Source organism: Comamonas sp. JNW (assembly GCF_003105075.1).
Classification (GTDB): domain Bacteria; phylum Pseudomonadota; class Gammaproteobacteria; order Burkholderiales; family Burkholderiaceae_C; genus Comamonas; species Comamonas squillarum.
Genome location: NZ_QETI01000002.1, coordinates 287,259 through 342,229 on the forward strand (window position 1 = coordinate 287,259; position 54,971 = coordinate 342,229).

The following is a 54,971-nucleotide window of genomic DNA, read 5'->3' on the forward strand; positions in this document are numbered from 1 at the left end:
GGCTGCAGCTGGTCAACCCCGAGCTGTTCAACCAGCTGACGACGATGCACGGGCTGATCATGGTGTTTGGCGCGATCATGCCGGCCTTTGTCGGCTTTGCGAACTGGATGCTGCCGCTGCAGATTGGCGCGAGCGACATGGCCTTTGCGCGCATGAACAACTTCAGCTTCTGGCTGATGATCCCGGCCGGCCTGATGCTGGTGGGCTCGTTCTTCATGCCCGGCGGCGCGCCCGCTGCCGGCTGGACCTTGTACGCGCCATTGACCCTGCAAATGGGTCCGTCGATGGACACCAGCATATTTGCGATGCATATCATGGGCGCCTCGTCCATCATGGGCTCGATCAACATCATCGTCACTATTTTGAACATGCGCGCGCCAGGCATGACCTTGATGAAGATGCCGATGTTCGCCTGGACCTGGCTGATCACCGCCTACTTGCTGATTGCCGTGATGCCGGTGCTCGCTGGCGCAATCACGATGACCCTGACCGACCGCCACTTCGGCACCAGCTTCTTCAATCCCGCTGGCGGTGGTGATCCAGTGATGTACCAGCATATCTTCTGGTTCTTCGGCCACCCCGAGGTCTACATCATGATCTTGCCGGCCTTTGGCATCATCAGCCAGATCGTGCCGGCCTTCAGCCGCAAGAAGCTGTTTGGCTATGCCTCGATGGTCTATGCGGTGGCAGCGATTGCGATCCTGTCCTTTATCGTCTGGGCGCACCATATGTTCACCACCGGCATGCCGGTGACCGGCCAGCTGTTCTTCATGTATGCGACCATGCTGATCTCGGTGCCCACAGCGGTGAAGATCTTCAACTGGGTGGCGACGATGTGGCGCGGCTCGATGACCTTCGAGACGCCGATGCTGTTCTCGGTGGGCTTTATCTTTGTGTTCACGATGGGGGGCTTCACCGGCCTGATCCTGTCGATGGCGCCCATCGATATCCAGCTGCAGGATACCTACTACGTGGTGGCGCACTTCCACTATGTGCTGGTGGCCGGTTCGCTGTTCTCGATGTTCGCTGGCTACTACTACTGGGCACCCAAGTGGACAGGCGTGATGTATTCGGAGTCGCGCGGCCGCATCCACTTCTGGGGCTCGCTGATCTTCTTCAACATCACCTTCTTCCCGATGCACTTTCTGGGTCTGGCCGGCATGCCACGCCGCTATGCCGACTACCCGATGCAGTTTGCCGACTTCAACATGATCGCCTCGATCGGCGCCTTCGGCTTTGGTCTGATGCAGGTGTATTTCTTCGCCTTTGTGGTCTGGCCCGGCATGCGCCACCGCGGCGAGAAGGCTCCCCAAAAGCCCTGGGAAGGTGCCGAAGGCCTGGAGTGGGAGGTGCCATCGCCCGCGCCATTCCACACCTTTGAGACCCCGCCCAAGCTGGATGCGACTGCGACCAAGGTGATTGGATGATCACGCCGGCGCAGCGCAAGGCCAACCGGCGACTGGCATGGATTCTGGCGTCGATCGCGCTGGCGTTCTTCATCGGATTTCTCGTAAAAATGACGGTGCTCTAGCAGCACAGGGAGCAGCAGGTGAGCAGACACGCAGACAACGCGAAGATGGTGGGCAAGCTGGCCGTGGTCGCCTTTGGCATGTTTGCCTTCGGCTACGCGCTGATCCCGCTGTACAAGCGCATCTGCGAGGTCACCGGCATCAACATCCTGGCGCTGACTGAGCGCGATGTGCCGGGCAACGGCACGGCCGGCAAGAACGTCAAGCTCAACAGCCAGGTCGACGAGAGCCGCACCATCACCGTCGAGTTCGACGCGAATGCGCGCGGGCCCTGGAGCTTCAAGCCGGCGGTGCGCTCGATGCAGGTGCACCCCGGCGCGCTGAGCACGGTGATGTACGAGTTCCGCAACGAGCAGGACCACCGCATGTCGGCCCAGGCAATTCCCAGCTATGCGCCCAAGCAGGCCGCACCGTATTTCAACAAGCTCGAATGCTTCTGCTTCAACCAGTACACCTTGGAGCCGGGCGAGCGCAAGGAATGGCCGGTGGCCTTTGTGATCGACCCCAAGCTGTCCAAGGATGTGACGACGATCACCTTGTCCTACACCTTCTTTGAGGTCGGTGGCCGCATCCCGGCGGCACCTGCATCGACGGCGGTGCTGGCGCCTGCGGTGCAGGGTGCTGGCGCACCGGCAGGGGCATCCTGATGGCCAGCGCGCCCGGCCCGCAACCGCCGCGCAAGGGCAATCTCTGGCGCACGGTCAAAGCCGTGGCCTGGTCGTTTTTGGGCGTGCGCAAGGGTTCGGAATGGCAAGAGGATGGCGTGCATATCACGCCACTGCAGGTGATCGCCGTGGGTTTGGTGGCGATCTTCCTGTTTGTGCTGGGGTTGATGGCCCTGGTGCAATGGTTGGTTTGATGCCAGTATTGGCATAGCGGAAGAATGAATTAATAAACGAAATACCAGGAGCAGCGATGAGTGCGACTTCCCATGGCACCACACCGTACTACTATGTTCCGGCCGAGTCCCGCCACCCGGTGATGGCGGCCATTGGGCTGGGCTTTGTCATTGCCGGCGCCGGCAACTGGGTCAATGGCCACACCTGGGGCATGTACCTGCTCTTTGTCGGCATTGCCTGGTGGCTGTTTGTGCTGTACCAGTGGTTTGGTGATGCGATCCGTGAAAGCGAGCAGGGCCTCTACAGCCACCGCATCGACCTGTCCTACCGCTGGAGCATGAGCTGGTTCATCTTCTCGGAGGTGATGTTCTTTGGCGCCTTCTTCACCGCGCTGTGGTGGGCGCGTGCCCATTCGCTGCCGGCGCTGGGCAGCCTGGACAATGCCATTCTCTGGCCCGACTTCAAGGCCGTGTGGCCCAGCGTGGAAATGGGCGCGACCGCCTCGCCAGCGGGCATCGTCGAGCCGTTCCAGACCGTGGGGCCCTTCTGGCTTCCCACCATCAATACCGCGCTGCTGCTGACCTCGGGCGTTACCTTGACCATTGCCCACCATGCCTTGCAGGCCGACCAGCGCAGCAAATGCATCCGCTTCATGTGGATGACCGTGGTGCTGGGCATCGTCTTCCTCTGTGTGCAGGGCTATGAGTACTTCCACCTCTACACCGAGCTCAACCTCAAGCTCAACTCCGGCACCTACGGCTCCACCTTCTACATGCTGACGGGCTTCCACGGCTTGCATGTGTTCATCGGCATGCTGATGCTGCTGGTCATCACCTTGCGGCTGCAAAAAGGCCATTTCACCGCCAAGAAGCACTTTGGCTTTGAGGGTGCTGCCTGGTACTGGCACTTTGTCGATGTGGTCTGGCTGGGCCTCTATATCCTCGTGTACTGGATGTAGTTGGGGTGGGGGTGCTGCCGAGGGCCTCAAGCCCCCAGCGGTATGCCATGGGGCTGCAGGTAGCCCAGCTTCCAGGCCAGCAAGATGCCGGCAAACACCAGCACCGACAGCGCAATGCGCAAGGTCAGCGCCCAGGCCATGCGCTTGCTGCCGGCGCCGGACTGGTTGCCGCGCAGCATGAAAATCCCGGCCGCTGCCAGGCAGGCCAGTATCACGACAAAGGCGAGTGCGATGAGCAGATGCATGGTGCTGTCCTCAGGGTGGTCTCGGTGTTCTTGGAGTGCGCTGCGAGTCGCTTCGAACGGCTCTCTGGCGCCCGGCGCAACAAACCCATTGTGCGGCAGCGCCAGACGGGGCGCTATCGGCCTGCACCCCAATAGCCTCTCCTCGCAGCATTGTGGCCAGCGTGCTGCTGGCTGCCGCGCTCTGCACCGGGTATAAGCAGCGTATGCCCGCGCCTTCTGCTTCCTCCTCCATCCCCAAGACCCCTACGGAGCGCCGCGCCCAGCTGCGTTTTGTGCTGATCACCGTTGCGGCAGCAGCCTCGATGCTGCTGACCGCCTCGCTGGGGTTCTGGCAGCTGCGCCGCGCCGATGAGAAGCTGGCCTACCAGGCCCAGCTCGATGCGCGTGCAGCCCTGCCGGCGCTGGACGGGGCCAGCCTGTTGCAACCCATGAATGAGGCCGAGCGTTCCAGCCTGCAGCACCGCCAGGTGGTGCTGCGGGGCGAATGGCTGCCACAGTACTCGGTCTACCTGGACAACCGCCAGATGCAGGCGCGCCCCGGTTTTTATGTGCTGACACCGCTGCGCCTGGCCGGCTCGGTAGCGCCAGGCCAGCCGCAGACCGTGCTGGTGCAGCGGGGCTGGGCGCCCCGCAATTTTGAAGACCGCCTGGCGCTGCCGCAGGTGCAAACGCCTGGCGGTACCGTGCAATTGCAGGGCCGGGTGGCGGGCCAGCCGGCGCGCCTTTTGGAGCTGCAGACGTCCGCCGCGCGCCCAGGGGTTTCCCGAATCCGGCAGAATCTCGACACTGATGCTTACGCGCAGGCGACCGGACTGCCCTTGGCAGCACTGACCGTGGTGCAGACCGGGCCGGCCAGTGAGGGCCTGCTGCGCGACTGGCCCGTAGTAGGCAGCGGCGTGGAAAAGCATTATGGTTATGCATTTCAATGGTTTGGTCTGTGTAGCCTGATTGCGATCCTCTATGTCTGGTTCCAAATTGTCCGACGTGTCCTTCGACGCCGCAGCCACCCAGGCGCCGCCGCCCGCTGACGAGGCGCTGCTGGGCCTGACCGTGCATGGCCTGCCGCCTGCCGAGCAGGCGGAAGCCGCACTGGAGGAGGCCGAGCGCTCGCGCAGTGGCCGCCTCAAGATGCTGCTGGTGCTGCTGGTCTGTGCGGCGCCGGTGATCGCGTCCTACTTCACCTACTACGTGATCCGTCCCGAAGGGCGGCGCAATTTTGGCGAGCTGGTGGGCCAGCAGCCGACGATTCCGGCCGCGCAGGTCAAGACCCTGGACGGCCAGCCCTTTGAGCTGCAAAGCCTCAAGGGCCAGTGGTTGCTGCTGAGTGCCTCGGGCGCGGCCTGCGACGAGGTCTGCCAGAACAACCTCTACCTGCAGCGCCAGCTGCGCGAGAGCCTGGGCCGTGAGAAGGACCGGCTGGACTGGGTCTGGCTGGTGACCGATGACGGCGAGCCGCCGCCAGCCTTGCGCACGGCACTGGACCAGGCCACCGTGCTGCGGGTGCCCCAGGCGCTGGTGGCCCAGTGGCTGCAGCCGGCGGCCGGCCAGCAGTTGGGCGAACATTTGTACGTGGTGGACCCGCTGGGCCACTGGATGATGCGTTTTCCCGCCCAGCTCAGCCGCTCCGATGCGGCCAAGGCGCGCAAGGATCTGGAGCGGCTGCTGCGTGCGTCGTCGAGTTGGGACAAGGAAGGGCGGTAGTGGATAGCTAGCATGACATCGCAGGATTTATATGATTTCGCGCCGCTGGCGCGTGTGTTGCTGACCGGGGCCATCATTGCGCTGGGCCCCATCGTCTGGATTTGGTGGCGCCACCGCGGTGCCACGCCGCTCAAGCGCCTGCAGGTGCTCGCGGTGCTGACCCTGTTCCTGTCCTTTGACCTGGTGATGTTTGGCGCGTTCACGCGCCTGACCGATTCGGGCCTGGGCTGCCCGGACTGGCCGGGCTGCTACGGCAATGCCAGCCCGATTGGCGCGCATGCCGAGATCTCTGCCGCGCAGGCGGCGATGCCGACCGGCCCGGTGACCCATGGCAAGGCCTGGGTGGAGATGATCCACCGCTACCTGGCCACTGCGGTGGGCGGCCTCATCATTGTGCTGACGGCCAGTGCCTGGCTGCAGCGCAAACGCGGCGGGCCGCAGCCGATCAGCCCCTGGTGGCCGACGGTCACCCTGGTCTGGGTGCTGATCCAGGGGGCCTTTGGCGCGCTCACGGTGACGATGAAGCTGTTCCCGGCGATTGTCACCTTGCACCTGCTGGGCGGCACCGTGCTCTTGATGCTATTAACCGTGCAGGCAACGCGCCACACGCAATTTGCCGATAATCTAGGGTTAGTCCCAGTGCCGCGCCTGTTGCGCGGCCTGGTGGCGGTCACGGCGCTGCTGGTGTTTGCGCAGGTGACCCTGGGTGGCTGGGTCAGTACCAACTATGCGGTGCTGGCCTGCACCAGCTTTCCCATGTGCAATGGCGCCTGGTGGCCGGCGATGAACTTTGACGGGTTCCAGATCTGGCGCCCGCTGGGCTTTCTGGCCGACGGTGCGCATATCAGCTATGAAGCGCTGGTGGCCATCCACTACATGCACCGGCTGTTTGCCTACCTGGTGATTGCCGCCTTGCTGTGGCTGGGCTGGGCCCTGCGCACGGTGCCGCTGCTACGGCAGCAGCGCCGCTGGCTGGTGGGCCTGACGCTGCTGCAATTTGCCACGGGACTGTCGAATGTGGTGCTGGACTGGCCGATGCTGGCGGCCGTTTTGCACACCGGGGGCGCTGCCGCCATCATGGTGGTGCTGACCTGGATCTGGTGTACTGCGGGCCCTGAACCTGCCCGCAGTGCTGCGAGTTGATGACGCTGTATGGAACAAAGACTGAGTGCCCCGATGACCGAACTTGCCGCAACGCCAATGCCGAACCGCTTTGCGCAGTTCTATGCATTGACCAAACCCAAGGTGGTGCAGCTGATTGTGTTTTGCGCACTGATCGGCATGGTGCTGGCCGTGCCCGGTGTGCCCACCGGCGCCGAGCTGCTGCGCATGGCCGTTGCGTGTGTGGGCATCTGGCTGGTGGCGGGGGCCGCTGCCGCCTTCAATTGCCTGGTCGAGCAGAGCATCGATGCGCGCATGAAGCGCACCGCCTGGCGCCCCACAGCGCGCGGTGAGCTGTCCAACCTGCAGACCCTGATGTTTTCTGCCGGGCTGTGCATCGCCGGCTCGGCCATTCTGATCGTCTGGATCAACGCCATCACGATGTGGCTGACCTTTGCGACCTTTGTCGGTTATGCCGTCATCTACACGGTGATCCTCAAGCCGCTGACACCGCAGAACATCGTGATCGGTGGCGCATCGGGCGCGATGCCCCCCGTGCTGGGCTGGGCCGCGATGACCGGCGATGTCTCGCCCCAGGCGCTGCTGCTGTTTTTGATCATCTTCCTGTGGACGCCGCCGCACTTCTGGGCACTGGCGCTGTACCGGGTCGAGGACTACCGCAAGTCCGGCCTGCCGATGCTGCCGGTCACGCATGGGAACTATTACACCCGCGTGCAGGTCTTGCTCTACACCGTGGTCTTGTTTGCCGCCGGCCTGCTGCCCTTCATCATCCAGATGAGCTCCTGGATCTACCTGGTGGCCGCAGTCGTGCTGGGTGCCGGGTTCTTTGGCTATGCCTTTGCGCTGTGGCGCAATTACTCCGACGCGCTGGCGCGCAAGACTTTCCGTTTTTCGCTGGTCTACCTCAGCCTGCTGTTTGTGGCGCTGCTGGTGGACCACTATGTGAGCTGGTAAATCTGCAATGAACAAGCGCAATGCCCTTCGCTGGCTGGCGGGCTCGGCCATGCTGGCCTCGGCCGCCGGTGTCCTCACCGCCTGCAAATCCAAGGCCGATTTCAACGCCATCGACCTGACGGGCAGCAAGGAGTATGGACAGGATTTCTCCATGCCCGACCAGCATGGCCAGCGCCGCAGCATGGCCGACTTCAAGGGCAAGGTCGTGCTGGTGTTCTTTGGCTTTACCCAGTGCCCCGATGTCTGCCCGACCACTTTGGGCGACCTGGCCGCCGTCAAGCAAAAGCTCGGCGCCAAGGGCGACAAGCTGCAGGTGATCTTCGCCTCGGTCGATCCATCGCGCGACACACCCGAAATCTTGCAGGCCTACCTCGCCAACTTTGACCCCAGCTTTCTGGCGCTGCGCGGCAGCGACGAGGAAACGGCCAAGATGGCCAAGGACTTCAAGGTCTACTACAAGCGGGTCGAGGGCCAGACCCCGGGCAGCTACACGATGGACCATACCGCTGGCGACTATATCTTTGACCCGCAAGGGCGTCTGCGCTTGTACAGCCGCTATGGCACCCCCGTTGAAACGCTGGCCAAAGATATCGAGCAGCTGATCGACGGCGCTTAAGCGCTTACACGCTTAACAGCGCTGGGCAAGCGCTGCACTCACATCGACCAGATACGCGGCCGCTGCGCCGGCAGGCCCCAGAGGCTGCTGCGCCAGTGGCCCCAGACCGTCTTCCACAGCTGCATCGCCGGCTCCACCACGGGCGCCAGGCCACGCAGCACCAGCATATGCTCGTTCGGCGCGGTCACCCCGGCCATCAACCCCGCTGGGCCTGCGTCCAGCAGCTGCTGGGTGCTCTCCAGCAGCGCTTCGCGTTGCGCGCGGTTGATGGGCGAGCCGCTGGCGTAGATCAAACTCCCCAGGCAGCGCTGGCCCGCCAGGCCCAGCTGTGCGTTGAGCAGCAGCCCATCATCGGCCCGGATACGGCCGCGTTCCAGAAAATGCCCCGGCCATGCGATGTGCTGCGAAAACACGCCCTGGGTAAAGGGCTGACCCGCCAGCGGCAGGCCCAGCGCGGTGATGTCCCAGGTCAGCAGCTCTGCATCCGGTGCCAGTTCCATCTGCAGCTCATTGGCCGCATCGCAGGCGTTGTAGGCAATGGCTTCCAGCGGCAACCATTCCAGCCGGGCGCCGGCCTGCAGTTTGAGGCGGGTGCGCTGCAAGGCCGGCTGGCCATTGCTCTTGTAAAAGCGCGTTGCGCCCGGCGTGGTGACGAGCGCATGGGCGCCTGCCGCCACCTCGACCGAGATATCCAGCATATCGCCACCCACCAGGCCGCCGGGCGGGTGCACCAGCACGTTGTGGCAAATGCCCGGGCCTTCGGGGTAGAGGCTTTTGAGAATGCGCAGCGGGCCATCGTGGCTGAACTGCACCGACGTCTTGCCGGCTTGCTGGCCGTAGCGCAGGTCTAGTTGGGCATGCCAGCTCATGGCTGCGGCGGGCGCTGGGTGCCTGGCGGGCAGCAGGGCGCAAGGGCCGGGATCGGGAGCGGGAGCAGGGGGACGAAAGACATGCGTGGGCTTTTGCAAGCCACGTGCCAGGAACTGCACTGCTCTGGGGTGTGGTCTGTGCCGAATTGGTGCATGCGCGGCTGCTGTGCATGCATGTGGTGCAAGGCGGGCGGGTGGCGGCACGGAAAGCGTGCATGCCCAGCCGTTGTAGCCCCTTGGCATGTGCCTTGCTTTGCACTAGGTATGGAACTGACACCTCGCGAAAAAGACAAGCTGCTGATCTTTACCGCCGCCTTGCTGGCCGAGCGGCGCCTGGCCCGGGGGCTCAAGCTGAACTACCCCGAGGCGGTGGCGCTGATCAGCGCCTTTGTGATGGAGGGCGCGCGCGATGGCAAGACCGTTGCCCAACTGATGAGCGCCGGCCGCACGGTGCTCACGCGCGCCGACGTGATGGAGGGCATTCCCGAGATGATTGCCGATATCCAGATCGAGGCGACCTTTCCCGATGGCACCAAGCTCGTCACCGTGCATGAGCCCATTGTCTGAACCTCCCATTTTTCTCGCGCACTCGACCACTATGAACTTCAAGAAATTCTCTGCCGCGCTGGCCACCGCCGCTGCGGCTTTGCCGCTGTCAGCCATGGCCCATGTGGGCGCCGATGGTGGCGGCCACCATGGCTTTTTGAGCAGCTTTGGCCATGCCTTTGCCCATCCGTTTACTGGCGCCGACCATATGGCCGCGATGTTGGCCGTGGGCGCCTGGAGTGCGCTGACGGTGACGCCCGCCTGGCGCGCACCGGCCGCCTTTGTGGCCCTGCTGGTGGCGGGGGCGCTGGCAGGTTTTGCCGGTCTGTGGGTGCCCGGCGTGGAGCCGATGATTGCCGCATCGGTGCTGGTGTTGGGCCTGCTGGTGGCGGTGCAAAAGCAAATGCCCTGGGTGCTGGCCGCTGCGCTGGCCGGGGTGTTTGCGTTTTTCCATGGCGCGGCCCACGGCTTTGAGCTGGCGGCCGATTCTGCGCTGGCATCGGCGGGCGCGCTGGCGGGCATGGCGCTGGGTTCGGCCTTGTTGCATGTGGGCGGCATGGTGCTGGGCAAGGCCCTCATGCAGCGCCACCGCTGGCTGGCCAAGCTGGCGGGCGGGGCCACCGCGGTCTTGGGCGCGGCCATGCTGACGCGCCTGGCCTGACGAGGAGCGGCACCATGATCCCAGGTGAACTGCTGCTGGACGAGGGCGAACACACGCTGAACCCGGGGCGCCGCACCACCACGCTGGTGGTACACAACGCGAGCGACCGGCCCATCCAGGTAGGGTCGCACTACCACTTTGCCGAGACCAATGCCGGCCTGAGCTTCGACCGCCAGGCGGCGCACGGCATGCGACTGCATATTGCCAGCGGCATGGCGGTGCGCTTTGAGCCCGGCCAGCAGCGCACGGTGGAGCTGGTGGATGTTGGCGGCGAGCGGCAGATCTACGGTTTTCGCGGCCTGGTGCAAGGGGCGCTGGAATGAGGCCCGGCATGCTGTGCCAGCGTTCTAAGACAGGATGGTTCTGATGGCAACAATGGACAGACGCGCATACGCAGAGACCTATGGGCCCACGGTGGGTGACCGCCTGCGCCTGGCCGATACCGAACTGGTCGTGCAGGTGGAGCAGGACTTCACCCTGCGCGCGGGCGGCTACGGCGAAGAGGTGAAGTTTGGCGGTGGCAAGACCATCCGTGATGGCATGGCGCAAAGCCAGCGCAGCAGTGCGCAGGGCGCGATGGACACGGTGCTGACCAATGCGCTGATCATCGACCACTGGGGCATCGTCAAGGCAGACATTGGCCTGAAGGCCGGCCGCATTGCCGCGATTGGCAAGGCCGGCAACCTGGACACGCAGCCGGGTGTGGACATCATCATTGGCCCGGGCACCGAGATCATCAGCTGCGAAGGCATGATCGTTACTGCCGGCGGCATCGACACGCACATCCACTTCATCGCGCCCCAGCAGATCGAAGAGGCGCTGACCAGCGGCGTGACGACGATGATTGGTGGCGGCACCGGCCCGGCCACCGGCACCTTTGCGACCACCTGCACGCCCGGCGCCTGGAACATGGAGCGCATGCTGCAGGCGGCCGATGCCTTCCCGATGAACCTGGGCTTTCTGGGCAAGGGCAATGCCAGCCTGCCGCTGGCCCTGCATGAGCAGATCGATGCCGGCGCGATTGGCCTCAAGCTGCACGAGGACTGGGGCAGCACGCCGGCGGCCATCGACAACTGCCTGGATGTGGCCGAGCTCACCGACACCCAGGTGGCGATCCATACCGATACGCTCAACGAAAGCGGCTTTGTCGAAGACACGGTGGCCGCGTTCAAGGGCCGCACCATCCACACCTTCCACACCGAAGGGGCGGGCGGCGGCCATGCGCCCGATATCCTGAAAGTGGTGGGCGAGGCCAATGTGCTGCCCAGCTCGACCAACCCGACGCGGCCCTACACGATCAACACGCTCGATGAGCATGTGGACATGCTGATGGTCTGCCACCACCTCGATGCCGGCATTGCCGAGGACCTGGCCTTTGCCGAAAGCCGCATCCGCAAGGAAACCATTGCGGCCGAGGACATCCTGCACGACATTGGCGCCATCAGCATGTTCAGCTCCGACAGCCAGGCCATGGGCCGGGTGGGTGAGGTGATCCTGCGCACCTGGCAGACGGCGCACAAGATGAAGCTCCAGCGCGGCGCCTTGCCCGGCGACAGCGAGCGGCATGACAACTTCCGCATCAAGCGCTATATCGCCAAGTACACGATCAACCCGGCCATTGCCCATGGCATCAGCCATGAGGTGGGCAGCCTCGAAGTGGGCAAGTGGGCCGATATCGTCATCTGGAAGCCGGCCTTCTTTGGCGTCAAACCCAGCTGCATTCTCAAGGGCGGCTTTATCGCGATGGCGGCCATGGGTGACCCCAATGCCTCGATCCCGACACCCCAGCCGGTGCACTACCGCCCGATGTTTGGCGCCTTTGGCGGGGCGATTGCCAGGACCTCGCTGACCTTTGTCTCGCAAGCGGGCTTGGCTGCCGGCATTGGCCAGCGCTTTGGCCTGGCCAAGAGCTTGTCGGCCGTCAAAGGCATACGCGGCTTGCAAAAGCAGCACATGGTGCACAACGACCTGGCGCCGCACATGGAGGTCGATGCCCAGACCTATGCGGTGCGCGCCGATGGCCAGCTGCTGACCTGCGAGCCAGCGAGCAGCCTGCCGATGGCCCAGCGTTATTTTCTGTTTTGAACCGGTAAGGACCCATGGCAAGCCCATTGATTTTCAAGCTGGACCCCGTGACCGACGCGCGCGTGCTGGCCTTTTTGGAAGCGCACCTGAGCGATATGCGACGCATCTCGCCGCCCGACAGCGTGCATGCGCTCGACCCCGCGCAGCTGCGCGCGCCCGGGCTGCAGCTGTGGACCGGCTGGACCGCTGCGCAGGAGCCCAAGACCCTGGTCGCCACCTGCGCGCTCAAGACCCTGGATGCCGGCCACCTGGAGCTCAAATCGATGCGGGTGGAGGCGGCGCAACGCGGCTCAGGCGCCGCCCAGCAGGTGCTAGACCATGTGCTGGCCCAGGCCCGCGCGATGGGGGCCAGGCGCATCAGCCTGGAGACGGGTACCGAGGCCTTTTTTGCACCGGCGCGCCGTTTTTACGCGCGCAATGGCTTTGTGGACTGCGCACCGTTTGGCAGCTACCAGCCCGATCCGAACAGCTGCTTTATGCGCCTGGAGCTGCCATGACGGACGGGGCGATGCTGCAAGTCTCCAAATGCCTGCCCGCTGGCCAGGGCCTGGCACCGGCCCTGCGCAAGCGCGCAACTGTTGTCGAGCTGGACTGGGATGTGCGCCAGAAATCGCGCTTCTCGGCCACCGACAGCAGCGGCCGTGCGCTGGCGATTTTTCTGCCACGCGGTCAGGCCGTGCGCGGAGGCGATGTGCTGGTGGCCGAGGACGGCTCGGTGATCCAGGTGGTGGCCGCGCCGCAGAACGTGCTGCATATCAGCGCTTGCGCGCAGCATGGCTCGGCTTTTGACCTGATGCGCGCCGCCTACCACCTGGGCAACCGCCATGTGCCCATCGAGCTGCAGCCCGACCACCTCAAGATCGAGCCCGACCATGTGCTGGCCGACATGCTGCGCAGCATGCATATGACCGTGGTCGAGGCGGAGCTGCCTTTTGAGCCGGAAGGCGGCGCCTATGGCGGGCATGTCACCAACGATGGCCACAGCCACCATGGGCATGGCCATTCCCATCCGCATCCGCACCACCTCGGATGAGCACGCCGCTCCTCACCCTCTCACCCGCCAGCTTTTTGCAGCTGATGTGGCTGGCTTCGCCGGCTTTGCCGATCGGCGGCTTCTCCTATTCGGAGGGGCTGGAGGCGGGCGTGAATGCCGCGCTGGTGGGCAACGAGGCGCAGGCGGCCGACTGGATTGACCAGCAGCTGCAGCTCAGCCAGGCCCGGGGCGATATGGCGGTGCTGGCCCAGGCCATGCAGGCCTGGCACAGCGATGAGCGTGGGCGCCTGGTGGCACTCAACGCCTGGGTGCTGCAGACGCGCGAGAGCAGCGAGCTGCGCCTGCAGACCGAGCAGATGGGCCGCTCGCTGGTGGCCTGGTTGCAGAACCGCTATGCCGATGATGGCGAGGCGCTGGCCCGGGTGGCCTGGCTGGCTGCCCAGGATGCAAGCTACCCGCTGGCCTTTGCGCTGGCCGCGCACCTGGCAGGCGCAGGCGCGCGCGATGCGCTGCTCGCCTATGCCTTTGGCTGGGCCGAGAACATGGTGCAGGCAGCGATCAAATCCGTGCCGCTGGGCCAGAGCGCCGGCCAGCGCATTCTGGCGCGGCTGGCAGAGGCGATACCGGCGGCGGCCGAGCATGCGCTGGTGCTGGGCGATGACCAGCGCCAGGCTTTTTCCCCGATGCTGGCCATTCTTTCGGCCCGGCATGAACACCAATACTCACGGCTTTTTCGATCATGAGCACTGCACTGCACCACATCCCCCACCGCAGCAAAAAGCTGCCTCCGCTGCGCGTTGGTATCGGCGGGCCCGTGGGCTCGGGCAAGACCACCATCTTGGAGATGCTGTGCAAGGCCATGCGCGACAAATGGGACCTGATCGCCATCACCAACGACATCTACACCAAGGAAGACCAGCGCCTGCTGACCGTCAGCGGCGCGCTGCCAGCCGAGCGCATCATGGGGGTGGAGACGGGCGGCTGCCCGCACACGGCGATCCGCGAAGATGCCTCCATCAACCTCGAAGCCATCGACCGCATGCTGGGCCAGTTTCCCGATGCCGATATCGTGTTTATCGAATCGGGCGGCGACAACCTGGCTGCGACCTTCAGCCCCGAGCTGTCGGACCTGACCATCTATGTGATCGATGTGGCGGCCGGCGAAAAGATTCCGCGCAAGGGCGGCCCGGGCATCACCAAGAGCGATCTGTTTGTGATCAACAAGACCGATCTGGCCCCCTATGTCGGTGCCAACCTGGAGGTGATGCGCAGCGACACCGAACGCATGCGCAGCACGCCCAAAGGCACCAAGCCCTTTGTGATGACCAACCTGAAGACACTGGACGGCCTCGATGAGGTGGTGGCCTTTATCGAAAAGCAGGGCCTGCTGCTGGGCTGAGTTGCCGTACCGAGGGCATCAGCGCTGGGGCGTATTGAGGCTAAAAGCCGTATCGGGGTGCTCGCGGCCCTGCTGCGTAATCCAGGCCAGCCAGTCCTGCGCCGTGATCTGCGTGCGGCCTTGCAAGGCCGGGGGCAGGGCCTCGTAGACCAGCACCTCCAGCGGCTGTTGGCCGCCGCTGGTCAGCGCGACGTCCAGCGTCAGCACGCGCTTGGTGTATTCACCCACATCCTGCGGCCAGATGCCTTCGATGCGGTCCATGGCCTGCTCCAGTGCATCGTTCAAGGGGTAGACCTCGGCGAGCACCAGGCTGCTGCCCTGCAATTGCAGGCCCGGGTACCAGCCCAGGTCATACAGCGTTCCCGTCAGCAAGCTGCGGCCCAGCAGGGCGATGCCAGGCTGCAGCCGGGCAATGTCGTTGACGCCCCCGGCGCGCAAGGTGCCATAGACGGCGACATGCCCCGCGCCGCAGGGGTGCCAAGGCGGGTTGCGGATGGGATGTTCTGGGGGCGGAGTCTGCATCGAATACTGTGGTGGAGATTGATCAGCCGGCCTGCGCAGGCCGGCCCGCCGCTTGCCGGGTCTTGGCAATTTCGCGGCTGGGTAGCGGGGTCTCGCCGGTGGCCATGCGCATCAGCAGGCAGTGCAGCATCTCGGTGGACAGGCCATGGAGCACCAGGCGGTGGCCAGCGCGCAAGGTGGACAGGGGCACCAGCGGGTGCTTGTTGTTGAGCATCACCAGGTGCTCGGGCGAGGACAGGATCTTGGCCGCATAGATGGCAACGGTTTCATCGAGCTGCAGCGAATTGCTGGCGCGCCAGAAATCGTTGTCGGTCAGCAGCAGCTGGTACACCGGCGTGTAGATCTCGATGGCGCTTTGCAGATCGAGAATGTTGAGCCGGCCATGGGGCATCGCGGCCAGCTGCAGCGGTGGGTCGCAGAGCATGCCAAAGTCGGGCTCGGCCACCGGGCCCATGTGCTGGCCGTGGCTGCGCAGCGTGGTGTTGAGCCGGATGACAAAGTTGAACAGGTTCAGGTCGTGCTTCAGGAACAGCTCGTCCTTGATGTCATCGATCTCCATCGGGGCCAGCGGCTTGGTGGGCACGGGGGTGGGCGCATTGGCGCCGATAAAGCTCAGGATCTGCGAGCCCAGGTGGAAGTGGCGCATGATGAGCCAGTTCGCCTCGGGCGAGACAAAGCGGTTCATGCTGAAGGCCAGGGTGCGGTGCAGCAGTTTAGAGTGTGCCCAGCGCTTGGGCAGCAGCACCTTGAGGATCTGGATCAGGATGATGCTCAAGCGCGCAAGCGGCCGGATAAAGGGCAGCAGAAACTGGCGCGAGCGGCTGCTCGAATCCTTGAGCCAGGCGGCCTTGACATGGTCGGGCAGCGGCGTGCTGTCGTCCAGATAGAGCGCCAGCCAGGGGTTGGGGTCGCGCTCGTCGTGGGGGATGTCCCGAAAATCGGTCATCGTGCGCGCTCCGAGGCCGTGGCTTCCAGAATGTGCCGGAATTGCATCAGGTAGAGTGCGGCGGTATGGCGTGCAGTCGCGGCAATCGCTGCTGCGGCGGTGCCGGTCTCGTCCAGCGCCATCACCATCTGCACCGCCAGCAGCCAGCGCTCCAGGTGGTCTTCGTCATTGGCGCCGTGGTACTCCAGAAAGCGGAAGCACTCTGGGCCCAGCGCCAGGTGCTGGCGCAGCAGCGGCAGCAGGCTGGGGACAATGCGCTGGCCCGTACCTTCAATGATGTAGATGGCGCCCAGGAGGCCAATCGGGTTGGGAGTGGCTGCCAGGCTGTGCAGGTAGCTGTTGAGCGCCTCGCCGCCGGGGTTGCGGCGCAGCTGCTGGATGTCGGTTTCGGTGCCCCCGGCATTCAAGTAGTCCTGGTGCAGGATCTTGAAGTCGTTCTGCTCCTCGCTGGCATGCACGCCCATCAGCGCAGCCAGCTCGGCATAGGCCCCTGTGAGCGAGGTGGCACCTTCGCGCATCCACAGGCTGCCTTCGCGCACCTGCGGCACCCATTGGCTCATCCAGCGCACATAGTCGGCCTGCTGGATCTGGCCGCTGTGGATGCGGTGCACCAGCGGCGTGCGCCAGACCTGGGAGCGGTAGTCATGCCAGATGCTGGCCAGCTCGGTCAGCAAGGGCGCCAGGCCCGCTGGGGCTGCGGCCGGATCATGGGGCGGGGCGATCAGCGCGCTTTCTGCAGCGGCTGCGGCCTGGGGCGCGCGTTGGGCCGGGGTGCTGGCGCTGGTGGCAGACGTGCCAGCAGGCGTGCTGCGCTCCACCTCCAGCAGCATATAGCCAGCGGTAAAGCGGCCGGACTCGGGCACAAAGCACAGCATGGTGTCGCCGGGTTTCAAGCGCTCATGCTGGGTCTGCAGGTATTCGGCGATCATCACAAAAATCGAGGCCGCGCCGGTATTGCCGCGCCAGGCCAGGTTGCTCCACCAGCGCTCCCGCGGGATCGACAGCTGCGCCTTGTTCAGCAGCTCATCGACGACGGGAATGAATTTCTCGGACGAGTAGTGGCACAGAAAATGGTCAATGCCGCGCTCGGGCAGCCAGCCCTGGTGGGCGATGCGGGCGTACTCGTGGATGCAGACATCGAAGAGGTGGGGCAGCAGGCGGATGTCCTGGCGCAGGGACAGCGCGCCTGCGGCCTCGGCCTCGGCCCAGGAGGGGAAATCGAGGTGGCTGCGCTGGCGGTCATGCGTGAGGCCCAGCTGCATGCACACCGGGTAGTCGCCGGCAAAGCTGCGCTGGTGGGTCCAGCGCAGTTTGAGGCGCAGGTCGGGGCGCTGGGGCAACGCGGCGCCCTGGCCCAGCAGCACGGCGCCGGCGCCATCGCTCAGCATCCAGCGCAAAAAGTGCGCATCGAAATCGGTGTTGTAGTCCTGGCCCGCGTAGCGCGAGCGCTTGAAAAGGCGCGAGGGCATCTCGCTGGCCACCGCCAGCGCATGGGCATGCGTGCCGTGCTCCACCGCCAGCGCCGCGCTTTGCAGCGCACCCACGCTGGCCGCGCAGACGCCCTGCACGCTGAGCAGCTCCATCGGCGGGGCGGCCATCTCGCCCTGGATCATGCTGGCAAAGCCGGGCATCAGCGCGTCGCCGCCAGAGGACCCGCTGGCCAGAAAGCCAATGTCGGCCAGCGGCCGCGCGGCCTGCGCCAGGGCCGCTTCGATGGCGCCCTTGGCCATTTGCGCATTGCTGTAGCGGGTGCTGCCATCGGGCGCAATCGCGTAGTGGCGCTGCTGGATGCCGTTTTCCGCCAGGATGCGGCGCTTGATGCGTTCGGACAGGCGGTTGAGTGGTGCGACATAGGCATCCATGCCGTCGTTGGCAATGGGGGCGCCGGGCATGAAGTGACCGGCGGATTCGATATAGACCTGCGAATAAGCGACTGGCATAGATGACTACTTTTTCTCCATAGGCGGCATCAGCGACCGGCTGCGGGCCGATCGGCAAACCATCCCTCCAACAAAGACCCGTGCCATATAGGGCAACAGGCCTGCCTCATTGAGCGCCGGGTGGACCCGGTGTCGGTATTCTTCAGCATGCAAACGGGTCAACGCGGACCAGTGGGCATGCGGGCATTCATGGTGGGCGGTGTGCAGGCCAATATTAAAGAGCAGCGGGTTGACCCAGCCTTCAAAATTGCGCGCGTAGTTCAGCATGCCACCGTCGGTATCGTTTTTGAACTTTGGGGGCTTGCGGCCATCGGCATGGGCATGCTGCAGGTAGTTGGTGGCCAGCAGCCAGTGCAGGCCATGGAGCTGGGGCAGGATGACAAAGACCAGCGCCTTTTTCCAATCCAGCGCCAGCAGCCCCGCCCAGCTGCCCAGCCACAGTGCGTACTGGCCCATGCAGTAGCGAAAGGCGCCGGGCTGGCGCCGGCGCAGCCCCGCCAGCCAGCGGATGAACAGCGGGTACAGCACCCAGGCCGCCTGCAGCGGGTGGAGCAGGTAGCCCCATAGGTGGTTGCTGTCACCGCCAAAGCGGTAGGTGCGGGCGATGTCCTGCTCGCCATGCTTGTAGCGGTGGTGGTTGGCCACATGGGCGGGCCAGAACACAAAGGTAGGGTGGCCCTGCAGCAACGTCAGCGCATAGTCGGTGGCGCGGTTGGCCCAGCGGCTGTGCGGCCCCGTCCACATGCGCAGGTGCGTGTGGTTGTGGTGGATGACGCCGATGCCCAAGGTCAAAAATAACTGGACCAGATAGAGCCACCAGACCAGGCCATGCTGCCACTGCCAGATGGCGATCAGCGGCAGGGCCAGCATGTAGAGCAGCGATTGCCAGTCACGCCAGTGGCGCAGCCGGGGCAGTGTGCGGGAGGCGGTGACGGGCAGGGGCGGGCTGTCGTCGCGGGTCATGCCAACCGGGTCAAGCAGCGGGGCGGCCTGGGGCCGGGCGTGGAGGGCGCGGGGGCAGCGGGTCTGCTTCGCTGCGCATCAGGCGGTCCATAAAGGCCAGTGCAAAGCCATAGTTGCCGGCGGGCCGGGCATGGTGCAGGTGGTGGCGGCGGCTGGCAGCCAGCGGGTGGCGGGGCCCTACGCGCGGGAAGAAGTCGTAATTGGCATGGCCTACGGCGTTAAGGAAGATGCTGAACACCGGCACCGAGGCCAGCGACCAGAAGGCAAAGTCATGCAGCACCATCGGCAGCAGGATCACATTGCCCAACATCATCGCCTCGATGGGGTGAAAGCTGTAGGTCGACCAAGGCGTGACGACGACCGAGCGGTGGTGGTCGCCATGGAAGCGCTTGAACCAGCGCGTGTGCAGCAGGCGGTGGTTGATCCAGAAATGCACATCGTTCCAGATCAGCAGCACCCAGATCTCGATGGCGATTTGCCAGCCGCTGGGCGCCACTGCAAAATGCGCCCAGCCCAACTGCACGAAGCCCCAGGGCACGACCATGCCCAGGCCAAACACCAGGATCGAATGGAAAGACTGGCGCCACTCGCGCCGCAACTGGTCGGGCTTGAGCGGCCGGGTATCGAGCACCCGGCCGATGCCGCGTCGTTGTAGAAAGCCGGTGAGCGCCGTCATGCCCAGGCCACCCGCCACATACAGGACACTGAAAAATGCCAGGCCCCAAGCCATCACCTGCCAGGCGCTGAGGTCGGAGAAGACTTGGGCGGCCGTCATTGCGCGCGGATGTTCTGCTCTTTGATGATGGCGCCCAGCGCCTTCACATCGGCATCAATGCGGTTTTTCAGGCCTTCGGGCGAGCTGCCCACCGCCTGCCAGCCCTGCAGGGCGAGCTTTTGGCGCATCTCGGGGCTGCGCACGATCTCGCCCACGGCCGCAGCGAGCTTGTCGACATGGGCCTTGGGCATGGCCTTGGGGGCGGCCACGGCGTTCCAGATTTCCATGTCGTAGTTGGCAATACCCAGCTCCTTGAGGCTGGGCAGGCCGGGAGCCAGCGGGCTGCGGGCGGCCGAGCTCACGCCAATGCCGCGCAGCTTGCCGGCCTGGATCTGGTTCATCGCCAGTGCTGGTGGCAGCATCGAGAGCTGCAGATCGCCGCCCTGGATGCCGTTAAATACCTGCGGGTAGCCGGGGTAGGGGATGTGCTCGGGCTTGATCTTGGCACGGCTCTTGAGCAGCTCCATGCCCAGGTGGCCGATGGTGCCCACGCCAGGTGAGCCATAGCTCCAGCTGCTGCCCGCCTGGCTGGCGGCCTCGAAAAAGGCCTTGCCCTCCGGGGCCTTGGCCGGGGCGACCAGCACCAGCGGGGCCACGCCAATCAGGCCGACAGGCTGCAGATCGGTCAGCGGGTCGTAGCGGATCGCGGGGTTGAGCAGCTTGGCAATCGTCATATTGCCGTTGATCATCACGCTGAAGGTGTAGCCGTCGGTGGCGCGCGCCACGTATTCGGCGGCGATGTTGCCGCCAGCTCCGACCTTGTTCTCGACGATGATCGGTTGGCCCAGGGCCTTTTCCAGCGGCTCGGCCAGCGCGCGGGCGGTCAGGTCAGGCGAGGATCCTGCCGGAAAGCCCACGATCAGGTGCAGGGGTTTACTCGGCCAGTTGTCCGCAGCCAGGGCGCCGGTGCCGGCGAGGGTGGCCAAAGTGGCTGCCACCAGGCAGCGGCGGGACAGGGAAAAATGCATAAAAGCTCCAGATTCGCATGGCTGCCCGCATGGGTGGAGGTTTATCCGTCTGTACGTCCGCCGGGCTCATACGGGCCATAAAAAAAGCGCACAGGCCGGAGGCATGTGCGCTTTGATTATCGCCAATTGCGATATGGATGTGTGCTGCGATAGCAGATCGTTGCAATACGGCTTAAGCGTATTCGGCCAAGGCCTTGCGCATCTTCTTCATCGCTGCCGATTCGATCTGGCGAATCCGCTCGGCGCTGACGCCGTAGACAGCGGCCAGGTCGTGCAAGGTCATGCCGCCCGAGCCATCGTCGTTCACCTTGAGCCAGCGCTCTTCCACAATGTGGCGGCTGCGCTCGTCCAGGGTGGCCAAGGCTTCCTGAATGCCATCGGTGGCCAGGTAGTCGCGCTGGCGCGACTCGATCATCGCGGTGGGCTCATGCGAGGCGTCTGCCAGATAAGCGATCGGGCCATAGGCCTGCTCGCCGTCATCGGAGGGGCTCGGATCGAGCAGCACATCGCCGCCCGACAAGCGGGTTTCCATCTCGATCACGTCTTCGCGCTTGACATTCAGGTGCGCGGCCATCGCGTCGATTTCGCTCTCGGAGAGCGTCTCGCGCTGCATCGCGCCGTCTTCCATGCCCGCTTCGGCCTTGAAGCCCTGCTTCATCGAGCGCAGGTTGAAGAACAGCTTGCGCTGGCTCTTGGTGGTGGCCACCTTGACCATGCGCCAGTTCTTCAGAATGTATTCGTGGATCTCGGCCTTGATCCAGTGCATGGCGTAGCTGACCAGACGTACGCCCTGGTCCGGGTCAAAGCGCTTGACGGCCTTCATCAGACCGACGTTGCCTTCCTGGATCAGATCGCCGTGCGGCAAGCCGTAGCCCATGTACTGGCGGGCAATGGATACCACCAGGCGCAGGTGCGAGAGCACCAGGCGGCCGGCGGCCTCTACATCACCGTTTTCCTTGAGTTTCTTTGCATAGCCCAGCTCTTCCTCGGGGGTGAGCATGGGGATGCGGTTGACCGCAGTGATGTACGCGTCCAGATTGCCCAGGGGTGGCACCAACGACCATGGGTTTGCAGGAGCCAATGCGGTAGAAATGGTGGCGGCTCCAGAATGAGTTGTCACGCTAGAAGTCCTTTCGTCTATGCGATACATAGTAACACCGGTAGGAGTCCCTTGATGCTGTGGGAGTTCCCATGCTGCAGTGCGGTAATCTCGGGTTTAAGTTCTGACTAAGAACGGCGAGGATTGGCGTAGATAAAGAATAGCTTGCTCCTGATTTTGATGCTATTCACATTTCTTTATCGCGGCCATAGCGGCTGGCGGGGCGCTGTCTGACACCCGTTTCCGCTTTCAGGGCAGTTGGAGTGGGCAGTCTGTGGATAAGTTCCATACTGGCGGCTAAAAATCTGGATATATTCTCAGTGGTTGGGGTGCTGTCAAGCAGCCTTCCAAATGCAGCGTGTTTGATAAAAATCATGGAGTTGAATAATGCATCCCTTGGCCATGAACCCCGGCCCGGCCGGCCACTACCTGGTGGCATGGGCCAGCACGACGGTGGACAGTGAAACGGCGGCCCAGGCGCTGGCCCAGGCGGGCGTGAAGGCCCGCCTGGCGGCCTGCGCCCAGGTCGAGAAAATCCATTCGCACTACTGGTGGGACGGTCAGTTGCAGCAGACCGATGAATGGCGCATTACCTGGAAGACCACGCCCCCCAGCCTGCTGGCCTTGCAGCGTTTGCTGCTGCCGCTGCACCCCTATGCGCTGCCGCAGTGGCTCTGGGGTGAGAGCGCGGCCAGCCCCGCCTATGCGGCCTGGGTCGCGGCGGAAGTGGGCTCTGCGCTGCAGGTGTGAAGGGCTACGGCGTCTGGTCAGCCTTATCAGACGGGCAGCACAGCCACGCCCTGGGCGCCGAGCGCTGCCAAGGCCTCGGTGTTGGCGGGATGGGCATTGGTGATCAGCGTCTGCTGGGTGGGTGGGCAGGCGACGGCGTAGCGGCTGCGCAGTCCTATCTTGCTGTAGTCGGCCAGCACCAGCATGGACGAAGACTGCTCGGCCATGGCGCTGGCCAGGCTCGCTTCATGCTCGTTGCCAAAGGTCACGCCATCGTGCGCGCTGATGCCCACCGGCGAGAGCAGCGTGACATCGGCGCGGTAGCGGCGGATCTCATTGAGGGTGACCTCGCCATAGGTGCAGGGGATCTCGGGGTTGGTATCGCCGCCCAGCAGCACCACGCGCATGCGGTTCGCCGTGCCAGCGGGCGCCTGGGTGCCAGCGAGCTTGAGGGCCACGGTGATGGAGTTGGTGACCACGACCAGGCGGCTGATCAGGCTGAGCTCTTCGGCCAGGATGGCCGTGGTGGTGCCGGCATCGATAAACACCATCTGGCCCGGTTGCAGACGCTTGACCGCCGCCTTGGCGATCGCGCGCTTCTCGGCCACGCGCAGCGCCTGGCGTTGCACAAAAGGGGGCTCGTCTTGCGTGACGCGGGCGACGCCGCCATGCACGCGCCGCACCAGGCCCATGGATTCGAGCGCCAGCAAATCCTGGCGCACCGTTTCGCGGGAGACCTGCATGTCCTGGATGAGTCTTTCGGTGCTGAGCCGGTCGATCGAGGCGAGCAGCGACTGGATGCGGACAAAGCGGTCTTCTTGCAGCATGGATGCGTTTCCTTCAAGGGCAGTCCGGCAGCGCGGCCTGCGCTATTTTGCAGTAGCGGCCTGGACGGCCGTGTGTAATCAAAAAGGCCCCCTGCATGACCCATGCCCAAGGGCAGAAGGTGGTGCAGAGGGCCCGGAGGCTGCCAATCAGCGTTGACGACGTGCGAGCGCAGCGCCTGCCATCAGCAGCATCGACACCAGCAGCAGGGCCAGCGGCTGGTTGGTGGGCACGGGCGTTGCCGCTTGCGATGGCGGCACCACCACATCGGCAGGCACGGCGACCAGCACCGGATCGACGATGGCGCCGTTGACCAGGCCGTCTTCGTCGAGCGGGCCGCCGTCGGTCACGGTATAGCGGACCACGCCGCCGGCCATGCTGGCGCCGGCGATCTCGCTGACCTGGCGCTTGCCGTCTGCTGCGGTATGCACCTTCATCACGCGGCTGTTGGCGGGCAGGTCGGCGGGCACCTCCAAGCGGACCTGGGCGCTGAAGCCTTCATGGGCGCAGCCCGACAGCGTGAAGGACAGCAGACCGGTGGCGGCTTTCAGGCCGGCGGGCAGCAGGTCGGCAGGCACTGCGCTGACGCTGGCGTTGGACTGGTCGCAGCGGGTGGCGGCCTGGATGTTCAGGGCCATCGCGGGCAGGTTGCCGCCGGGCGTGGGCAGCTGGGTGTCGATGAGGTCCTGCACCGGTGGCTCGGGCTCAGGCGCAGGGTGGCCCAGCTCGAAGGAGCCGGTGGCGCTCCAGTCGGACCAGTTGAGGTGCGTATCGCGCACGCGCACCCGCCAGTACCAGCGCTCATCCTGGCCCAGCTGCAGCACCTGCGGGGCCTGGCCCTGGAAGGGGTCCCAGGCCGAGCCCTTGCTGCCATCGGCCTTGGCCAGCTGCGCATAGCACTGGCGGCCGCCCTGGCGCTCAGCGCCGCTGTCACCGTCTTCATCCCACTTGTAGCCGCAGCTCCAGCGGTCACGCAGGCTGTTGCCGCCGGCAATGATGGCGCTGGTGAGCTTGCCGCGCTCCGTGCCCGCATCCACATTCGGGTAGACGCGCTGGGGGTTGGCCAGCAGGTAGCCCAGCGGCAAGGTCGCAATATCGGCATCCTTTTGCGTGTTGACGCGCACACCATTCAGGTAGGTCCAGTTCTCGCTGCGGGTGTCGTTGCCCCAGACGTCGTAGACCGGTTGGCCGGCGGCAAACTGCGGGTCCTTGGAGACCTGCCATTGCGCCTCATAGAGCGCCGGGCCTGCGCCTGTGCGGTAGGCGAGCTTCAGGCTGGCCGGGTCGACCTGGCCGAGCTTGGCCTGGACCAGCTCCGGCTGGAAGGACCAGGCCTGGCTGGTGATCGCGATGCTGTCGTCGGGCGTGCTGCTGGTGGTGGACGCACCCAGGTCGTAGCGCTTCCAGGTCAAAGCCGGGGTGGCGCTGCCAAAGCTGGCTTCCAAGGTGCCGTAGCCAAAGCTGAGCTTGGTGTTGGCGATGACGTCCAGGTCGCTGTCATCGCTTTGCTTGGCGCCTTCGAGCGCGCCGCTGCCCGAAGCCACATTCAGCCAGAGGTGGCGGCTGTTCATCGAATTGCCGCGCTCGTAGAAGTGCACATGGCCGTTCAAGTTGGCGGTGATGGCGCCGGTCGTGCGGCCATAGTCTTCCATCTGGGCGATGAAATCGCAGGTGGCCATCACCTCGCCTTGGCGCCATTTTTCGCTCAGGCAAGGGTGGTGGTTGAGCAGCACCATATAGGGCTTCTTGTCCACACGGGTCTGGGCCATCAGGCCGGTAAACCAGTTCAGGTGCTCTTGCATGTAGTCGGCGCGAAAGAGCCCGCGGCCGTTGTCGTAGCCGGTCCAGCCGCCGGTGTTGTGCATGGCCGAGGCGGGGTTGAAATCGCTGCCGACAATGCGCATGCCGAGGTAGTCCAGCTGGTACCAGTGCAGCGGGTGCTTTTGAGAGCCATTGGCGGGCATGCGGTTGAAGTACTTGCGGTAGGTCTTGGCCCAGCTTTTCTCGCTGCCGGCGCTGGCCTGCTCGCCGCCAAAGTACTCGTGGTTGCCGGGCGAGGGGATCAGCGGCACATAGGCCGTGATGGCGGCGAGCGGGCCGAAGAACTGGTCTTTCCAGTTGCTGCGCGTACCGCCCGATCCGACCAGGTCGCCGGGCACCATGAAGCCGGCCAGGCTCTGCGCGCACTGGGCAGCAGAGCCCGCGCAGTCGTTGTTGATCACGCCCAGGGTGATGTTCTTGAGGCGGTTGGCCAGGCCATCCTGGGTGTCCGAGACCACGGCGAACTTGGCGCTGGCAACGCCATCGCCCTCGCGCGGCCAGGTCTTGAACTGGAAGGGGCCGGCCAGCTTGGGCGCTGCACTGGTGCCGGTGACCACCGCGTACTCATAGAGCGTGTTCGATTGCAGGCCGGCAATATCGGCAAAAAAGATGCTGCTGTCAGCAAAGTCACCCACCGGGTTGATGGCGGGCGCCAAGGTGTAAGGCCCGCTGCTGCCGGCCAGGCGCCACCAGATGGTGGGGGCCGGTTCGCTGGTCTCCAGCATCACCGCCATGTGGTCGGGGCCGGGGTTCTGCAAGGTGGGGCCCACGGTCAGCGCGGGCGCGTTGGCAGTGCTGGGCAGCTTGGCGGGGTCAAAGGGCTTGGGTGGTTCGCTGCTGGTTTGCGTCAGCACCACATCATCGAGGCCCCAGTACCAGTTGTTGTCGGTGTTCAGGTAGCTAAAGCGCAGGCTGACTTTTTTGGCGCCGGCCGGGGTACTGAAGGCCAGGCTCTCGGTCTGGTTCAGGCGCGAGGCACTGGTCTCATGCAGCAGGGTCTGCACGGAGCTGTCATCAAACACGGCCTCGACCTTGATGCTCTCCTTCTTGGTCGAGCCCATATGGAAATGGTTGAGAAAGCCCAACGCGTAGCTGCCGCCGCCCAGCACCGCAATGCTGGGGCTTTCCATCACGGTGTTGAAGAACAGACCGCTGTTGGGCCGCAGGCCATCGGATTCGGCCACCGCGATCTTGCCGCTGGCCTTTGTCAGCTTGGCGCGATCGCCGCCCGAGACCTGGGCGGTCCAGTAGGCGGGCGTGACAAACTTCCAGCCCAGCCAGGGCAGTTTGGCGGCGGTGGAGCGGCCACTGGTGGCCACTGTCTCGGCATTCTCTAGGCGCATTGTCCAGCCAGCTGGCCCGGTCGTGCCCAGGCCGCTGGGTGCATCGGCGCCCGCCGCATTGAAATTCTCGCTAAAGACCACCGTTTGGGCCAGGGCCAGTCCGCTGACTGCCCAGAGCCCGGCGGCACACAGCTGCCGCAAGCTTGCTATTTTCATGAAACCTCCTGCCGTCAAGGCCGATGTGGTGAATGCATGTCGTCACCATGAAGTGCAAAAAATAACAAGATTGCATGAAACTACAATGACGCGGGCGCAAAAAAGCCCTGCGCCAGAGGGCAGGGCTTGGAACTGCGATGGGGCTGCTGGGCGATCAGGCGAGCAGCGCCTGGGCAAATTCCTTGGCGCTGAAGGTCTCGAGGTCTTCGACCTTTTCACCCACACCGATGAAGTACACAGGGATGGGGCGCTCCTGCGCGATGGCGGCCAGCACGCCGCCCTTTGCCGTGCCGTCGAGCTTGGTGACGATCAGGCCGGTCAGCTGCAGTGCATCGTCAAAGGCGCGCACCTGGTTGAGCGCGTTCTGGCCGGTGTTGCCATCAATGACCAGCAGCACCTCGTGCGGCGCGCTGCCATCGGCCTTGGTGACGACGCGTTTGATCTTCTTGAGCTCTTCCATCAGGTGCAGCTGCGTGGGCAGGCGCCCGGCGGTATCCACCAGCACGACATCCTTGCCCCGGGCCTTGCCGGCGGTCACCGCATCAAAGCTGACGGCCGCGGGGTCGCCGCCTTCCTGGCTGATGATCTCGACGGTGTTGCGGGTGGCCCAGACGCCCAGCTGCTCACGCGCCGCAGCGCGGAAGGTGTCGGCCGCTGCCAGCAGCACGCTCTGGCCGGCATCGGCCAGGTGCTTGGTCAGCTTGCCGATCGAGGTGGTCTTGCCAGCGCCGTTGACGCCAGCCACCATGATGACCGTGGGGCTGTGCTCGCCAATGACCAGTGGCTTTTCCAGTGGCGCGAGCAGATCTGCCAGCGCGCTGGCCAGCAGGTCCTTGACAGCGGCGGGGTCGGTGGTCTTGCTGTCCTTGACGCGCTGCTTGAGGTCTTCGAGCAGATGCTGGGTTGCCTTGACGCCGGTATCGGCCATCAGCAGCGCCTCTTCGAGCTCTTCGTAGAGCTGCTCGTCGATCTTGGTGCCGGTGAAGACCGTGGCAATGCTCGAGCCGGTTTTGCGCAAACCGCTCTTCAAGCGGTTCATCCAGCTGTCGCGGCTGCTGGCGGGCTCGGATGCTATAGTGATAGGAGCTACCGGAGCCTGCGGAGCTTGTGTAACTGGGTTTTTCGTGACCGTTTCTGCAGCCGTGGGTGCCGGGGCTGCGGCCTTGCCGCCCATGCCCAGGCCACGCAGCCAGCCCGTCTTGGTGGGCTCGGCAGCCACAGGGCGGATCGGGGTCAGCGGCGCGCTGGGCACCTGGGGTGCGGGCGGCGGGACATCGGCCGCTGGAGCGGGCGCAGGCGCTGGCTCGGCGGCGGAAGGGCTGGGGGCTGCGTCGGCAGCGGGAGATTTTTTCTTGAAAAAACTGAACATTGTGCGCTACGTAGAATCAGCCTATTTTATGAAACGTTCCACCATTTTGCTGGCCTTGATGGCCTCCCTGGGCGCTGGGGCTTCTCCAGCCTGGGCCGCATCGCCTATGCCCACCACTGCCATCGCCTCCAATTCTGCTGGGGCCCAGCAGTTCAAACTGTCCAATGGCATGGACCTGATCGTACAGCCTGACAAGCGCGCGCCCACGGCGGTGCACATGGTCTGGGTGCGCGTGGGCTCGATGGACGAGGTCGACGGCCGCTCGGGCCTGGCCCATGCGCTCGAGCACATGATGTTCAAGGGCACGGCCACCGTAGCGCCCGGCGATTTTTCGCGCAAGGTCGCAGCGCTCGGCGGGCAGGACAATGCCTTTACCAACCGCGACTACACCGGCTACTACCAGCAGATTCCGTCGGGCAAGCTCGAAGAGGTGATGCGCCTGGAGTCAGACCGCTTTGCCAACAACCAGTGGCCCGACAGCGAGTTCAAGAAAGAGATCGAGGTCATCAAGGAAGAGCGGCGCATGCGCACCGACGACAACCCGCGCGCCAGCCTGATGGAGCAGCTCAACGCTGCGACCTGGCAGGCCTCGCCCTACCACCGCCCGGTGATTGGCTGGATGGGCGACCTCGACTCCATGCACCCCGATGATGCCCGCGCCTTCCACAAGGCCTGGTATGTGCCGGAGAACGCGGTGGTGGTGGTCGCTGGCGATGTGGATGTGGACAAGGTGCGTGCGCTGGCCGAGAAATACTACGGCAGCATTCCAGCGCGTGCCTTGCCGGAGCGCAAGCCCCGGCCCGAGCCACTGCAAAAGGGCGAGCGCCGGCTCGACTACAAGGCGCCTGCCGAGCAGGCCTATGTGGTGATGAGCTTCAAGGTGCCCGACCTGCGCAACCTGGTCGAGCCCAAGGACAGCGACAAGGATGCGATGGCGCTGTTGATGCTGGGCTCTGTGCTCAGTGGCTATGACGGCGCGCGCCTGGACCGCCAGCTGACCCAGGGCCCCGGCCGCGTGGCTGACGCCACCTTCAGCGGTGCCAGCGTGGTCAACCGGGGGCCTTCCACCTTCTTGCTGGGCGGCGTGCCATCGCAAGGCAAGACCGCCAAGGACGTGGAGGCGGCTTTGCGTGCCGAGGTGGCCCGCGTTGCCAAGGAAGGCGTGGGCGAGGCCGAGCTGGAGCGGGTGCGCACCCAGTGGCAGGCCTCTACCGTGTATGAGCGCGACTCGGTCTTTGGCCAGGCCAATGACCTGGGCTCCAACTGGGTGCTGGGCTTGCCGCTCGATGCCAATGACAAGCTGCTGGCGCTGATGAAAACGGTGACAGCCGCGCAGGTGCAGTCGGTGGCTGCGCGCTATTTTGGTGATGACCAGATGACAGTGGCGACCCTGGTACCCCAGCCGCTGACCGATGCCGACCGCGCCGCGCAAAAGCGCAGCGGTGCCGCGACCAAGGACGGGGCGGTGCACTGACCAAACCCCGTGGCGGATGCACTGTTTGACGCACCCGCCAACGATTGTTTTTACCAGGACCTGCCGCAGATGGCAGCGGGCCCTGGCTAGCAGAGATACCCATGCGAACCTCTTTTTGCAAAACACTGGTCGGCGGCGCAGCCGCCTTGCTGGCCTGCCATTCGGCCTGGGCCTTGCTGCCCATTGAGCACTGGACCCAGGACAGCGGCGCCCAGGTCTGGCTGGTCAACAGCCCCACGATCCCGATGGTGGATGTGCAGCTGAACTTTGATGCCGGCAGCCGGCGCGACCCGGCGGACCAGGCAGGCCTGGCGAGCGCCGCGGCCATGATGGCCTCCAAGGGCGTCAAGGCGCAGGGCAGTGCGCCTGCGCTTGACGAGAACGCGGTCGGCGAAGCCTGGGCCGATCTGGGTGCCAGCTTTGGCGCCGGCGCCAGCAGCGATGCGCTGACCTTCTCCTTGCGCTCGCTGACCGATGGCAGCCTGCTGGGCCGCGCCGCTGACCTGGCGGCCCGCCAGATGGCCCAGCCCAGCTATGACGATGCCGTCTGGCAGCGCGAGCGCGAGCGCTGGAATGCCGCGATCAAGGAGGGCAATACCCGCCCTGCGGTGGTGGCGGGCCGCGCCTTCAACCAGGCCGTGTTTGGCAGCCACCCTTACGGGCAGCGTGCCACTGAAGAGACCCTGGCCCGGATCAGCCCGGCGGTGATGCAGCAGTACCTGGCGCGCTCGGTCGACGCCTGCCGCGCCAAGGTGACGCTGGTGGGCGCGCTGGACAAGGCCCAGGCCGATGCGCTGGTCAAGCGCCTGCTGGCCCAGGTGCCGGCCACGCCCAAGGCGCAGTGCGCGGCCCCCGCTGAGGTGCCGGCCGTGCAGCCGCTGGCCAAGGCCGATGACATCCAGATCGCGTTTGACTCGGCCCAGGCCCAGGTGCTGCTGGGCCAGCCCGGCATCCGCCGCGCCGACCCGGATTTTCTGGCCGTGCTAGTGGGCAACCATATTCTGGGCGGCGGCGGATTCGCGTCGCGCCTGATGGAAGAGGTGCGCGAAAAGCGCGGCCTGGTGTATGGCGTGTACTCGTTGTTCAACCCGGGGCTGGATGCCGGTGCCTTCCAGATCGGTTTGCAGACCCGGCCTGACCAGGCGGCCGAGGCGCTCAAGGTGACGCGCGAGGTGCTGAGCGATTTCATCGCCAAGGGCCCCACCGCCGAGGAACTGCGCGATGCCAAGGACAACCTGATTGGGGGCTTTGCGCTGCGCGTGGACAGCAATGCCAAGCTCTTGGGCAATGTGACCAATATCGCCTGGAATGGACTGCCGCTGGACTACCTGGACCACTGGACGGACCGGGTCGAAGCCCTCAGCGCCGACGATGTGCGCAAGGCCATGGCGCACATGGTGCAGCCCGACAAGCAAGTGACCGTGGTCTTGGGAGCAAAACCATAATGGGACGCAGTGCCATCAAAAGCGAGGGCGCGCTGCGCGCCCTGGTGCAAAAGGCAGCCGCTGCTGCCGAGGCCGCGCCTGACGCGGCGCCCGCCCGCAAGCGCGGCACTACCGGAAACTCCGGCAATGCCGCCCGCGTGGCAGCGTCCGCTGCCGGAGAGATCCGCATCATTGGCGGCCAATGGCGCCGCACCAAGCTGGCGGTGCTGACCCGCCCCGATCTGCGGCCCACGCCCGACCGCGTGCGCGAGACCTTGTTCAACTGGCTGGGCCAGGACCTGGCTGGCTGGCGCTGCCTCGATGCCTTTGCGGGCACCGGCGCGCTGGGGCTGGAGGCTGCATCGCGCAACGCGACCCAGGTGCGCATGGTCGAGTCCGATGTGCAGCTGGCCGCGCAGATCAAGCAGCTGGCGCAGAAGCTGGGTGCCACGCAGGTGGAGGTGAGCCGGGGCGATGCGCTGGCTGCGCTGCAGGCCTACACCGCGCACTGGGATCTGATCTTCCTCGATCCACCATTCTCCGGCCAGCTGTTTGTGCCAGCGCTCAAGGCGGCGCAGGCGGCGGTGACGGCGCAGGGCTTTATCTACCTCGAAGCGCCCCAAGCCTGGAGCGACGAGGCCCTGGCCGAGCTGGGCCTGGTGCGCCACCGCTACCTGAAGGCGGGCGCCGTGCATGCGCACTTGCTCAAGAGGGCTGAGGACGCAGCCGGCTGAACGGGAATGCCTGCCCGCTGGCAGGGTGGTGGCAGAAATGGTTTATGCTGCGCTGCAATGTGCCAGGAGACTGGCACAACGATGATGCTTTGCAGGAGACAGACATGACACTGGCCATCTACCCAGGCACCTTTGACCCCATGACCCTGGGCCACGAAGACGTGGTGCGCAGGGCTTACCAGCTGTTTGGCAATGTGATTGTGGCCGTGGCCGAAGGCCACCACAAGAAGACCATGTTCTCGCTCAAGGAGCGCATGGACATGGCGCGCGAAGCGGTCAAGCACTACCCCAGCGTGCGGGTGGAGAGCTACTCGGGCCTACTGCGTGATTTTGTCGTCGCGCAAGGCGGCAATGCGATTGTGCGCGGCCTGCGCGCAGTCACCGACTTTGACTACGAGTTCCAGCTCGCTGGCATGAACCGCTCGCTGATGCCCGATGTGGAAGCCGTGTTCCTGACGCCCAGCACCCGCTACCAGTTCATCAGCAGCACTTTTGTGCGCGAGATTGCGATGCTCAGCGGTGAGGTCGACAAGTTTGTCTCGCCCTATGTCGCGCAGGAGCTGCAGCGCAAGGTGGCGCAGCGCCGGGCCGAAGAGGCCTGATGGCCGCGCGCAACCCGCTCAGTGCTGGTGCATGACAGGGGGGCGACCACTCTCGAGCGGGTGGGGCCGCCGCACAATGTCATGCACATAGCGCAGCTTTTGCAGCGCCCCGGCCGATAGCGCAAAAGGATAGGCGTCCTGCTGGCCCAAGCTGCGGTTGAGGCTGTTGAGCAGCAAGGTCACCGGCACCCACTGCGCCACCATGTCTTCAAAGCGGGGGGGCGGCTGGACAAAGGGGTCGCTGATGGTGACCGAGGGGCGGCCTTCGGCCATCGTCAAATCGGTTTGGTAGCTGGCTGCGGTCTCCAGCATGTCGACCATGTGCAGGTAGTGGGCCCAGGATTCGGCCCAGTCTTCCCACGGGTGTGCGCTCGCATAGGCGCTGACGAATTGCGCACTCCACTGCGAGTAACCCGGCGGGTTGGCATAGTAGTCTTGCAGCGCTTGCGGATAGCTTTGGCGCTCATCGCCAAAGAGCTGGCGAAAGCTGTCGAGCTCGCCGCCATCGCGCACCAGCTTGTCCCAGAAGAAATGACCCGACTCATGGCGCAGATGGCCCAGCAAGGTGCGATAGGGCTCGTGCAGGGCCACGCGGCGGCGCACGCGCTCGTCATCGTCGGCCTCTGCGATGTTGATGGTGATGAGCCCGTTGGAATGGCCGGTGATCACCGGCTGGTCGGGCACATCGGCGAGAAACTGGTAGTGGGGCGTCCAGTTCGGCTGATCGGGGTGCAGCCCCAGGCGCGCCAACGTAACGTACAGCCGCCGCTTGGCGTTCTCCAGCTTTTGCCAGCGCAAGGTGTTGCCGCTGACAGAGAGATCGGGCAGCACCAGCGTCTGGCGGCAAGAGCTGCACAGCCTGTTGGGCTCGTCAGCAGGGATCGCAAAATTGCAGGCTTGGTATTGGTCGCGGTTGGCACACATGCGGTAGCGCTGGCTGCTGTGCGTCGCCTTGGAGGGAATGCGTTGCCACAAAGCGGCTGGCCCGCCGTCTGCAGATGCCGTGCCATCGGTGTTCACGGCTGCCATGGCCCCGACATCGTCGCAGTCCGGCAGGTAGGCCAGCGTTGCGCCGCAGTTGACGCAGTGCACGCTTTCAAAAAATACCAGGTGACCGCATTGGTCGCAGTGGAAAAGGCGCATCGGCCAAGCTTAACGCATCGCCGGTCAATTGACCATGGCCTTCAAGTCGGACACGGACGGGTGTACATGCGAAAAAAAACCAGCCGGCATGCACCAGCTGGTTTTTTGGCGAGCCAGGCTCACGCCGCTTATTGCTTGACGATCAGGCTGTTGCGCACTTCGGTCACGCCCTTGACGCCACGAGCGATCTGACCGGCACGGTCCTTTTCCATTTGCGACTTGGCAAAACCGGACAGCTGAACAATGCCGCCGTCCATGGTCTTCACATTGATGGAGCTGGCCGAGGTTTCCTTGTCTTCAGCCAGCTTGGCCTTGACAGCGGTGGTCACAGCGGAGCCATCGATGTATTCACCCACGGTTTCTTGCTTGCGAGCCACGGAGCAGCCAGTGGCCATCACCAGGGTTGCACCAGCGAAAGCAGCGATAGCGATAGTACGGGAGAGTTTCATTTTTGTTTCCTCGCAAAGTGTTGTTAGGGTGCTTGAAAATCGATCGGCATCTGCACCGCACTTATCCGTTATATGCCGATAGATACTTGAAAATCAGTCGCGACGGCGGGTCGCCATGATGACCAGGGTTGCCAATGCGGCACCTGCTGCCATGGCAATCGCCATCGACTTGCCCGGCTGGTCAGAGACGTACTCGTTGGCACGCTCTTGGGCACGGTAGAACTGCTCACGGGCACGGTGCGAGGAGTCAGCGGCGAGGCCAATGCCGCGCTCTGCCCAGTCCTGTGCACGGGAGGCAATGTGATCGATGGAATGGTTCTTTTCATGGCCGTATTCATCGATCGCACGCTCGGCCTTGTTGGCCGCGGACTTCACAGCACGGCGCGTGTGGCCCACCGCCTTTTCAGCGCCATCGAGCACGTCGTTGGCGGTGTCTTCTACCTTGTCCACAGCGTCCTTGGCAATTTTTTCGGTATCCATGAAATAGCCTCTTTCTATGATGTTCAATGAAGATCTTGCAGTGTACGTTGACCTGCGCGTACCGGATAAATGTATCGTGTGGTGAGCACAGGTTCAAGGGTTGTCAAAGCGCTACTTCTTCAACAATCCCATCAGGAACGATGCGACAGCGAGCACGATGAAAATCACAAACAAGATCTTGGCAATGCCGACCGCACTGGCCGCAATACCACCGAAGCCGAAGACGGCGGCAATCAGTGCGATGACCAGGAAGACAACAGCGTAATGCAGCATATTTTTTTCCTCATGTTGTTTGCTGTGCAAGAAGGTGCGAGCAATGACTGCATTCTGGCCGCTGCCCGCATGCAGCCTTGCCAGTAGGTGCGAAGAACAGGTGTAGGACAGCTCCCGCGATGTGTGGATGCGCGGCGGCGAAGACGCGGTTTGCAGGGGTGCAGCAAGGGCACCGCGCGTGGCTTTCGCGCGGTGTTTGGTGGACTGCTGTGCGGATGGCGAGGAAGGGGAGAGGACGCCAGGCTGCTGGCCGCAGCCCGGGCCCTTAGTTCTGCGGCAGATTGGCCGAGATGGTGGTGCCTTGCTGCGGGGCAGAGGCGATGTGCAGCCGGCCGCCACTGGCCTCGATACGGTGGCGCATGCCCGCCAGGCCGTGCGAGTTGGGGTGGGCCTGGCTGGGGTTGAAGCCGACGCCGTCATCGCGCACCTGCACGAACACATGCTTGGGGTGGCTTTGCAGGCTGATGAGCACATTGCGCGCCTGCGCGTACTTGCCGATATTGGTGAGCGACTCCTGGATCAGGCGGTAGATGCTCAGCTGCATGGCTTCGGGCACATTGATCTGCTCCAGACTCAGCTCGACGGCCACATTGCTGCTTTCGGAAAACTCCTTGGCCAGGATCTCCAGCGAGGCGGTCAGGCCCAGGTTGGACAGCGATGAGGGGCGCAGGTTTTCGATGATGCGGCGCTTGAGCGCGATGCCGCTGTTGAGGGTCTCGATCAGGTGCTTGATGCGCTCTTGCACATCGGGCGCTGCCATGTCGATCTTGGATTTGAGGCGCGCCACATCGAGCTTGGCCGTGGTCAGCAAGGCGCCCAGCTCGTCGTGCAGCTCGCGCGCCAGATGGGCGCGTTCGTCTTCGCGCACCTGCTGCAAGTGGGTGGCCAATTCGCCCAAGGTGGCGGTGCGCTGGCGCACCTGCTTTTCGAGCTGATCGCGCTCGTCCTCGAGCATGCGCTGCTCGCGCAGCATCAGGCCGGTGAGGCGGTTGGATTGGCGCAGGTACAGGTAGAACGCGAGCAGGCCCACGATACTGACGATGGCAATGCCCAGGCGTGCGAGGGTCAGGGACTTGAGAATCTCGGCCTCGTTGTGCATGCGCCGCTCGTTGCTGTGGATCACCAGCTCGTTGCTGAGCCTGCGCATGCTGTCCATCGTGGCCTTGGCTTCCGGGCTTTTGACCAGGAAACGCCAGGCCTCTTCCAGGCCCTCGCGCCGCAGTGCAATGCCCGTATCCATCTGGGTCAGGCGTTTGGCCACTTCACGGCCCAGCATCGACGAGGTCTGCAGGTCCTCGGGGAAGACGCTGTAGATGGCGCGCAGCTCATCGACCGCGTTGTTGACGTTGGTGCAGGCCTGCTGGTAGGCCGTCAGATTGCTGTCTTCGCCACTGAGCAGATAGCCGCGCGCATGGGTTTCTGCATCCACGACCTGCTGCATCAGCTTGTCCAGCGTGGTGCGCGTCTGGTAGGTGACCGTGAGGTTCTGCAGCGAATCGTGCGAGCGGTAGTAACCAGCTTCGTTGATGCCGATCAGCACGGCAGCGGCCAAAAAGGCGGCTGGCAAACTGATGGCCCATTTGCGCAAGCGAGACCAACGCATGGAGCTTCCTTTTTTGATGGTTTTTGGTTTATGCGAGTGATAATAGAGCAAACTTCGGGCAGCGCCAGCATGGGGCCGGTGCTGCAGTCTGCGCTGCATGAGGGGATATATGATTAAAGTTGGTATCGTCGATGACCACGCGATTGTGCGCTCGGGCCTCAAGCAATTTTTGGCCGAGCATGTCGATCTGCGCGTCGTAGGAGAGGCGGCCAACGGCCGTGAAGCCATTGACCTGGTGCGCAAGGAAGAGATCGACGTGTTGATCATGGACCTGTCCATGCCCGGCCAAAGCGGTATTGATGCGCTGGCCATGCTGCGCGCCAAGGCGCCCGACATGGGCATTCTGATCCTGAGCGGCTACCCCGAGGCCCATTATGCGATCAACCTGATCCGCCAAGGCGCCAGCGGCTACCTCAACAAGGAGTGCGACCCATCCGAGATTGTGGAGGCGCTGCGCACGATTTCGCTGGGCAAGCGCTACCTGACGCCGGCAGTGGCCGATCTGCTGGCCCAGCAGCTGCATCGCAAAGAGGACGCGCCCCCGCACGAGCAGCTCTCGGAGCGCGAATTTCAGGTGTTCTTGAAGCTGGCCAAGGGTGAGACGGCCGGCAATATTGCCGACCAGCTCTCGCTCAGCGTCAAGACCGTGAGCACCTACCGCACGCGTTTGATGGAGAAGATGGGCCTGGCATCGAACAGCGACCTGACCTACTACGCGCTGAAAAACGGGCTGATCGACTGAGCGCGCAGCGCCGTGCAAAACCAGCGGCCCATTTGGGCCGCTTTTTTGTGGTTGTCTGCAGGGCCAAATGGTGGGCCTCATGGTGGCCTCACTGCAGCTGGGATGTACGCTCCACGCAGTAGTCGATCAGCGCATCGATGTCTTCGGATTTGTCGAAAACCCGGTTGGCGCCAAGCTGGGCGCAGCGCTCGCGCATACTGGGTGTGGCGTAGTTGCTGAGGATGACCAGATGCTGGTGTGGCGCGCGTTCCTGGAGCTTTTCCAGAACACCCAGGCCACTGCCTTCGAGCAAGAAGATATCGACCACCGCCAGATCCCAGTCGGTCGAAGGGTTGCTGAGCCAGCTGGTGGCGTCAGATTCGGTGCTGGCATGCCCCACGGTCTCCACCTGGGCCAGGTCTTCCAACGTGGCTATCAGGTTGTCGCGGATGGTCTTGTTGTCTTCAACCAAATAAGTTTTCAAACGGCGATGCATATACGGCTACACGGGTGTGTCTTACCGTAACAATGATAGCAACAAGCCGTAGGCACGCCATCGGTCTGAAAGGATGGCCTAAGTAGGACAAGGCCTCGTAGGTTTATTGTTTGTCTATTATTGTATACATAAAACAAATAATAAGCTGAGATATCAAAGGTGTTGCTCACCGCAGACGGGGCATTGCGGGTTGCGGCTGACCCGCATCGTGCTCCATTCCATGTCCTTGAGCTCGAGCATCATCAGACGCCCATCGAGGCTGCGGCCAATGCCGGCAATGAGTTTGAGCGCTTCTGCAGCCTGCATCGTACCGATAATGCCCACCAAGGGTGCAAATACCCCCATTGTCGAGCAGCTGGCTTCCTCGAACTGCTCTTCGGGCGAGAACAGGCAGGCATAGCAGGCAGCGCCTTTGTGGCGCCTGTCAAACACGCTGATCTGGCCATCAAAGCGGATGGCCGCGCCGCTGACCAAAGGCTTGGCCAGCGCCACGCAGGCGGCATTGATGGCCTGGCGCGTGCGGTAGTTGTCGGTGCAGTCCAGCACCACGCTGGCATCGCCCACCAAGGTCTGCAGCCGCTTGGCATCGACCCGCTGCTGCACCGTATGGATCTGGACATGCGGATTGATGGCCTGCAGGCTGGCTGCGCAGGAGCTGACCTTGGCCTGGCCCACGCGCTCGGTCGTATGGGCAATCTGGCGCTGCAAATTGGTCAGGTCCACCGTGTCGTCATCGACCAAGGTGATGCGGCCCACGCCGGCCGAGGCCAGGTACATCGCTGCCGGGCTGCCCAGGCCGCCCGCGCCAATCACCACCGCATGGGCGGCGAGGATGGCCTCCTGGCCTTCGATGCCGACCTCATCCAGAAAGATATGGCGGGAGTAGCGCAAAAGTTGCTCGTCGTTCATGGGCTTATTGTCGGAAAAAACAAAGGCCGCAGCAGGAACTCTGCTTGCGGCCTTTTGACGCAGCGCAACGAAGGTTGGGCGCTACAGCTTGACGGCTTTACTTCTTGGGCTCGCTAGCGGGCGGCAGCTTGGTGTCGTCCGTGGTGGACTCTGCGGGCTTGTCGCTCGTGCTGGTCTTTTCCTCGTCCTTTTTCTCGGCCGGGCGCTCGGTCTTGGTCTGGCTCACCTGCACGGGCTCACCCTTGAGCTGGTGCAAGGCCTGCTGCAGCTGGAAGTCCTTGTCCGAGCCGAACTCGGGCGGACGGCGCTCGGAGGCGGGCTTCTTGCTCTCTTCGTCCAGGCGCTTGAGCGCCGCTTCACGGGCCTTCTCGCGGGCTTCGTCCTTGACTTCGGGGCCTTGGCCGCTGGAGAGGTGCTTTTCCAGATCCGCTTCGCGGGTGCGCAGCGCGGCAAACAAATCGCCTTCGGCCGACTCGTCGACCATGATGTCGGGCACGATGCCCTTGGCCTGGATCGACTTGCCGCTTGGCGTGTAGTAGCGCGCCGTGGTCAGCTTGATGCCGGTGTCCGGACCGAGGGGGCGCACGGTCTGCACCGAGCCCTTGCCAAAGGTCTGGGCGCCCATGATGGTGGCACGCTTGTGGTCCTGCAGCGCGCCCGAGACGATCTCGGAGGCCGATGCCGAACCTTCGTTGACCAGCACCACCAGCGGAATGTTCTTGATGGCAGCGGGCAGCGACTTGATCGGGTCACTGCCGCGGCGCGCGTAGAACTCGGGCGATGCGCGGAAGATCGCCTTGCTCTCGGCCAATTGGCCATCGGTGGTCACCACGGTCACATTGGGCTGCAGGAAGGCCGCCGAGATGGCCACGGCCGCATCCAGAAGGCCACCGGGGTCATTGCGCAGGTCCAGCACCAGGCCCTTCAAGTTCGGGTCCTGTTTGTACAGGTCATCGACCTTGCGCACGAAGTCGTCGACCGTGCGTTCCTGGAACTGCGAGACGCGCACCCAGCCGTAGCCCGGCTCGATCATCTTGGCCTTGACCGACTGGGTCTTGATCTCGGTGCGGGTGATCGTGACGGGGAAGCTGCGGCTCTCGTCCTTGCGCAGAATCGTCAGCACCACCTTGGTGTTGGGCTCGCCGCGCATGCGCTTGACCGCATCGTTGAGCGACAGGCCCTTGACCGCCGTGTCATCGATCTTGGTGATCAGGTCGTTGGTCTTGAGGCCGGCCAGGTCCGCCGGTGAGCCTTCGATGGGCGAGACGATGCGGATCAGCCCGTCTTCCTGGGTAATCTCGATGCCGACGCCGACGAACTTGCCGCTGGTGCCTTCCTGAAACTCGCGGAAAGACTTCTTGTCGAAGTACTGCGAGTGGGGATCGAGCCCGGAGACCATGCCCGAGATGGCATCGGTGATCAGCTTTTTGTCATCGGCCGGCTCGACATAGTCGGTCTTGATCAGGCCGAACACCGCCGACAGCTGCTGGATTTCTTCCAGTGGCATGGGCGACATCACGCCCCTTGCGACCGTCTGCAAAGACACAGTGGTGAGCGCGCCGGCGACCACGCCCAGTGAAACCCAACCGGCAATCTTCAATTTTTGGCCCATATGCTCGCAACTTTCTATAGCGTGCCAATATACACCCAAGCGCCTGCGCTGGTGCGGCGCAGCAGCGGTTTTCGGGTGCTAAGACAAGTATTTACTTTCGCCGGCCGCCCGCTGGCGCGGGCAAGCGGCATCGGCTGACACCAAGAACTTCTGCGCGCCTGCCGATCAGGGCGGGGGCCCGATCTGGTCCGGCGGCGCTGGCATTTTTTGCCGCGATGGGGGCTGCGTGCCCCGCCTATCTACCGCACTAACGCTGCCTGGCTCGGACTCCAGGCATGACCAGTAGTTCCCGGCGGGGCCTACGGGGCCGCCCTTGGGTGGGCTGCCCGTCGGATCAGGCCTTGCCCTGGGAGGCGACTGCAGCAGCGGCCTTGGCGGCAGCTTCGGCGTCACCCAGGTAGTAGTGGCGCAGCGGCTTCAAGCTGGCGTCCAGCTCATAGACCAGCGGGATGCCGTTGGGGATGTTCAGGTTCACGATGTCGCTGTCGGAGACGCCATCGAGGTACTTGATCAGCGCGCGGATGGAGTTGCCGTGGGCGGCGATCACCACCCGCTCGCCGCGCTGGATGGCTGGCGCAATGGCTTCGTTCCAGAACGGCACGACGCGCTCGACCGTGTCCTTGAGGCATTCGGTCAGCGGCACCTGGTTGGCAGCACCGGCGTAGCGGCGGTCGGTTTTCTCGCTGCGTGGATCGGTAGACTCCAGCGCGGGCGGCGGGGTGTCATAGCTGCGGCGCCAGACCAGCACCTGCTCATCGCCAAACTTCTTGGCGGTTTCGGCCTTGTTCAGGCCTTGCAGCGCGCCATAGTGGCGCTCGTTGAGCTGCCAGCACTTTTGCACCGGCAGCCAGGTGCGGTCCATCTCGTCCAGGGTGTGCCACAGCGTACGGATGGCGCGCTTGAGCACGCTGGTGTAGGCCACATCGAAGTCATAGCCCTCGGCCTTGAGCAACTGGCCAGCCTGCTTGGCTTGCGCCACGCCGGTGTCGGTCAGGTCCACATCGGTCCAGCCGGTGAAGCGGTTTTCCAGGTTCCAGGTCGATTCACCATGGCGAATCAGGACAAGCTTGTACATGCAATCCTCGTGCGATAGTCAAAAATCGGTGCGTGTCGCTGGCGGGTGGCGCTAGAGGGGCCTGGGCAGCCCGCCGCGTTCACAATGGCGCCGATTGTAGAGGCAGGCTTAAATCCCAGGGCGCTTGCAGAGCTTGCCAGGCAGCGCCTGGTGCGCGTTGGGGGTGGTGCTAAAGGCTTTTGCCGCGCAGCGGCATGGTGGCCCTTTTAGAATGTGCGGCTGTTTGAGCATTTTTTGACAAGGGACTTGTGTGAACTTTCTGATCGACAACTGGTATCTGATCGTGCTGGTACTGGGCTCGGGCGCGATGCTGATGATGCCCGCCATGAAGAACATGGGAGGCGGCACGCTCAGCCCCGCCAACGCCGTGGCACTGATCAACCGCGAAAAAGCCGTGGTGGTGGATGTGTCGGACGCGCAGGAATTCGGCGCCGGCCATATCGCCAATGCCAAGAATGTGCCGCTGGACCAGCTCGAAGCGCAACTGCCCTCGGTCGTCAAGAACAAGGCCTTGCCGCTGATTCTCGTTTGCGCACAGGGCCAGCGCTCGCAGCGTGCCGTGGCCGTGGCCAAGAAGCTGGGCTACACCAATGTGCAGGCCCTGGCCGGTGGCATGAAGGGCTGGCGCGCTGCCAGCATGCCGCTCAAGAAGGCTTGATTTTTGGGGTTCATGGCCCCAGATACTGGCTTTAGACACCCACTACAGAGCTGGCGGCCTTGTGCAGGCCGCCGCCGCAGGACACTCCGATGCAAGCTGTAAAGATGTATACCACCGCCGTCTGCCCCTACTGCATTCGCGCCAAGCAAGTGCTCAAAGCCAAAGGCGTGGAGCAGATTGAAGAAATCCGCATCGACACCGATCCGGCCCAGCGTGCGGTAATGATGGAGACGACCGGCCGCCGCACCGTGCCGCAGATCTTCATTGGCGAGACCCATGTCGGCGGCTGCGATGACCTGATTGCGCTGGACCAGCGCGGCGAGCTGACCCCCTTGCTCCAAGCCTGAGCCCGCGCATCCCTTCACTGGCCGGCGGGCGCCCGGGCTTTTCCATGCTGACACTTTGCCATTGCATAATGGCAGGCTGCATGCGAGGGGCGCACACACCGGGCGGCATCGCAGCTGCACTCCATTCCTTTTTCTAGCGAAAGACAGACAACCATGGCGGATCAAGAAAATCCCGTGTTCCAAATTCAACGCGTGTACCTGAAGGACGCGTCGCTGGAACAGCCCAACTCGCCAGCCATCTTGCTGGAGCAAACCCAGCCGAGCGTGGACATCCAGCTGGGCGTGGAAGCCACCCCGGTGGCCGATGGCATTTTCGAAGTGGCGGTCACCGCCACCGTGCAGACCAAGATCGAAGACAAGACCGTGTTCCTGGTGGAAGCCAAGCAAGCCGGTATTTTCGAGATCCGTGGCATCCCTGACGACCAGATGGGTGCCGTGATCGGCGTGGCTTGCCCACAGATCGTCTACCCTTACCTGCGCGGCAACGTGGCAGACATCGTGACCCGCGCCGGCTTCCCGCCTGTGCACCTGGCGGAAATCAACTTCCAGGCCATGTACGAACAGCAACAAGCCCAGGCCAATGGCGCTGGCGCAGGTGCCGCACTGGCCCAGTAATTGCGCCGCTGCGTTGACAACGCTAGGGCCTTGCAGTCTCGGTTGCAAGGCCTTTGTTGTATCTGCCGGGGAGCCGGCTGCAGGCAGCGCCACCGTTTGAGTTGATGTAAGAAGGGGTTGTGGCTATGAAGATCTTGGTGATTGGCGCCGGTGCCTGGGGAACGGCTTTGGCCATGCATGCTGCCGCACGCCACCGCGTGCAGCTGTGGGCGCGCGATGCGCAGCAGGCGGGCCAGCTGCAAACCAGCCGTGAGAACCAGCGCTATTTGCCAGGCATCCGCTTGCCCGATGCGCTGGAGGTGACGAGCGGCGACCTGCAGCCCCTGGTGGCACAGGCTGAATTGATCGTGCTGGGCACGCCGATGGCGGCACTGCGCGGCGGCCTCACGATGCTGCGCGACTGCCAGGTGCCGGTGGCCTGGCTCAGCAAGGGTTTTGAAGCCGTGCCCGCCGATGCCCCTGCCGGCAGCCATGGGCTGCTGGGCAACGAGGTCTGCGCCCAGGTGGCCCCCGCGCTGCATGCCGGCGTGCTGAGTGGCCCAAGCTTTGCGCAGGAAGTGGCCCAGCACCAGCCCACGGCCCTGGTGGCGGCCAGCCGCCATGGCGATGTGCGCGATGCGCTGGTCGCGGCCTTCCATGGCGACAACCTGCGCGTCTATGCCAATGAGGACATCAGCGGGGTCGAAGTGGGCGGCGCCGTCAAGAACGTGCTGGCCATTGCCACAGGCTTGTGTGATGGCCTGCACCTGGGGCTGAATGCCCGCGCCGCGCTGGTGACGCGCGGCCTGGCCGAGATGACACGTCTGGGTGTGGCGCTGGGCGCGCAGACCGATACCTTTATGGGCTTGTCGGGCCTGGGCGATCTGGTGCTGACGGCGACGGGCGACCTGTCGCGCAACCGCAAGATCGGCCTGTTGCTGGCGCAGGGCCAGAGCCTGGAGCAGGCGGTGCAGTCGCTCGGCCATGTGGCCGAAGGCGTCTACAGCGCCCGCACGGTGCTGCAGCGCGCCCAGAAGCTGGGCGTGGAGATGCCGATCACGGCCGCCGTCGTGGCCTTGCTCGACGGCAGCCTGTCAGCCCCCGATGTGGTGCAGGCGTTGATGGGGCGCGAGCCCCGCGCTGAATAAGCGGGGCCCTGAACAACGCGCTTCAGGCCTTGGCCAGCAGACCGATCAAGGCCGGCAGCATGGCATCGCCATGCCGGGCCTGGACCTGGTCCTGCAAGGTGGTCGCAGCCGCATCGGCAATCAGGCTGGGCGCCTGCGCATCGTGGGCCATCGTGGCGTAGTAGCTCAAATCCTTGGCGGCGTTGGAGATCGAGAACGCAATGCCCGAGGGGTCATCGGCCAGGATATAGGACTGCAGCCGGTCCAGCGCCACGCCCGCGCCGCCGCCCGCAGCCAGTACGCTGTGGAAGGCCTGCATGTCCATGCCCTGCTTGCGCGCGCAGGCGGTGGCCTCGGCCAGCAGGCTCATCTGGCCCACCGAGACAAAGTTGTGCAGCAGCTTCATGCGGTGTCCGTCGCCCAGTGCACCGACATGGGTGACCTGGCTGGTGAAGGTGGCCAGCACCGGTTGCACCTGGGCCAGCACGGCCGCATCGCCACCGACGAGCAGATTGAGCTGGCCGTCATGCGCCTGCTTGGAGGTCTTGGTCATCGGTGCATCGATGAACTTGCCGCCCGCAGCCTGCACGGCCTGGGCCATGCGCACCGTCGATGCGGGCACGGCTGTCGAGCAATCGATCACCACGGTGCCGGGGCGCAGTGCCGACAGCAGGCCTTGCTCGCCAGTCAGCACGGCTTCGACCTGGGGCGAGCCAGTCACGCAGAGGATCACCACATCGCAGTGGCTGGCCAGTTCGGCCGGGCTTTGGCAGGTGCGTGTGCCCAGGCTGAGCAGCTCAGTCAGCGGCTGGTTCCCAGGATGCTCCAGCACATAGAGTTGAAAGCCTTTGGCGGCGACATTGCGGGCGATGCCGTGGCCCATCAGGCCGACCCCGATCAGGCCGACGACGGGCTGGGCTGTTTGCGATGACATGGAAATCTCCTGGCGGTGCGCAGCAATGCGCAAAGGCTCCCAGCGTACCGCAAGCCCTGTGCGCCAGGGGGGCTGCGGGCGCGGCCGCAGTCAACTTGGTGACCGGCGGGACCGCAGCCCGATTCAGCGCGCGCGCAGTTCGGCCAGCACCTCCAGCGCGCGGTCGGTGCGCACATCGTGCTCGGCGGCCAGGCGCTTGGCGACCTGGTCGACCTCGGCACCCACGGCCCCGGCCACCAGCGCGATATTGCGGGCATGCAAGGCCATGTGGCCGCGCTGGATGCCTTCGGTGGCCAGCGCCCGCAGCGCGCCCAGGTTTTGCGCCAGGCCGACGGCCGCGGCAATCTCGCCCAGCTCCTGGGCCGATTTCACATCCATGATCTTCAGCGCCAGGCGCGCCAGCGGATGCGTCTTGGTCGCGCCGCCCACTAGCCCCACGGGCATGGGCAGCTCGATGGTGCCCACCAGCGCGCCGCTGCCGTCTTTCTCCCAGGTGGTCAGCGAGGTGTAGCGCCCGTTGCGGCTGGCATAGGCATGGGCGCCGGCCTCCACCGCACGCCAGTCGTTGCCGGTGGCGACGATGACCGGGTCGATGCCGTTCATGATGCCCTTGTTGTGGGTGGCGGCGCGGTAGGGGTCGATGGCGGCAAAGGTGTAGGCATCGAGCACGCCCTCGATGATTTCTTCGCCGCTGCGCTCGGCAGTCGCCAGCGTCTTGGGCGTCAGGCGCACGCGGGCCCGGGCCAGGCGCAGATCGGCCAGGTTGGACAGAATGCGCAGCCGCACCGCGCCGCCGGTGATCTGCTCGACCAGCGGCGAGACCGATTCGGCCATGGTGTTGACGGTGTTGGCGCCCATCGCATCGCGCACATCGACGATCAGATGCATGACCACCATGGGGCCCCGGGGTGAGTCGGGGAAGACATGCACCTCGATGTCCTTGCAGCCGCCGCCCAGGCCGATCAGCACCTTGTCGCGGCTGTTGGCCAGCGCCAGGATCTGCTCGCGCGCCTGGTACAGCGCCAGCCGCACGCCATAGGGGTCCTGGATGCCGACTATCTGCACCTGGGCGCGCATCAGCGGCTGGGTGCTGGAGGTCTGAAACCCTCCGTCCTCGCGTGCCAGCTTGGCCATGTACGAGGCCGCCGCGATGATCGAGGGTTCTTCGACCGCCAGCGGCACCAGCACATCGCGGCCATTGATCTGGAAATTGCTGGCCACGCCCATCGGCAGCTCAAAGGTGCCGATCACGTTTTCGATCATGCCGTCGGCCACGTTCGTGGGGAGGGCCCCTGGCTGGGCCAGCAGCGCGTGGTCTTCGGCGCTCAGCTGGCAGGCCTTGGCGATGACATCCCAGCGCTGGGCGGGGCTGAGGGCGCGGAACTGCGGCAGACGGGAATCGGTGGCCATTGGTGTCTCCTGGTGATTTTTTGAGGAATGCGAAACGCAGAGCCACCAATCTACCTAAACTGTACCCTTCTAGACAGGTACAGTTTGCCGGGACAGTGCTGCTGCATTGCAGCATCGGCGCCTGGTCTTCCCCAAGGAGCGCCCATGCCCCCAGCCTCTGGCCGCAAGGCCTCGATTGCAGAAAAGCTGGCCGCGATGCTGGGCCGGCAGATGGCCGATGGCGTGCTGCGCGCGGGTGACAAGCTGCCGTCACTGCGCGCGTTGGCGCAGCTGCATGGCTATGCCAAGAACACCGTGGTGGCGGCCTTTGAGCTGCTGGTCTCGCGCGGCCTGGTCGAGGCGCGGCGGGGATCGGGCTTTTATGTGCTGGCCCAGCGCCCGGTGGCAGCCGTGCCTGCGGCCGAAGACAGCGCCCCGCTGCAGCGCGCGATGGATGTGGTCTGGCTGATGCGCGAGCAGCTCAAGACCCAGCCCGATGCGCTGGCGTTGGGTGATGGTTTTCCGCCGGTGGACTGGCTGGCCGATATGCGCCTGGACCGTTACCACCACCAAGTGGTGCGTACGGGGCTGGGCGCGCTGTTCCGCTACGGCAGCCGCCTGGGCTATGCGCCGTTGCGGGACAGCCTGGTGCGCAAGCTGGGCATGTTCGGCCTGGCGGTGACGCCCCAGCAGCTGCTGCTGACGCAGGGGGCCAATGACGCGCTGGACCTGGTCATCCGCCACTGGGTGACGCCGGGCACGACGGTGCTGGTGGACGACCCGGGCTACTACCTGCTGTTTGGCAAGCTCAAGCTGGCCGGCGCGCGCGTGCTGGGTGTGCCGCGCCAGGCCGATGGCCCGGATGTGCTGGCGCTGGAGCGGCTGCTGCAGACCGAGCGCCCGCGCCTCTTCTTTACCCAGTCGCTGGCGCACAACCCCACGGGCTCGGACCTGAGCGCCGCCAAGGCCTGGCGCATCTTGCAGCTGGCCGGCCAGCAGCAGATGCTGATCGTCGAAAACGACCCGCTGGCCGATTTCAAACCGACCTCGGCCACACGCCTGTCGGTGCTGGACCAGCTGGCGCGCACGATCTACATCGGCAGTTTTTCCAAGTCGTTCTCGGCTGCGCTGCGGGTGGGCTTTATCGCCTGCCACCCCGATCTGGCCAGTGACCTGGCCGATCTGCGCAGCCTCATCCATGTGAGTGGTTCGGAGTACTGCGAGCGCATGGTCGATGTGATGCTGCGCGAAGGCCAGTACGAGCGGCACCTGGTGCGGCTGCGCGGGCGCCTGGGCCAGGCCACGGCGCAGGCGCTGGCCTGGATGGACCGCCAGGGCTGCGAGGTGTTTGCGCGCAGCGAGCAGTCTCTGTATCTGTGGGCGGCCTTTCCCGGCTGCGAGGATTCCGCGCAACTGGCCGAGCAACTGCGGGCCCGGCAGGTGACGATGGCGCCGGGCCGGGTGTTCAGCCTGGACAGCAGCGCGACCTCGCGCTGGTCGCGCTGCAATGTCGGGGCCATGCAGTCCCCGCGCCTGGACGCGGCAATGGCGCCATGGCGCGCGGCCCCGCGCTGATCAGAGGCCCAGTTCCAGCGCCAGCAGCTCTTCGACTGTCTGGCGGCGGCGGATAAGGCGCGCCTGGCCGTTGTCGACCAGCACCTCGGCGGCCAGTGGGCGGCTGTTGTAGTTGCTGGACATCGAGGCGCCGTAGGCGCCGGTGTCGTGGATCACCAGCAGATCGCCCACCTGCGCATCGCCCAGCGGACGGGGCAGCACCACGCCGGCCTCGCCCTGGGTGAAGACATCACCGGATTCGCACAGCGGACCGGCGACAACGGCCTCGCGCTGCACAGGCAGCACGCCGGCGCCACGGCGCTGCACATGCATCGCGTGGTAGCTGCCGTACATCGCCGGGCGCATCAGCTCGTTGAAGCCGGTATCGACCAGCACAAAGTGGTTGCTGCCGGCATCCTTGGTCGCGCGCACCGTGCCCAGCAGCACGCCCGATTCAGCCACCAGGTAGCGGCCCGGCTCCAGCTCCAGGCCCAGGTGGTGGCCCACCAGCGCCTCAGCCTGCTTGCGCGCCGCATCCCAGAGGCCAAAGTAGTGCTGGGTGTCGATGGTGGCGTCACCGTCCTTGTAGGGGATGGACAGGCCGCCGCCTGCCGAGATGGCCTGCAGGCGGTGGCCGGCGGCGTGGGTGCGCTCGACCAGCTGCACCATCGCGCCGCAGACCTCTTGCAGGTGGCCGTAGTCCACGCCCGAGCCGATATGCATGTGCAGGCCCACCAGCTGCAGGCCGCGCTCGGCGATCACCGCCAGCGCCATCGTCAGGTCGCTGTGCCAGATGCCGTGCTTGCTGTGCTCGCCACCGGTATTGGTCTTGTTGCTGTGGCCATGGCCAAAGCCGGGGTTGATGCGCAGCCAGACCGCATGGCCGGGCGAGGCCTGGCCCAGCTGGTGCAGCATGTCGATGGAGCCGGCATTGACGGGGATCTGGTGCTCGACCACGGTGGCCAACGTGGCCTCGTCCATCACATCGGCGGTGAACACGATGTCGGAGGGCTCGCCAAAACCGCCCTGGTAGCCGGCTGCCAGCGCGCGCAGCACTTCGCCGCGCGAGACCGCATCAACCTTGACGCCTTGCGCCCGCATCAGCTGCAGCACATGGATGTTGGAGCAGGCCTTTTGCGCAAAGCGCACCGTGTCGAATGCCTGGAGCTCGGCGATGCGTTGGCTGATGGTGGCCGCGTCATAGACCCACAGCGGGGTGTTGAAGTCATCGGCCAGCTGCCACAGCAGATCGGGGGAGAAGGGGTTGCTCATAGTCGGTGTGCCGGAAGGCGTGGAATCGGAAAAACAGCTTGCCAGTGTGCCTGGGGCAGGGTATTTGGTCTAATGCTTATTTATCGGGATGTCATTCATAATGGATATGTCTTTCTCGAGTTGCCCAGCCGCCATGCCCCGTCCGCCAGCCCCGGTCCCATCCGCTTCCGATCTCCATCCGGAGCCCAGCCCCTCAGCGCCGCGGCTGCAGCACCGCCATATCGAGGTGTTCCGCGCCGTCATGCTGGCCGGGGGCGTGACCGGCGCGGCGGGACTGCTGTTCAGCTCCCAGCCGACGGTGAGTCGCGATCTGGCCCGCATGGAGCAGCTGCTGGGCTACCCGCTGTTTGAGCGGGTGCAAGGCAGGCTGCGGCCCAATGCACGCGCCTTGGCGCTATGGGAAGAGGTGCAGCGCAGCTGGCAGGGGCTCGACCGGGTGATTGACCGGGCAGTGGCCCTGTCGCGCCCGCAGGCGGCGCGTATCAGTGTGCTGAGCATGCCTGCGCTCAGCCATGCGCTGCTGCCGGCGGCGCTGGCGCGCATGCAGCAGGCGCAAGGGCCGGTGGCGGTCAGTGTTGCCACCCAGGAGGCGCCGCTGTTGCAGCAGTGGATGGCCGCCCAGCGCTATGACCTGGGGCTGACCGAGCAGGGCGAGGCGCCAGCGGGCACGCGCGCTGTGGCGCTGCCGGCGGTCGATGAGGTGGCCGTGCTGCCCGCAGGCCACCCGCTGGCGCGCAAGAAGCGGCTGCAGCCCGCCGACTTCGCGGGCCAGGCCTTTATCAGCCTGGCCGAGGGCGATCCTTACCGCATCCAGATCGACCAGGTGTTTGCCGATGCCGGCGTGGGCCGGCAGATGCTGCTGGAGACGCACAGCGCAGTGGCGGTATGCGCGATGGTGCAAAACGGTCTGGGCCTGGCGATCGTGAACCCCTTCACCGCGCAGGCCTGCATGGGCCAGGGCCTGGTGCAGCGGCCGCTGGCTTTTTCGATTCCGTTCCGCACCCAGGTGCTGCTGCCGCTGCACCGGGCAGCGGTCCCCGAAGTCGATGCCTTGCTGACCGCGCTGGCCCAGGCTGCAGCCAGCCTGCCGGCCTACAATGCGCAGCATGCCGGGCCGCAGTGATAGGCCGGTGATCTGACCCAGGAGAAATGCCCCATGTCCCGTGCCCCGCTTCGCTCTCTCGCCCGTCCGCTGTGCGCCAGCGCCTTGCTGCTGGCGCTGCTGTCCGGCTGCGCCAGCACCGGCCGCAGCGCGGCCCAGACCGCGCAGGCCGCGCCGCCGGTCCAGGTCAAGGTGTTTGTCGCGGCCATGTTCGAGATCGGTGCCAACACCGGTGACCGGGCCGGTGAGTTCCAGCACTGGTATGAGCGCTATTTCCGCGATGCCCGGCCTATCCAGGTGCCCGGCGCGCTGGGGCCGGTGTTCTGCAATGCCGATGGGGTTTGCGGCAGTGTGCTGGGCATGGGCAAGGTCAATGCCTCGGCGTCGATGCAGGCCATCGTGCTGAACCCGCAGTTCAATTTTGACCGAGCCTACTATGTGATCAGCGGCGTGGCCGGCACCCCGCCTTCGCGCGGCACCATTGGCGATGTGACCTGGGGCAGCTGGCTGGTTGACTACGACCTGGGCCACCGCTGGGCGCCCGAAGAGGGCCAGGCCGGTGCGCCAGTGTTCATGCCACGCAAGGGCTATGAAGACTACCGCCGCTTTGCGCTGAACCCGGCCCTGACCCAGGCCGCCTATGCGATGAGCCGCGCCGTGCCGCTGCAGGACAGCGATGCAGCCCAGCGCTACCGCTTGCGCTACCCCGATGCGGCCGCGCGCAAGGCGCCCAGCGTGCATGTGGGCACGCACATGACGGGCGCCACCTTCTTCCACGGCCCTGGCCTGTCCCAAGAGGCGCAGTACATTGCCAAGCTCTACGGTGCGGACGACTATGTCGCCACCGAGATGGAGGCCGCCGCCATTGCGCTGGTCTTGAAGCGCAGCCATGGCACGGACCGCGTTCTGAGCCTGCGCGGCTCGGTCAATTTTGACCAGGGCAACCCGCAGGAAACCACCCAGGCCCACCTGGACCCCAAGCCCGGCGAAACCGCGGGCGGCTTTGCCGAGACGGTGGCCAATGTGGCGGCCGTCGGCGGCGTCTTTGTCGACACCGTCGTCAAGGACTGGCCGCAATGGAAGGATGGCGTGCCGGCCCAGCGCTGATCAGAGCGGGGTTGAGCTGGATTGAGCTGGGCTGAGCGCCCCGGCCCGGCCCGGTACCGCAGGCCCCCCATGCACTTGGGGGGCCTTTTTTTGTGCTTATTTCCAGGGCTGGCTCAGGATGGACGCCAGGCTCTTGACGCCATCGAAGTAGTTGCCCAGGCGCATGTTCTCGTTCTTGCTGTGCTGGTTGTTGTCGGCATTGACCATGGGCACGATCACAAAGGGCACCTTGAGCGCCTGCACCGCTGCGCCGGTGGGGACCGTGCCGCCCATCATGCGGATCTGCACAGGGGCCTGGCCCCATGCCTGCTGCATGCCTTGGCGCAGCCAGTCGCCAATGGGAGCGTTCAGATCGGTGCGCACGGCGCTGGACGAGGCCGACACGCCGCCCATCTTCAGGCTGGCGAGCTTGGGGTGTTGGGCGCGCTGCTCGGCGCTGGGCTCGCCCTCGATCAAGGTAAAGCCCTGGCCTTCGATATGGGTCTTGAGCAGCTGCAGCAGGCGCTCGGGTGGGGTCTCGGGGACCGTGCGCAGGTCCAGCTCGGCAATCGCCTGGGCGGGCACCACGGTGCGGGCCTTGGCGCCTACATCGGCGCTTTGCAGGCCGCGTACATTGAGCGAGGGGTACTGCATCGACTCCTGGTAGTTGTTGCCCACCTTCTCGGCCTGGGCAATGCCCAGGCGCTTGCGCAGCGCGACTTCGTCATCGGGCACGGCCTGCATCACGGCCTGGGTGGGGGCATCAAAGCGGATGCCGTCGTAGTAGCCCTTGACGAGCACGCGGCCATCGGGCGCCTTCATCGAGGCGAGCAGCTGCGCCATCGTGAACGCGGGGTTGGCGGCATAGTTGCCATAGTGGCCGCTGTGCAGATCCTGGCTCGGGCCATAGATGGTCAAGGTGGCCTGGGCCACGCCCCGGTTGCCAAATACCAGGGTCGGGCGGTTGCTGGCATGCATGGGGCCATCGAGCACCAGCAGTGCATCGGCCTTCAAGGCATCCAGGTTCGCATTGATGACACCGCCCAGCGATGGCGAGCCCTTTTCCTCTTCGGAGTCGAGCAGGATCTTGATATTGGTGCTGGGCGCCAGGCCCTGCTGCTTCAGCGCATCGAGGGCGGCCATCAGCATGATGATGGGGGCCTTGTCATCGGACGAGGAGCGGCCAAACACACGCCACTCGGGGTTGGGCTCGGCGCCGTAGAGCTGGTCGAGCGCAATCTCTTTCCAGGATCCATCGGCCTGGCGTTCCTTGAGCACCGGCTTCCAGGGGCTCTCCTGCTGCCATTCGGCCGGCGTCACCGCCTGGCCATCCATATGGGCGTAGAACAGCACCGTCTTGGTGGCGCCGGGCACGGGCGGCAGGGTGGCCAGCACCATGGGCTTGCCCTGGTTGGGGAGCAGCTGGGTCTGGAAGCCGCGCTTGTCCAGCGCCGCCTTGAACCACTGCGCATTCTTCTCGATGTCGGCCGCCACATTCGAGTCATTGGGCAGCGCCAGCACCTCGATCCATTCGCGCAGGCTGGCGCTGCTGGCCTTTTGCACGCTGGCATCCGAGGGGGCAGCGGCCTGTGCCAGGCCGGCGGCGCACAGCGCAGCGCTGAGCAGGGTGAGGGTCGAGAACTTCATGCAAGGGCTCCGTCAGAGATAAAAAAACAGCTTGGTCTGGAGTATGTCCGAGTGCGCGTTCACCCACGGGGGCGCAGGCGGGCGCATTGTCGCCAGGGCGCCAATCGCTCAGTGTGCCGTGCGCAGGCGTTCGTATTGTGCGATCAGCCCGTCAAAGGACTGCTGCAGCGCCTGCAGCGGCGGCGCGCCACCGGGCCAGGCCTCCAGCTGCTGCAGCGCCAGCGCGGCGGCCTCCAGGGTCGACAATTGGCCCGCGCGCGGCGCCTTGCGGATGCGGTAGCCGGCCGGCCCGGTGTCCGTCAGCGCCAGGCGGGGCAACTGGGCCAGCAGCGGGTTGGCGTAAAGCATCTTGCGGCTTTTGCGCCAAGTGCCATCGATCAGTACCAGGCGCCGAATGCCTGCTGGCGCATCGCTGCCCGCCGCCGTGCTCAAGGCGGCGGGCTGGTCGGGCGTCTGGGGGTAGAGCAGCAGCGTTTGCTGCGGTGCCTGCGCGCCCGGCCAGGGGCCATGCAGCCATTGCTGCAGCTGCACTGGGTCAAAGGCCTCGCCCACTACCAGCTGGCTGCCCGGCAGGCACAGGTGCAGCAGGCGCGCGGTGCCCTTTGCCTCTTGCAGCTCCAGCGGGTGTTGCAGGATCAGCACCTGGGTGGCAGCCTGCACCGGTTGCGCCAGCGCGCAGATGCAGGCGCTTAGCGGACGCAGGCAGTTGGGGCATTGGGCGCGGCGCGGGGCGGAGGGCACAGGTGTGGCGTGAGAAGCGGACAAGATGGCTATTGTGCTGCAAGGACAAGGCCAGGCCGCTATGCTGGCGCCCCTATGACAGCGCACAAGCCCTTTTCTGCCCGCATCGACATGGGCCAGCCTTTGTCTGGCGAACGGGAGCGCCTGCGCCTGAGCCTGACGGGTCCCGACCGCGTGCTGGAGGCGCAGGATGCGCCATCGTTGCGCGCCTTGCTGGATGCTGTGGAGCAGGCCGCGCGCGCCGGGGCCTGCTGCGTCGGTGGTCTGCGCTATGAGGCCGCCACCGCGCTGAACCCCTATTTGCCCACACAGGCAGCGCTCAGCGGCGAGCCCCTGGCCTGGTTTGCGGTGTGGGATGCGCCAGCTGCTGACATCGCGCAGCTGCCTGAGGCACAGACGCCTGCCGTGCAGGTGCAATGGCGCAGCACGCTCGCCCGCCCGCAGTTCGATATGCAGATGGCACGCATCCATGCCGATATCCGCGACGGCGCTTATTACCAGATCAACTACACCCAGCAGCTGCAAGGCGATAGCGCCTTGCCTGGCGGCGGCGATGTGGACGGCGCCGCGCTGTTTGCCGCGCTGCAGCAGGCCCAGCCCGGTGGCTATGCGCTGCATATCGACCGGGGTGAGGAGCAACTGCTGTCGGTGTCGCCCGAGCTGTTTTTCGACTGGCATCAGCCGGAGGCGGGCGCAGGCGACATCCTCACCCGCCCGATGAAGGGTACCGCCGCACGGGGCGCCAGCCCCGCGCAGGACGAGGCCCAGGCCCAGGCCTTGCGCGCATCGGCCAAGGAGCGCGCCGAGAACGTGATGGTGGTCGACCTGCTGCGCAATGATCTGGCGCGCATCGCCGAGCTGGGCAGTGTGCAGGTACCCCAGCTGTTTGCGCTGCAGGCCCTTCCCACCGTCTGGCAGATGACCTCGGACGTGCGTGCCCGCCTGCCCCAGGGCACCGGCCTGGTCGATGTGCTGCAGGCCTTGTTTCCCTGTGGCTCGGTCACCGGCGCGCCCAAGCGGGCGGCGATGCAGGCGATTGCTGTGTTGGAGACGGAGCCACGCGGCTGGTACTGTGGCGCGCTGGGCGTGGTGCGCTCCGATGGCGCAGAGGGCATACGCGCTACTTTCAATGTACCGATCCGCACCGTGGCCTTGCGCGGCACGCAACTGCAATGCGGTATTGGCAGCGGCATCACTGCCGATGCGACGGCCGACGGTGAGTGGCGCGAATGGATGCACAAGCGCGCTTTTCTGGAGCGGGCCAGCATGCCCTTTAGCCTGATCGAGACCTTGGCGCTGGACGGTGGCCAGCTGCGCCATGCCGCGCTGCACCTGGAGCGCATGGCCGCTGCGGCCGCGCATTTTGGCTACCGCTGGGATGCGGTGGCCGCGCAAGCGGCTTTGGACGCGCTGGCTGCATCCCACCCGCAAGGCCTGTGGCGCCTGCGCTTGCTGCTTGATGCCCAGGGCACTTTCCAGGCCGAAGCCTTTGCATGCCCGCCATCGCCCGCGCAGGTGGTGCTGCAATGGGCGCCTGCGCCACTGGCCGAG

The 54,971-nt window shown here is 65.0% G+C and carries 58 protein-coding genes (2 of these 58 cut by a window edge); 32 read left to right on the top strand and 26 right to left on the bottom strand.

What is annotated here, in order from left to right:
- The 5 genes in view from ctaD to DCO45_RS04340 are tightly spaced (at most 56 nt apart) and all read left to right on the top strand, a layout consistent with a single transcriptional unit that may run on beyond the window.
- Positions 1-1,427 carry the 3' portion of a cytochrome c oxidase subunit I gene (gene ctaD, locus DCO45_RS04325; RefSeq protein ID WP_116924682.1) on the top strand. 220 nt of this gene lie to the left of the window's left edge, so only the last 1,427 of its 1,647 coding nucleotides appear in the window; its start codon lies beyond the left edge, outside the window; it ends in the stop codon at positions 1,425-1,427.
- Entirely contained in the window at positions 1,424-1,531 is a 108-nt protein-coding gene (locus DCO45_RS23160; RefSeq protein WP_021026279.1) for a cytochrome oxidase small assembly protein, read from the top strand. The genes ctaD and DCO45_RS23160 overlap by 4 nt, the downstream gene beginning before the upstream one ends.
- Before the next feature lie 18 nt (positions 1,532-1,549).
- Positions 1,550-2,176 carry a cytochrome c oxidase assembly protein gene (locus tag DCO45_RS04330; RefSeq protein WP_116924683.1) on the top strand — a complete coding sequence of 209 codons (627 nt, stop codon included), beginning with the start codon at positions 1,550-1,552 and terminating at the stop codon, positions 2,174-2,176.
- Positions 2,176-2,388 carry a DUF2970 domain-containing protein gene (locus DCO45_RS04335; protein WP_116924684.1) on the top strand — a complete coding sequence of 71 codons (213 nt, stop codon included), beginning with the start codon at positions 2,176-2,178 and terminating at the stop codon, positions 2,386-2,388. Before DCO45_RS04330 ends, DCO45_RS04335 begins: the two co-directional genes overlap by 1 nt.
- 56 nt (positions 2,389-2,444) lie before the next feature.
- Complete coding sequence (locus DCO45_RS04340) at positions 2,445-3,326, top strand: cytochrome c oxidase subunit 3 (RefSeq protein WP_027010763.1); 882 nt, start codon at positions 2,445-2,447, stop codon at positions 3,324-3,326.
- A 26-nt stretch (positions 3,327-3,352) separates the two neighbouring features.
- Here the strand turns inward: DCO45_RS04340 and DCO45_RS04345 are convergent, their stop codons facing one another.
- Entirely contained in the window at positions 3,353-3,571 is a 219-nt protein-coding gene (locus DCO45_RS04345; protein ID WP_116924685.1) for a DUF2909 domain-containing protein, read from the bottom strand.
- Between the two features lie 203 nt (positions 3,572-3,774).
- Between DCO45_RS04345 and DCO45_RS04350 the strand changes: the two genes are divergently transcribed.
- Genes DCO45_RS04350 through DCO45_RS04370 form a run of 5 tightly spaced genes read left to right on the top strand, consistent with a single transcriptional unit; the run spans position 3,775 to position 7,964 of the window.
- Positions 3,775-4,599 carry an SURF1 family protein gene (locus DCO45_RS04350; protein ID WP_243419240.1) on the top strand — a complete coding sequence of 275 codons (825 nt, stop codon included), beginning with the start codon at positions 3,775-3,777 and terminating at the stop codon, positions 4,597-4,599.
- On the top strand, positions 4,532-5,272 hold the full coding sequence (locus tag DCO45_RS04355) for a hypothetical protein (RefSeq protein WP_116924686.1): 741 nt from the start codon (positions 4,532-4,534) through the stop codon (positions 5,270-5,272). Before DCO45_RS04350 ends, DCO45_RS04355 begins: the two co-directional genes overlap by 68 nt.
- Before the next feature lie 12 nt (positions 5,273-5,284).
- Positions 5,285-6,415: a COX15/CtaA family protein gene (locus DCO45_RS04360; protein WP_116924687.1), complete on the top strand. Its 1,131-nt coding sequence runs from the start codon at positions 5,285-5,287 to the stop codon at positions 6,413-6,415.
- A 9-nt stretch (positions 6,416-6,424) separates the two neighbouring features.
- Positions 6,425-7,348, top strand: a complete 924-nt coding sequence (gene cyoE / locus DCO45_RS04365; protein WP_182345095.1) for a heme o synthase — start codon at positions 6,425-6,427, stop codon at positions 7,346-7,348.
- 7 nt (positions 7,349-7,355) lie between these two features.
- On the top strand, positions 7,356-7,964 hold the full coding sequence (locus DCO45_RS04370) for an SCO family protein (protein ID WP_116924689.1): 609 nt from the start codon (positions 7,356-7,358) through the stop codon (positions 7,962-7,964).
- A gap of 38 nt (positions 7,965-8,002) precedes the next feature.
- Here DCO45_RS04370 and DCO45_RS04375 read toward each other — a convergent pair whose 3' ends face one another.
- A complete protein-coding gene (locus DCO45_RS04375; RefSeq protein WP_116924690.1) occupies positions 8,003-8,833 on the bottom strand; it encodes an urease accessory protein UreD in 831 nt (276 codons plus the stop codon).
- A 264-nt stretch (positions 8,834-9,097) separates the two neighbouring features.
- Between DCO45_RS04375 and DCO45_RS04380 the strand changes: the two genes are divergently transcribed.
- The 8 genes from DCO45_RS04380 to ureG are packed head-to-tail and all read left to right on the top strand — an operon-like array spanning position 9,098 to position 14,518.
- Positions 9,098-9,400, top strand: coding sequence for an urease subunit gamma (locus DCO45_RS04380; RefSeq protein ID WP_116924691.1), 303 nt, complete (start codon positions 9,098-9,100; stop codon positions 9,398-9,400).
- Positions 9,401-9,431: 31 nt separating this feature from the next.
- Positions 9,432-10,040 (top strand): HupE/UreJ family protein, encoded by a 609-nt coding sequence (locus tag DCO45_RS04385; protein WP_116924692.1) that lies wholly within the window; start codon positions 9,432-9,434, stop codon positions 10,038-10,040.
- 14 nt (positions 10,041-10,054) lie between these two features.
- Positions 10,055-10,363, top strand: a complete 309-nt coding sequence (locus DCO45_RS04390) for an urease subunit beta (RefSeq protein WP_116924693.1) — start codon at positions 10,055-10,057, stop codon at positions 10,361-10,363.
- A 43-nt stretch (positions 10,364-10,406) separates the two neighbouring features.
- Positions 10,407-12,125: an urease subunit alpha gene (gene ureC, locus DCO45_RS04395; RefSeq protein ID WP_116924907.1), complete on the top strand. Its 1,719-nt coding sequence runs from the start codon at positions 10,407-10,409 to the stop codon at positions 12,123-12,125.
- 14 nt (positions 12,126-12,139) lie between these two features.
- Positions 12,140-12,622 carry a GNAT family N-acetyltransferase gene (locus DCO45_RS04400; RefSeq protein WP_116924694.1) on the top strand — a complete coding sequence of 161 codons (483 nt, stop codon included), beginning with the start codon at positions 12,140-12,142 and terminating at the stop codon, positions 12,620-12,622.
- On the top strand, positions 12,619-13,158 hold the full coding sequence (gene ureE, locus DCO45_RS04405; RefSeq protein WP_243419241.1) for an urease accessory protein UreE: 540 nt from the start codon (positions 12,619-12,621) through the stop codon (positions 13,156-13,158). The genes DCO45_RS04400 and ureE overlap by 4 nt, the downstream gene beginning before the upstream one ends.
- Entirely contained in the window at positions 13,155-13,862 is a 708-nt protein-coding gene (locus DCO45_RS04410) for an urease accessory UreF family protein (protein ID WP_116924696.1), read from the top strand. Before ureE ends, DCO45_RS04410 begins: the two co-directional genes overlap by 4 nt.
- Positions 13,859-14,518, top strand: coding sequence for an urease accessory protein UreG (gene ureG / locus DCO45_RS04415; RefSeq protein WP_116924697.1), 660 nt, complete (start codon positions 13,859-13,861; stop codon positions 14,516-14,518). Before DCO45_RS04410 ends, ureG begins: the two co-directional genes overlap by 4 nt.
- An 18-nt stretch (positions 14,519-14,536) precedes the next feature.
- Here the strand turns inward: ureG and DCO45_RS04420 are convergent, their stop codons facing one another.
- From DCO45_RS04420 to rpoH, 7 genes are all read right to left on the bottom strand, one after another.
- A complete protein-coding gene (locus tag DCO45_RS04420; protein WP_116924698.1) occupies positions 14,537-15,040 on the bottom strand; it encodes a gamma-glutamylcyclotransferase family protein in 504 nt (167 codons plus the stop codon).
- A 22-nt stretch (positions 15,041-15,062) separates the two neighbouring features.
- The gene (locus tag DCO45_RS04425) at positions 15,063-15,986 is read right to left on the bottom strand and encodes a hypothetical protein (RefSeq protein WP_116924699.1); all 924 of its coding nucleotides are present in this window, start codon (positions 15,984-15,986) and stop codon (positions 15,063-15,065) included.
- Positions 15,983-17,926 carry a StlD/DarB family beta-ketosynthase gene (locus DCO45_RS04430; RefSeq protein ID WP_116924700.1) on the bottom strand — a complete coding sequence of 648 codons (1,944 nt, stop codon included), beginning with the start codon at positions 17,924-17,926 and terminating at the stop codon, positions 15,983-15,985. The genes DCO45_RS04425 and DCO45_RS04430 overlap by 4 nt, the downstream gene beginning before the upstream one ends.
- A 6-nt stretch (positions 17,927-17,932) precedes the next feature.
- The gene (locus tag DCO45_RS04435) at positions 17,933-18,889 is read right to left on the bottom strand and encodes a fatty acid desaturase (RefSeq protein ID WP_243419242.1); all 957 of its coding nucleotides are present in this window, start codon (positions 18,887-18,889) and stop codon (positions 17,933-17,935) included.
- Between the two features lie 10 nt (positions 18,890-18,899).
- Positions 18,900-19,664, bottom strand: coding sequence for a sterol desaturase family protein (locus DCO45_RS04440; RefSeq protein WP_116924701.1), 765 nt, complete (start codon positions 19,662-19,664; stop codon positions 18,900-18,902).
- The gene (locus tag DCO45_RS04445) at positions 19,661-20,632 is read right to left on the bottom strand and encodes a tripartite tricarboxylate transporter substrate binding protein (RefSeq protein WP_116924702.1); all 972 of its coding nucleotides are present in this window, start codon (positions 20,630-20,632) and stop codon (positions 19,661-19,663) included. Before DCO45_RS04445 ends, DCO45_RS04440 begins: the two co-directional genes overlap by 4 nt.
- Positions 20,633-20,804: 172 nt before the next feature.
- The gene (rpoH, locus tag DCO45_RS04450; protein ID WP_021026256.1) at positions 20,805-21,752 is read right to left on the bottom strand and encodes an RNA polymerase sigma factor RpoH; all 948 of its coding nucleotides are present in this window, start codon (positions 21,750-21,752) and stop codon (positions 20,805-20,807) included.
- Positions 21,753-22,118: 366 nt separating this feature from the next.
- On the opposite strand from rpoH, the gene cutA reads away from it, so the two are divergent.
- The gene (cutA, locus tag DCO45_RS04455; protein ID WP_232539545.1) at positions 22,119-22,481 is read left to right on the top strand and encodes a divalent cation tolerance protein CutA; all 363 of its coding nucleotides are present in this window, start codon (positions 22,119-22,121) and stop codon (positions 22,479-22,481) included.
- A 26-nt stretch (positions 22,482-22,507) separates the two neighbouring features.
- Here cutA and DCO45_RS04460 read toward each other — a convergent pair whose 3' ends face one another.
- The 3 genes from DCO45_RS04460 to ftsY all read right to left on the bottom strand — a co-directional run bounded on the left by DCO45_RS04460 (position 22,508) and on the right by ftsY (position 27,974).
- Entirely contained in the window at positions 22,508-23,287 is a 780-nt protein-coding gene (locus DCO45_RS04460; RefSeq protein ID WP_116924703.1) for a DeoR/GlpR family DNA-binding transcription regulator, read from the bottom strand.
- Between the two features lie 147 nt (positions 23,288-23,434).
- Positions 23,435-26,605, bottom strand: coding sequence for a choice-of-anchor U domain-containing protein (locus DCO45_RS04465; RefSeq protein WP_116924704.1), 3,171 nt, complete (start codon positions 26,603-26,605; stop codon positions 23,435-23,437).
- A gap of 154 nt (positions 26,606-26,759) precedes the next feature.
- Positions 26,760-27,974: a signal recognition particle-docking protein FtsY gene (gene ftsY, locus DCO45_RS04470; RefSeq protein WP_116924705.1), complete on the bottom strand. Its 1,215-nt coding sequence runs from the start codon at positions 27,972-27,974 to the stop codon at positions 26,760-26,762.
- 28 nt (positions 27,975-28,002) lie between these two features.
- Between ftsY and DCO45_RS04475 the strand changes: the two genes are divergently transcribed.
- The 4 genes from DCO45_RS04475 to coaD all read left to right on the top strand — a co-directional run bounded on the left by DCO45_RS04475 (position 28,003) and on the right by coaD (position 32,208).
- Complete coding sequence (locus tag DCO45_RS04475; protein ID WP_116924910.1) at positions 28,003-29,448, top strand: pitrilysin family protein; 1,446 nt, start codon at positions 28,003-28,005, stop codon at positions 29,446-29,448.
- Between the two features lie 101 nt (positions 29,449-29,549).
- On the top strand, positions 29,550-30,893 hold the full coding sequence (locus DCO45_RS04480; protein WP_116924706.1) for a pitrilysin family protein: 1,344 nt from the start codon (positions 29,550-29,552) through the stop codon (positions 30,891-30,893).
- On the top strand, positions 30,893-31,606 hold the full coding sequence (rsmD, locus tag DCO45_RS04485; protein ID WP_116924707.1) for a 16S rRNA (guanine(966)-N(2))-methyltransferase RsmD: 714 nt from the start codon (positions 30,893-30,895) through the stop codon (positions 31,604-31,606). Before DCO45_RS04480 ends, rsmD begins: the two co-directional genes overlap by 1 nt.
- Positions 31,607-31,710: 104 nt before the next feature.
- The gene (gene coaD, locus DCO45_RS04490; RefSeq protein ID WP_043339436.1) at positions 31,711-32,208 is read left to right on the top strand and encodes a pantetheine-phosphate adenylyltransferase; all 498 of its coding nucleotides are present in this window, start codon (positions 31,711-31,713) and stop codon (positions 32,206-32,208) included.
- Positions 32,209-32,226: 18 nt separating this feature from the next.
- Here coaD and DCO45_RS04495 read toward each other — a convergent pair whose 3' ends face one another.
- The 5 genes from DCO45_RS04495 to DCO45_RS04515 all read right to left on the bottom strand — a co-directional run bounded on the left by DCO45_RS04495 (position 32,227) and on the right by DCO45_RS04515 (position 36,156).
- On the bottom strand, positions 32,227-33,351 hold the full coding sequence (locus tag DCO45_RS04495) for a putative zinc-binding peptidase (RefSeq protein ID WP_116924708.1): 1,125 nt from the start codon (positions 33,349-33,351) through the stop codon (positions 32,227-32,229).
- A 128-nt stretch (positions 33,352-33,479) separates the two neighbouring features.
- Entirely contained in the window at positions 33,480-33,800 is a 321-nt protein-coding gene (locus DCO45_RS04500) for a BON domain-containing protein (protein WP_116924709.1), read from the bottom strand.
- Between the two features lie 93 nt (positions 33,801-33,893).
- Entirely contained in the window at positions 33,894-34,280 is a 387-nt protein-coding gene (locus tag DCO45_RS04505; RefSeq protein ID WP_021026245.1) for a hypothetical protein, read from the bottom strand.
- Between the two features lie 111 nt (positions 34,281-34,391).
- Positions 34,392-34,553, bottom strand: a complete 162-nt coding sequence (locus DCO45_RS04510) for a DUF1328 domain-containing protein (RefSeq protein WP_021026244.1) — start codon at positions 34,551-34,553, stop codon at positions 34,392-34,394.
- A gap of 265 nt (positions 34,554-34,818) precedes the next feature.
- Complete coding sequence (locus DCO45_RS04515) at positions 34,819-36,156, bottom strand: CHASE3 domain-containing protein (protein ID WP_116924710.1); 1,338 nt, start codon at positions 36,154-36,156, stop codon at positions 34,819-34,821.
- A gap of 109 nt (positions 36,157-36,265) precedes the next feature.
- Here DCO45_RS04515 and DCO45_RS04520 point away from each other — a divergent pair, with 109 nt between their 5' ends.
- Positions 36,266-36,898 (top strand): response regulator transcription factor, encoded by a 633-nt coding sequence (locus DCO45_RS04520; protein WP_021026242.1) that lies wholly within the window; start codon positions 36,266-36,268, stop codon positions 36,896-36,898.
- Between the two features lie 88 nt (positions 36,899-36,986).
- Here DCO45_RS04520 and DCO45_RS04525 read toward each other — a convergent pair whose 3' ends face one another.
- The 4 genes from DCO45_RS04525 to gpmA form a co-directional block, all read right to left on the bottom strand.
- A complete protein-coding gene (locus tag DCO45_RS04525) occupies positions 36,987-37,373 on the bottom strand; it encodes a response regulator (RefSeq protein ID WP_021026241.1) in 387 nt (128 codons plus the stop codon).
- 153 nt (positions 37,374-37,526) lie between these two features.
- Positions 37,527-38,282, bottom strand: coding sequence for a HesA/MoeB/ThiF family protein (locus DCO45_RS04530; RefSeq protein WP_116924711.1), 756 nt, complete (start codon positions 38,280-38,282; stop codon positions 37,527-37,529).
- Between the two features lie 97 nt (positions 38,283-38,379).
- Positions 38,380-39,894, bottom strand: coding sequence for a S41 family peptidase (locus DCO45_RS04535; protein ID WP_116924712.1), 1,515 nt, complete (start codon positions 39,892-39,894; stop codon positions 38,380-38,382).
- Positions 39,895-40,228: 334 nt separating this feature from the next.
- Complete coding sequence (gene gpmA, locus DCO45_RS04540) at positions 40,229-40,969, bottom strand: 2,3-diphosphoglycerate-dependent phosphoglycerate mutase (protein WP_116924713.1); 741 nt, start codon at positions 40,967-40,969, stop codon at positions 40,229-40,231.
- Between the two features lie 250 nt (positions 40,970-41,219).
- On the opposite strand from gpmA, the gene DCO45_RS04545 reads away from it, so the two are divergent.
- From DCO45_RS04545 to DCO45_RS04560, 4 genes are all read left to right on the top strand, one after another.
- Positions 41,220-41,627 (top strand): rhodanese-like domain-containing protein, encoded by a 408-nt coding sequence (locus tag DCO45_RS04545; RefSeq protein ID WP_116924714.1) that lies wholly within the window; start codon positions 41,220-41,222, stop codon positions 41,625-41,627.
- Between the two features lie 89 nt (positions 41,628-41,716).
- A complete protein-coding gene (gene grxC / locus DCO45_RS04550; RefSeq protein WP_116924715.1) occupies positions 41,717-41,974 on the top strand; it encodes a glutaredoxin 3 in 258 nt (85 codons plus the stop codon).
- A gap of 153 nt (positions 41,975-42,127) precedes the next feature.
- Entirely contained in the window at positions 42,128-42,589 is a 462-nt protein-coding gene (gene secB, locus DCO45_RS04555; protein ID WP_116924716.1) for a protein-export chaperone SecB, read from the top strand.
- A gap of 125 nt (positions 42,590-42,714) precedes the next feature.
- Positions 42,715-43,716, top strand: a complete 1,002-nt coding sequence (locus DCO45_RS04560) for an NAD(P)H-dependent glycerol-3-phosphate dehydrogenase (protein ID WP_116924717.1) — start codon at positions 42,715-42,717, stop codon at positions 43,714-43,716.
- A gap of 22 nt (positions 43,717-43,738) precedes the next feature.
- On the opposite strand, the gene DCO45_RS04565 is transcribed toward DCO45_RS04560, so the two are convergent.
- Both DCO45_RS04565 and DCO45_RS04570 read right to left on the bottom strand, forming a co-directional pair.
- A complete protein-coding gene (locus DCO45_RS04565) occupies positions 43,739-44,662 on the bottom strand; it encodes an NAD(P)-dependent oxidoreductase (RefSeq protein ID WP_332839221.1) in 924 nt (307 codons plus the stop codon).
- 90 nt (positions 44,663-44,752) lie between these two features.
- A complete protein-coding gene (locus DCO45_RS04570) occupies positions 44,753-46,039 on the bottom strand; it encodes a hydroxymethylglutaryl-CoA reductase, degradative (protein WP_116924718.1) in 1,287 nt (428 codons plus the stop codon).
- 144 nt (positions 46,040-46,183) lie between these two features.
- On the opposite strand from DCO45_RS04570, the gene DCO45_RS04575 reads away from it, so the two are divergent.
- On the top strand, positions 46,184-47,593 hold the full coding sequence (locus tag DCO45_RS04575; protein WP_116924719.1) for a PLP-dependent aminotransferase family protein: 1,410 nt from the start codon (positions 46,184-46,186) through the stop codon (positions 47,591-47,593).
- On the opposite strand, the gene lysA is transcribed toward DCO45_RS04575, so the two are convergent.
- Positions 47,594-48,844: a diaminopimelate decarboxylase gene (gene lysA / locus DCO45_RS04580; RefSeq protein ID WP_116924720.1), complete on the bottom strand. Its 1,251-nt coding sequence runs from the start codon at positions 48,842-48,844 to the stop codon at positions 47,594-47,596.
- Between the two features lie 133 nt (positions 48,845-48,977).
- Between lysA and DCO45_RS04585 the strand changes: the two genes are divergently transcribed.
- Positions 48,978-49,967, top strand: coding sequence for a LysR family transcriptional regulator (locus DCO45_RS04585; protein ID WP_116924721.1), 990 nt, complete (start codon positions 48,978-48,980; stop codon positions 49,965-49,967).
- Positions 49,968-50,000: 33 nt separating this feature from the next.
- A complete protein-coding gene (locus tag DCO45_RS04590; RefSeq protein WP_116924722.1) occupies positions 50,001-51,053 on the top strand; it encodes a purine nucleoside permease in 1,053 nt (350 codons plus the stop codon).
- A gap of 96 nt (positions 51,054-51,149) precedes the next feature.
- Here DCO45_RS04590 and DCO45_RS04595 read toward each other — a convergent pair whose 3' ends face one another.
- The gene (locus DCO45_RS04595; protein WP_116924723.1) at positions 51,150-52,679 is read right to left on the bottom strand and encodes a M20/M25/M40 family metallo-hydrolase; all 1,530 of its coding nucleotides are present in this window, start codon (positions 52,677-52,679) and stop codon (positions 51,150-51,152) included.
- 108 nt (positions 52,680-52,787) lie between these two features.
- Positions 52,788-53,420: a tRNA-uridine aminocarboxypropyltransferase gene (locus DCO45_RS04600; RefSeq protein WP_116924724.1), complete on the bottom strand. Its 633-nt coding sequence runs from the start codon at positions 53,418-53,420 to the stop codon at positions 52,788-52,790.
- Positions 53,421-53,495: 75 nt separating this feature from the next.
- Here DCO45_RS04600 and DCO45_RS04605 point away from each other — a divergent pair, with 75 nt between their 5' ends.
- Positions 53,496-54,971: the 5' portion of a chorismate-binding protein gene (locus DCO45_RS04605; RefSeq protein ID WP_116924725.1), read on the top strand. It continues 369 nt past the right edge of the window; 1,476 of the gene's 1,845 nt are visible here — the first part of the coding sequence; it begins with the start codon at positions 53,496-53,498; the stop codon falls past the right edge of the window.

Coding starts and splice junctions, on each gene's coding strand:
- DCO45_RS04520 (WP_021026242.1), top strand. CDS start 36,266: ATGATTAAAGTTGGTATCGTCGATGACCACGCGATTGTGCGCTCGGGC.
- DCO45_RS04425 (WP_116924699.1), bottom strand. CDS start 15,986: ATGACCGATTTTCGGGACATCCCCCACGACGAGCGCGACCCCAACCCC.
- ureG (WP_116924697.1), top strand. CDS start 13,859: ATGAGCACTGCACTGCACCACATCCCCCACCGCAGCAAAAAGCTGCCT.
- DCO45_RS04530 (WP_116924711.1), bottom strand. CDS start 38,282: ATGAACGACGAGCAACTTTTGCGCTACTCCCGCCATATCTTTCTGGAT.
- coaD (WP_043339436.1), top strand. CDS start 31,711: ATGACACTGGCCATCTACCCAGGCACCTTTGACCCCATGACCCTGGGC.
- DCO45_RS04570 (WP_116924718.1), bottom strand. CDS start 46,039: ATGGCCACCGATTCCCGTCTGCCGCAGTTCCGCGCCCTCAGCCCCGCC.
- DCO45_RS04445 (WP_116924702.1), bottom strand. CDS start 20,632: ATGCATTTTTCCCTGTCCCGCCGCTGCCTGGTGGCAGCCACTTTGGCC.
- DCO45_RS04370 (WP_116924689.1), top strand. CDS start 7,356: ATGAACAAGCGCAATGCCCTTCGCTGGCTGGCGGGCTCGGCCATGCTG.
- DCO45_RS23160 (WP_021026279.1), top strand. CDS start 1,424: ATGATCACGCCGGCGCAGCGCAAGGCCAACCGGCGACTGGCATGGATT.
- DCO45_RS04460 (WP_116924703.1), bottom strand. CDS start 23,287: ATGCTGCAAGAAGACCGCTTTGTCCGCATCCAGTCGCTGCTCGCCTCG.
- gpmA (WP_116924713.1), bottom strand. CDS start 40,969: ATGTACAAGCTTGTCCTGATTCGCCATGGTGAATCGACCTGGAACCTG.
- DCO45_RS04345 (WP_116924685.1), bottom strand. CDS start 3,571: ATGCATCTGCTCATCGCACTCGCCTTTGTCGTGATACTGGCCTGCCTG.
- DCO45_RS04355 (WP_116924686.1), top strand. CDS start 4,532: ATGTCTGGTTCCAAATTGTCCGACGTGTCCTTCGACGCCGCAGCCACC.
- DCO45_RS04410 (WP_116924696.1), top strand. CDS start 13,155: ATGAGCACGCCGCTCCTCACCCTCTCACCCGCCAGCTTTTTGCAGCTG.
- DCO45_RS04495 (WP_116924708.1), bottom strand. CDS start 33,351: ATGCGCCTTTTCCACTGCGACCAATGCGGTCACCTGGTATTTTTTGAA.
- DCO45_RS04380 (WP_116924691.1), top strand. CDS start 9,098: ATGGAACTGACACCTCGCGAAAAAGACAAGCTGCTGATCTTTACCGCC.
- DCO45_RS04595 (WP_116924723.1), bottom strand. CDS start 52,679: ATGAAGTTCTCGACCCTCACCCTGCTCAGCGCTGCGCTGTGCGCCGCC.
- DCO45_RS04535 (WP_116924712.1), bottom strand. CDS start 39,894: ATGGGCCAAAAATTGAAGATTGCCGGTTGGGTTTCACTGGGCGTGGTC.
- secB (WP_116924716.1), top strand. CDS start 42,128: ATGGCGGATCAAGAAAATCCCGTGTTCCAAATTCAACGCGTGTACCTG.
- rsmD (WP_116924707.1), top strand. CDS start 30,893: ATGGGACGCAGTGCCATCAAAAGCGAGGGCGCGCTGCGCGCCCTGGTG.
- DCO45_RS04510 (WP_021026244.1), bottom strand. CDS start 34,553: ATGCTGCATTACGCTGTTGTCTTCCTGGTCATCGCACTGATTGCCGCC.
- DCO45_RS04480 (WP_116924706.1), top strand. CDS start 29,550: ATGCGAACCTCTTTTTGCAAAACACTGGTCGGCGGCGCAGCCGCCTTG.
- DCO45_RS04390 (WP_116924693.1), top strand. CDS start 10,055: ATGATCCCAGGTGAACTGCTGCTGGACGAGGGCGAACACACGCTGAAC.
- ureE (WP_243419241.1), top strand. CDS start 12,619: ATGACGGACGGGGCGATGCTGCAAGTCTCCAAATGCCTGCCCGCTGGC.
- DCO45_RS04340 (WP_027010763.1), top strand. CDS start 2,445: ATGAGTGCGACTTCCCATGGCACCACACCGTACTACTATGTTCCGGCC.
- DCO45_RS04435 (WP_243419242.1), bottom strand. CDS start 18,889: ATGACCCGCGACGACAGCCCGCCCCTGCCCGTCACCGCCTCCCGCACA.
- DCO45_RS04400 (WP_116924694.1), top strand. CDS start 12,140: ATGGCAAGCCCATTGATTTTCAAGCTGGACCCCGTGACCGACGCGCGC.
- DCO45_RS04430 (WP_116924700.1), bottom strand. CDS start 17,926: ATGCCAGTCGCTTATTCGCAGGTCTATATCGAATCCGCCGGTCACTTC.
- ureC (WP_116924907.1), top strand. CDS start 10,407: ATGGCAACAATGGACAGACGCGCATACGCAGAGACCTATGGGCCCACG.
- DCO45_RS04465 (WP_116924704.1), bottom strand. CDS start 26,605: ATGAAAATAGCAAGCTTGCGGCAGCTGTGTGCCGCCGGGCTCTGGGCA.
- DCO45_RS04515 (WP_116924710.1), bottom strand. CDS start 36,156: ATGCGTTGGTCTCGCTTGCGCAAATGGGCCATCAGTTTGCCAGCCGCC.
- DCO45_RS04560 (WP_116924717.1), top strand. CDS start 42,715: ATGAAGATCTTGGTGATTGGCGCCGGTGCCTGGGGAACGGCTTTGGCC.
- DCO45_RS04420 (WP_116924698.1), bottom strand. CDS start 15,040: ATGCAGACTCCGCCCCCAGAACATCCCATCCGCAACCCGCCTTGGCAC.
- DCO45_RS04590 (WP_116924722.1), top strand. CDS start 50,001: ATGTCCCGTGCCCCGCTTCGCTCTCTCGCCCGTCCGCTGTGCGCCAGC.
- DCO45_RS04475 (WP_116924910.1), top strand. CDS start 28,003: ATGAAACGTTCCACCATTTTGCTGGCCTTGATGGCCTCCCTGGGCGCT.
- DCO45_RS04525 (WP_021026241.1), bottom strand. CDS start 37,373: ATGCATCGCCGTTTGAAAACTTATTTGGTTGAAGACAACAAGACCATC.
- DCO45_RS04440 (WP_116924701.1), bottom strand. CDS start 19,664: ATGACGGCCGCCCAAGTCTTCTCCGACCTCAGCGCCTGGCAGGTGATG.
- DCO45_RS04500 (WP_116924709.1), bottom strand. CDS start 33,800: ATGAAACTCTCCCGTACTATCGCTATCGCTGCTTTCGCTGGTGCAACC.
- lysA (WP_116924720.1), bottom strand. CDS start 48,844: ATGAGCAACCCCTTCTCCCCCGATCTGCTGTGGCAGCTGGCCGATGAC.
- DCO45_RS04575 (WP_116924719.1), top strand. CDS start 46,184: ATGCCCCCAGCCTCTGGCCGCAAGGCCTCGATTGCAGAAAAGCTGGCC.
- DCO45_RS04585 (WP_116924721.1), top strand. CDS start 48,978: ATGCCCCGTCCGCCAGCCCCGGTCCCATCCGCTTCCGATCTCCATCCG.
- cyoE (WP_182345095.1), top strand. CDS start 6,425: ATGGAACAAAGACTGAGTGCCCCGATGACCGAACTTGCCGCAACGCCA.
- DCO45_RS04350 (WP_243419240.1), top strand. CDS start 3,775: ATGCCCGCGCCTTCTGCTTCCTCCTCCATCCCCAAGACCCCTACGGAG.
- DCO45_RS04360 (WP_116924687.1), top strand. CDS start 5,285: ATGACATCGCAGGATTTATATGATTTCGCGCCGCTGGCGCGTGTGTTG.
- DCO45_RS04335 (WP_116924684.1), top strand. CDS start 2,176: ATGGCCAGCGCGCCCGGCCCGCAACCGCCGCGCAAGGGCAATCTCTGG.
- DCO45_RS04375 (WP_116924690.1), bottom strand. CDS start 8,833: ATGAGCTGGCATGCCCAACTAGACCTGCGCTACGGCCAGCAAGCCGGC.
- ftsY (WP_116924705.1), bottom strand. CDS start 27,974: ATGTTCAGTTTTTTCAAGAAAAAATCTCCCGCTGCCGACGCAGCCCCC.
- cutA (WP_232539545.1), top strand. CDS start 22,119: ATGCATCCCTTGGCCATGAACCCCGGCCCGGCCGGCCACTACCTGGTG.
- grxC (WP_116924715.1), top strand. CDS start 41,717: ATGCAAGCTGTAAAGATGTATACCACCGCCGTCTGCCCCTACTGCATT.
- DCO45_RS04505 (WP_021026245.1), bottom strand. CDS start 34,280: ATGGATACCGAAAAAATTGCCAAGGACGCTGTGGACAAGGTAGAAGAC.
- DCO45_RS04385 (WP_116924692.1), top strand. CDS start 9,432: ATGAACTTCAAGAAATTCTCTGCCGCGCTGGCCACCGCCGCTGCGGCT.